This window comes from Bacillus sp. FSL K6-1218, assembly GCF_038006445.1.
GTDB classification, from domain to species: Bacteria; Bacillota; Bacilli; order Bacillales; family Bacillaceae_G; genus Bacillus_A; species Bacillus_A thuringiensis_S.
Genome location: NZ_JBBOVE010000001.1, coordinates 2,805,963 through 2,863,633, shown reverse-complemented (window position 1 = coordinate 2,863,633; position 57,671 = coordinate 2,805,963). Strand labels below are relative to the sequence as shown.

Sequence of the window (57,671 nt, the reverse complement as noted above, 5' to 3'; positions counted from 1 at the left end):
AAATAAATACGCCCTAGTACGTAAGTCTAGGGCGTATTTATTAGTTGGTAAATATCTTCATAACAATCTTATCACATTTTATCTTTTGAATGTTTGGAATTAAAGATATTTATGTGGCTTTTTGAAAAAATAAAAGAGCAGCTAGCAAAAGCTAACTGCTCCTCTCCAAGGGGGAATGGAGAAATACAATCATGTTACCTATAGTATTGACGGAACATTGAGTTTTAATCAGCCATTTATAAAAGGAGAGATAAAATATCTTTGATTAATCCTTAGGCTCCAATTAGGAGTACTGATAGAAAAACGATTGAGAATATACTTTTTATTACATTTACAATTTAAATAGTAGAACGTGTTTATCGTAGTTCTCCAAACACCAATTATATTTTTTTAGAATAATTGGATGGACTGCTTCTTTTGTAGTATCGACTTCAGTATAGCCATATTTCTTATAAAAGTTTTCTAATTCCTCAAAAGGAAGACAATATACATCTTGTATTTGTGATTTTTTTATAGTTTCTACTAAAAATGAAACAAGCTCACCAGCTAATTGTAGCCCTCTAAATTTAGGGAGAATAAAAATCCCACCCATTTCTATAGTATCTGCATCTATTTGGACTAATCGTCCAACACCTGCATACTCGTTGTTATATGTAATAATTGCAACTTTATCTCTCTTTAAATCACTTCGTACAAATCCTATCGATTCATATTGATTATTAATCCATTCTAGATCATTAGATGTAGCCAATTGAATACTCATATACATCCTCCTTCGAAATACTAGCGCTATCTTCATTATATAGAACATTTGTTTAATTTATTAGTTAAAGGTGTGGGTTTGCTGGCATTGAAATAATGGCTTCACCAAACATAGGATAATAATCTTGTGAATTTAGTGTTACATAGTCAAAATAAAAATTAGTTCATACGTTCGGTAACGCGATATTGTTTAAGTGTATAGAGATCATAGCGTTATTTTAATTAGTAGTTACTGTATTAATTGAATCTCTTAAGGAAATGTGATAATCGCCAGCCTAGTTGATGCAAATTGTATTAGAGTTTAGTAAAAAAATCCTCCTGAAAAAGGGGGGATTAAATATAAGAGCACTTCGAAAAGTGCCCTTCAGTAACGACTACTCATTCTAAAAAGAAAGGATGCAATATATCATATGAAGTTAAGTGTATTTAAGTATGGGTCTTTTATATAAATGTGAAATAAAAGAGGGTTGTCTTCTTGTTAGAAGGCAGTTTTTTGTTATTACAAAAAAGAATTAGAAGTAAAATATAAATTCAAGTTACTTGTCCAAACAAATTATTAAAAAATACATAAAATGCTAGTAGTTAGCCAATATTTTCATATTGCTAAATTTTTAGACTAAAAGGAGTGATTTTATGTGTGATTGTGAAGTTTGTAGAAGAAAGAAAAAACGTGATCCATTAAATCGAGATTTTGAACCAAAAAAACAGGTTTCTGAGCCAATAAATCAGGATTCCGAATCAGTAAATTCTTATTCATATAGTAAAAATGCAAATTTTTTAGAAGAAGCTATACAAACAGATGAAATCGATCAAGTTTCTGAGGAATATATTGAAATAGTAGATTCAGCAGATGTACAAGTTACTACTACAGATACAAAAGCTGCGCTATCTATCCAAGCCGCGTTACAAGCAGCTATTGTGGTTGTAGTAAGTATTTCTATAGCAGATAGTGAAAAAGCAGATAAAATAACACAAGAATTGTTTCAAAAATCATCTATTAAACAAATTAATAGACAAAAAACATTTATTAAAAATTCCAGAAACGTAACCGTAACAACTACTGATACAGATATTGCAGTGAATATTCAAATTCTTCTTCAAATTTTATTAGCTTTACTAGTTAAACTAAACATTTTATAAAGTGTCAATTCTGTTTATATTTAGCCATAAGGTTCACTTTAGGTAAATATTTTTTGCTGTAATATTTGGTACAAGCTTGGACTTCTCATTATGACTGAATTAATATTCAAGATTGATGGGAAATTAAGTGTGGAAAGCTACACAATAACAAAGGTAAACTTATTATTTAACAGTGAACAAAACTTATATATGTGAAGTAAAGGAAGGCTGTCTTCGTATTAGAAGACAGCTTTTTGATTTTATTAGTAAAAAGTAGTGAAAATAAAAGATTAAGTTACTTGTCCAAGCATTTTGTATTTAAATACATATAATGCTGGTAGTTATTTGAAATTTTTATAAAAAAACTGATTGGAGTGAACATTGTAAATGGATGATTTAAATAAATTCTCTTCCTTTAAGTTTGATAAGGATCAAAAGAATATAATTATAGACCTTTTACTCTCAGATATTTTTAATAGGCATGGGATAAATGAAGAAAAATTAAAGAATTTATCGCCAGAAAAAAAGCAGCAAATTAAAAGTATTGTTTCTGAAATACAATCACAGGTTAATAGTTATTTAGATTGAAAGGGGGTGAACTTATGGAAAAAACATGTCATTCAGATGGAAATAAAAAGTGGAGTGCATTAGATTCTTCAAATCCTCATCCGTCTTTTAAAAACGCTAATGTTTCAGAAGCTGCTGCACAAGAAAGTAAAACTTATCAAATTTCTGAAGAATCTATTACAATAGTAGATTCAGCAGATGTAGAAGTTACTACTACAGATACAAAAGCTGCGTTATCTATTCAAGCAGCTTTACAAGCAGCTATTGTGGTTATAATAAGTATTTCTATAGCAGATAGTGAAAAAGCTGACCGTGTAGCACAAGAATTGTTTCAAAAATCATCTATTAAACAAGTTAATAAACAAGAAACTGTTATTAGAAATTCTAGAAATGTTACAGTTACGACTACAGATACAGACATAGCAGTAAATGTTCAAATTCTTCTCCAAATTTTATTAGCTTTACTAGTAAAATTAAATATTTTATAAAATGTTTAACCTTTTTTAGATATAGTGCATCTTACAGGTAAATATTCACTATTTTAATTATAGTACAGGCTATAAATATTTATCATAACTGGACTAATATTCAACATCACCAAAGTATGAATGTAAACAAACAATGTGATGGAAAATAAAGTTTGGTTATTTTATGAAAATTGAAAAGCCATTTCATTTATTGGATTTGGCTTTTCAATTTTAAACAGTATAAATTTGAAAAGATAATATTAAGTTAAAGAAGTAAAATATACTGATACAAAATACTTATAAATTTACTCGTGTTATAGAAAATAATAAGAAAAAGGTGTTTAAAATAGAATCATTTTCATTAACAGTTCAAGTTTTGAAGAATAGTGCATACAATATAAAGTGTTTTCCTTTCTTCATTTAAGTTTTACGTATATAATTTAAAAGTACTATTTTTATTTTATTATTTTATATTTATAACAGAATAGAGGTTTAAAAATGGGTGTTAAAATCATTACGGATAGTGCGGCGGATTTACCAGTAGAATTGCTGCAAGCATATGATATTGATTTAATTCCACTCCGTGTATATGATGAAGCAGAAACAGAGTATTTAGATGGAGTAACATTAGAGTCAGTTACATTATTGCAAAAAATGAGAGAAGGCGCTGTTTATAGAACGTCATTGCCTTCACTTGAAACTTTCCAAGAAAAATTTGTTTCTTATGCAAAAGAAGGTAACCCTTGTATATATTTAGCTTTTTCATCTGAACTGTCTGGTACATATCAATCATCAGTTGTCATTAAAGAGGAAGTAAAAGAAACATATGTAGATTTAGATTTAGAAATTATTGATACGAAATGTGCTTCGCTTGGTCAAGGTCTTGTCGTTTTAGAAGCTGCTAAAATGGCAAAAGACGGCGCATCAAAAGAAGATATTTTAAACCGTGTCGCTTTTCTAATGAACCATATGGAGCACATCTTCACTGTAGCTGACTTACAGTACCTTGTTAGAGGTGGACGTTTAAGTAAAGTAGCTGGTTTTATCGGTGGTTTACTAAACATTAAGCCTATCTTAAACGTGGAAGAAGGAAAACTTGTACCACTTGAAAAGGTACGAGGGAAAAAGAAAGTATTAAGCCGTATTGTTGATATTATGGAAGAGCGTGGTAAAGACCTTAAAGGTCAAATAATCGGTATGACTCACGGTGACGATTTAGAAACAGCTGAAGCATTAAAATCATTAATTACGGAAAGATTCGGTTGTGAAGTATTTATCGTAAATACAATTGGTGCAGCAATCGGAGCACATACAGGTCCTGGCGTTATAACGTTATTTTTCTTAAATGAAGTAGAGTAAAGGATTGATCTTTTGATCAATCCTTTTTTATTTTTTAATCTGTGATAATCGGTCGATATGGTATTGATGAAGATGAAACCTTTGAAGTTAGCCTATATCAAATGCAATCTTGTAGAGGGAGTATTTTTTTTATGTGGAATGATACTTTATGGTAGAAGAAAAGAGTATAAATAAGAATGTATTTATAGGAATCTGAATATTTAAGGATATCGAAATTTTTTTATTTCATATATAATTGTGTAGGAAGAAATATCTGTAACTATTTGTAAAAATAGGAGGCGGCTATAAAAATGCAAGAAATTGCTAGATGGGATTTAAATCGATTGTATTTGAATGAGGATATTCTATTTCCGATTTTAGAGTTGAAAAAGCAATATTTTGTAACAAAAGATGTAGAGGTTCTTTCAAAGCTTATACAAGCTATTGAAAAAGCAGAATACTATTTGTACTGTCAATCGGTTGAAGAAAGTGTTTCATCTGACCTTACTAAATTGAATGTGAAAGTGAAGGAACTAAAAAGTGAAGTACAGCAAATAATAAAACATAGTGAAGTAGAAACTTCCGATAATATTAATACTAAGTTTATAAAAAATGAACTTAGTGCGTGGGAAAATATGTACATACAATTACGGGATAGGATAGAAATAGAGCACAATAATAAACAATTATCCTTTGGACAAGCAAATAATATTGCAATGAATAGTGAAAATGAAAAGGAAAGATTAGAAGTATTCGAGTTACTTACAAATACTTTACATAAGGAAAAAGAAATCTTTGCTACTGTATTAAATCAAATAGGGAGATTGCGTAATGCAAAGAGTAGTGAAATAGAAGATAGAGAGATTTTAACACAATCTTTTCATGCGAATGGCATTTCAGAAACTGTATTATTCCAAATGTGGAATGCGACAGAAGAAAACCTTGATAAATTAGTAAGTGCTTTAAACGTGTATAAGAAAGGGAAAGTTTCAATTACATGGCATGAACTTATGACGGTAAAGGAAAGTAATGAGGTCATGATTCCTTTTTCAGTAGCAATACAAAACGTTTATGATGCATGTAAGAATATTGATGAAGAATTAGCAGAATTTGCACGTAATGCGATAGAAAGTGGTTGGGTAGATGCTGAACCGAGAGAGAATAAACCACCAGGTGGGTTTTGTGCTCCATTTTTCAGTGAGAAAGAATCGCGAATTTCCATTCGTTATGATGGGAGTATAGATAGTGTAAGAGTGCTCGCTCATGAATTAGGACATGCTTGGCATTTTTATAATATGAGTTTTGAACAATCTACATCTTTTTTAGATGATTATTTGCCAATGAGTACGGCTGAATCAGCATCTATTTTCTTTGAAACGGTACTCTTAAATTATCTAATTGAAACAACGGATAGTAAAGATACGAAAAAGTCATTACTTAGCTGGAAAATAAGAAATAGTTTTAATTATGTAATGGCAATACGAGCATCGTATCAGTTTGAAAAAACATTTTATGAAAAATGTAAAGAGGGTCCTTTAAGTGCTGATGAAATTGAGAAATTATCTATAATTGCACAAAAAGAAGCTTATGGAAATGCTTTAAGTGAATACCAGCCGTTTGTATGGATGAAATATATTCAATTTTATATAGCAGATGTTCCTTTTTACAATTATCCATACACATTTGGATATTTAGTAAGTTTTAGTTTATTAGAAATAGCTCAAGAAGGTAAAAGTACTTTTCATTCGAAATATAAAGAGTTTTTACGAGAAACAGGAAAGGCTCCAGTGGAAGAGCTTATGAAAAAACATTTTGAAATAGATATAAGAAATTATGAATTTTGGAATAAAGCTTTTATTCAAATTTCTAAAGACATTGATGAATATTTGCAGCTTATGTAAGGGGAGAGTATAGTGGATCAGCAGTTTATAAAAGGTATACCTTTTTCAACTTTAGAATATGCAAAAGCTATAAGTTTATTAAAAGGTTGGCTACATGAACAACAAGAGAAACCAAGGTTTGTAGTAACTGCAAATCCTGAAATTGTTATGTCTGCAAAGGGAAATACGGGAAAATCAAAGCAGTTTAAAAAGATGTTACTATCTGCGGATTTAATAACAGCGGACGGGATTGGTGTCATAATTGGCTCGAAAATATTAAAAGGAACTTTGAAAGAACGTGTTACTGGGGCGGATTTAACTCACGATTTAATAAAATATTGTAACGACAATGAATATCGTGTCTTTCTTTTTGGAGCCGCTCCAGAAAGTAATAAAAAGGCATTAGAAAAATTAAATGAGCAGTTCCCAGGAGCACAGTTTAAAGGACAGCATGGATTTGTAAATGGTGAAGAAATAGAAGAAATAAAAATGAAAATTAAGCAATTCAAGCCGCATTTACTACTCGTAGGACTAGGTTCACCAAAACAAGAAGAGTTCATCTATGAAAACATACAAACATTAAACGTTCCGCTATCTATTGGTATCGGAGGCATGATTGATATAATATCTGGCACTGTAAAAAGAGCACCAAAAATAATGAGGGATACTGGAACTGAATGGCTGTATAGGTTACTCTCACAGCCGAAAAGGTTAAAGAGACAACTTGTACTTCCGAAATTTTTATTGTCGGTTATGTTAGAGAGAGTGAAAGGAATGCCAAGTTAAGAAAGGACAAGTAAGATGATAGAGCCGTTATCTAATGAAAAAGCTACAATGATTTTTCAAGAGCTGAAAGTAGAATGTGAAACTTTATTTGAATTTAAAATTCGAAATGCAATACCTATTCATCGTGGTTGGCTAAATTTGAAGTGGAAACTCGAAACGGATGCAGGGGATTTTGTATTAAAGCAATATAATCAAGAACGGTACAAAATGTATAACTCAGACCTTTTAATACAAGCATTACAACAACAGCAAAGATTACATAATAATGGTGTAAGTTGTCCAAGGGTATTAATTTATAAAAATAATGTAATGCATATATCAAAAAGTGATGAAAGATTTATAGTATTAGAACATAAGGAAGGTAGCTTAGTTTCACCAGGAAAAGTGAATCAAAAGGAAATTCACTCTCTTGGTCAGACGATAGGTTATATGCATAACTTGTTAAATGATGGCTCTTTAATAAAAGGAGAAAATCCTAAATTTGTTCCACCTACTAAAGAGGCAAGATTGAAACATTGGGAAGATAAAAGGAGAGAAGTAGAGAAGCTAGGAAAAGAGCACATTCTCCCTTATATAAAATTACAGCAAGAAGCAACACAATTGGTAAATACAGAACAATTTCATAATAGCCAACGGGCATGGGTGCACCGTGATTTATGGGTAGATAATTTCTTGTTTCTTAATGATAAAGTATCAGCGATTCTTGATTTTGATCGCATGGATTACGATTATGTAGAGTTAGATATTGGCCGTGTAGTTATATCGTGCGCATTAAGTGACGGAGTATTAAATAAGAGTCTTGTTGCATCATTTTTAGAAGGGTACCGCAATGAAGTAGACTTTCCAGTAGGGAATATTGTTCGGGCAATTCAAATGCTTTGGTACTTGGTGGATCCATGCCAATATGGATCAGCATAGTGTACCACCTTCACGCTTTGCAGATGAAATGAATTGGATAGCTGAAAATTATGGTGTATTACATAATATATTGGCCGACTTATAAATAAAGAGGAGACTACATACATGAACAGAACCGGCATTATTGGAGCAATGCAAATTGAAATAGATTTACTTTTAGAAAAACTAGTTATACAAGAGGAACAGACAATAGCGGGAATGCCTTTTTATATTGGAGAATTCATGGGAATAGAAGTAATTATTACACGTTCTGGTGTAGGGAAAGTAAATGCAGCTGCATGCGCGCAAACATTAATTCATAAATTTGATGTAGACTCTATCATTAATACGGGCGTTGCTGGCGGATTACATTCAGATGTAAAAGTCGGCGATATAGTTATTTCAACTAACGTTACTCATCATGATGTAAGTAAAACTCAAATGAAAAATTTATTTCCGTTCAAGGAAGAATTTATCGCAAGTAAGGAATTAATAGAGTTAGCACGTAAAGCTTGTATTAGTAGTAGTTTACAGATTGCAGTTCATGAAGGAAGAATTGTCAGCGGTGAATGTTTTGTTGAAGATTCAAAGTTAAAGGCGAAATTAATAGACGAATACGCACCTCATTGTACAGAAATGGAAGGGGCAGCAATTGGACATGTTGCCTACATAAATGATATACCGTTTCTCATTATAAGATGTATTTCTGACAGCGCAGATGATGAAGCTCAAATTTCTTATGATGACTTCGCGAAAACTGCTGCGAATTATTGCTCAGAAATTATTATTGAGATGCTTAAAAATATAACGAGTAAAACTGTACTATAGTTCAAAAGGAGAGAATGAGATGTTACAAGCATTAATTTTTGATATGGACGGAACGTTATTTCAAACAGATAAAATTTTAGAATTATCATTAGATGATACTTTCAATCACTTAAGATCACTACAATTATGGGATACAGTAACACCAATTGATAAATATAGAGAAATTATGGGTGTGCCGTTACCGAAAGTTTGGGAAGCTTTATTACCGGACCATTCTATTGAAGTAAGAGAACAAACAGATGCATATTTTTTAGATAGACTTATTGAAAACATAAAAAGCGGAAAAGGCGCTTTATATCCAAATGTAAAAGAAATATTTACATATATAAAAGAAAATAATTGTTCAATTTACATTGCTAGTAATGGTTTGAAAGAATATTTACGAGCAATCGTAACTTATTATGCTTTAGACAAGTGGGTGACTGAAACGTTTAGTATTGAACAAATACAATCGTTAAATAAAAGTGACTTAGTTAAAAGTATTATGAACAAATATGATATAAAAGAGGCAGCGGTAGTTGGTGACCGGCTATCTGATATAAATGCAGCGAAAGACAACAGTTTACTTGCAATTGGATGCAATTTTGATTTTGCGCAAGAAGAGGAACTTGCTCAGGCTGATATAGTAATAGATGATTTAATAGAGTTAAAGCGGATACTGCCTGCTGTACAGAGATAAATAAAGTGTGTGCATTTTTTTCGAGTCCTATATGTCTTATTTTATGGAGGGGAATATGCTTAAAAATAATTTTAAAATTAGTAATATTCCTGCGGTTTTGTGGGGAGAGAAGAGTGAAAAAGTTTTTATTGCAGTACATGGAAATATATCAAATAAGGAAGATGCAGTTATTCAAATATTAGCTGAAGAAGCCAATCGAAAAGGTTATCAAGTATTAAGCTTTGATTTACCTGAGCATGGAGAAAGAAAAAATGATAACACTCCTTGCAAAGTACAGTTTTGTGTTAGTGAATTATCTATAATTATGAACTACGCAAAAGTACATTGGAAAGAAATAAACGTATTTGCATGTAGTATGGGGGCGTATTTTAGTCTTTTAGCTTATCAAAATGATGTGCTAGAAAAGGCATTATTTTTATCACCAGTAGTTAATATGGAACGGATTATTGAAAATATGATGAAATGGTTTAATGTAACACCGGAGCTTTTGCAAAAAGAAATGACTATAGAGACACCTATTGGTCAAAAGTTATATTGGGATTATTTATGCTATGTAAAAGAGCATCCTATTAGTACATGGAATACAGATACATATATTATGTACGGAGCTAAGGATGAACTGTGTGAACTTGAAACTATTAACTATTTTACAAAAAAACATTGTTGTGAATTAGAAATTATGGAGACGGGTGAACATTACTTTCATACTGAAGAACAGTTAAAGATATTTGAACAGTGGTTACACAAACATATCGATTAACAAATTATAATTTATCTTGAACCTGTTAGAGAAGAATGAGGAATATATAAACTGATAGTATATTTGAGAGAAATTATAAATGGTGAATGTATACACTTAAACAAACAGATGCTTTAGTTCAATAAGAATTAAACAACTTTAAAGAGCCTTACGACACACTAGATTGTAACAAGGCTCTTATATTTTCATAATAAAATTAATCAACTGTATTATCGATTTACATATGAAGTGAAGTATATGCATACTATGAATTAAATAAAGTAACAAGCATAAAAATGCTCAGAATAAATGATTCTCGAGCATTTTTAGGTATTTTCGTACTTAGGGGGAATGGACTTGAAAGATATACATATTCAACAAATAGAAAATTTAATGGAATATGAATTCAGTCATCTCGTTCAAGACAGTGAAGAAGAGGGCTTTAATTTCCTTATAAGGCTAATAAATGAATATAAAAACAAAATAAATGTATTCAATAAAACTGGAGAATGTTTATATGGTGTTTTCCAAGGTGATATGTTAATTGGAGTTGGAGGTTTAAATGAGGATCCGTACACAAAAGACAATAAGATTGGACGGTTAAGGAGATTTTATATTTCAAGGGATTATCGGCGTATAGGGTTAGGGAACTTATTATTAAACCAACTATTATGTCATGCGGAAAAGTATTTTGAAGTGATTGTTTTACATGCTGACACGAAGCAAGGGGATGTGTTTTATACTGCAAATGGATTTGTAAAAGGGGGATTATATAAGGGATCGAGTCACTACAAACTATTATAGAGATTGCTATCCAAAGAATAGCTACGGACAGGGTTTTTGTTGGTAAATCGATATATCTTAAAAATCGCTGATATATATGAAGTTGCGACCCTTATATTAAAAACCAACTTTTATAATTTCATTTACTAAATTGTTATTATAAAAAAGAGCACCTTAGCTTTTAAAATTTAGCTTATAAGGTGACTCCTTTTCAGTCAATTACGTTTTAACGTTCATTTGTTTCAATAATAATCCTGGTTTACCTTTTACATAATAAAAATGTGGATTATTTTCATCATCATAAAGCATAATATAAGGCTTTTCATTTAGTGGGAGCAGTATAAGTACCTCGTCTATTGTAGTGTGTAACCATTGATTAGTAATAGAAACCGGCTTAGATAATGGGATTTTTATCATATAGCCATCTTTTGGAACGACATTTAAGTTTTTAAATGGACCGGTTATTGCTTTAGCGTATTGAACTGCTTCTTTTTGGATTACTGGATCTAAAGATTGTTTTTGAATGACCATTTCTTTTTGACAATCAAATACTTCAATTTGTTGATTGGTTTTTGCGAACGCATTTGTTGATAATAGAAATAAAAGAAGAGAAATGACCCCGATTTTTTTTATCATAATACAACACCTCACCATTACTATCCCCTCAAAAGCTTTAAATATTTTTCTGTCACATTCATGTAACAAAGATGTTGTATGATACAATTGGTTTTTGTTTAAAAGCAATGGAGGAAAAAATATGAAAGTTTTAATTGCAGATGACGAACAAGATATGTTAAGAATTTTAAAAGCTTATTTTGAAAAAGAAGGTTTCGAAGTTTTATTAGCGAAAGACGGAGAGGAAGCACTTCAAATGTTTTATGATGAAAAAATTGATTTAGCAATTTTGGATTGGATGATGCCGAAACATAGTGGTATTACTGTCTGTCAGGAAATAAAAAAGAATTCAAGCGTAAAAGTATTAATGCTTACGGCGAAAAGTGAAAGCGAAGATGAATTAGCGGCGCTTCAAAGTGGGGCAGATGAGTACGTAAAAAAACCATTTCATCCAGGAGTACTAATTACACGAGCGAAAAAACTTATTCAGCATGATGATATTATTCAAGTACAAGATGTAAAGATAAATTTCGCCAAAAATAAAGTATATAAAAATGATATAGAGTTAGAAATTACAAAAACAGAGCTCGAATTAATAAAATGCTTTTTAAATCATAAAGGAACGATTTTAACTCGTAAAAAATTGCTAGATATGGTATGGGGATTTGACTATTTTGGAGAAGAGAGAACGGTTGATACACATGTAAGAAGGCTGCGTAAAAAAATTGGAGAAAATATTATTAAGACGCATCGCGGGCTGGGCTATAGTTTGGAGGAACAAAGTGAATAAACTTGGGAAAAAGTTATTTTTCAGCATTTCTGCAACTGTTATTCTCATCTTTATGATTTCATTATTATTCATTAACAATCTCTTACCGAACTATAATATTTATAAAACACGTGAAAACTTAAATAAATTTACAACACAAATACAAAATACAACAGTGGGAAATATAGAGGATGTTATTCATAAAATTGAAAGTGAAAACAACGTTACAATTGCGTATACACCGATTAATCAGTCAGAAGATGCTATGAACGAAGCGTTACGCATGCAACTTACGAAAAAGAAAGTAACTTTAAATAAACTTTGGATTACGAAAGACGAAGTCATGAAAGTGAAGACGGAAGGGCAATCGAATAAACTGTACGATCAAGGAAAGGTAAAATCGAGTTTTTTTGCTAAATATATTGCGAAGGATGATACGATAATTTTAATTGGGACTTCCATTGCGAATTCAAATGAAATTATAAATACGTTAAATACATTTTACTTATACATCGTATGTTTCTCGCTCCTTCTTATTATTTTACTTGTGTGGATACTTTCAAAAATAATAACGACGCCACTGAAAGAGCTAAGTGATGTAGCTCAGGATATTTCACATTTGCAGTTTAAAAGAACGAAAGTGAAAACGAATGATGAAATAGGAGAGTTGGCCAATAGTATTAATATCATGAGTGAAAAACTACATGAAGCACATCAAGATTTAACTGATCGTAATGAACATTTAAAACGATTTATGGGTGATGTAACGCATGAATTAAAGACACCGATCGCATTAGTAAAAGCATACTCTATGGGGATTAAAGATGGATTAGATGATGGGACTTACGTAGATACAATTATTAAACAAACAGATCAAATATCAAACTTAATTGAAGAACTATTACGATTTTCTAAACTAGAAAGAGATATTTTACAAAAAGAAGAATTCCCCATTGAACCACTTGTCCAGAGTATATTAGATAAGCATCAGATTGAACTGGATTCGAAAGAAATTAACTTGCAAGTAAATTGTAATACGGGCGATACAATCGTTTATGCAGATTTAAATAAAATGAGAATGGTATTTCAAAATTTAATTTCTAATGCGATAAAATATACAGCAAATCAAAACATAATAATTACATTAGAAGATAGAAATAAAAGTATATATTTCCAAATAAAAAATGGCATTCATACGGATAAAATTAAAGATATCGAGAAAATTTGGGAGCCTTTTTACGTATTAGAATCTTCTCGTAGTAAAGAAAAATCAGGTACAGGATTAGGTCTAGCGATAGTGAAAAGTATTTTAGAAAGGCATGGTTTTGAATATGGAGTTTCCTCTATAGATGGAGAAATTCAATTTTATATAAATGTGAAAAAGGACTGATGAAAATATTAGTCCTTTTTACAGCTTTAGAGATTAGCGATACAGGATGAATCACCATAATTTTCAAAATTGATGTATTAAATGGAGAATTAGCAAATGTTCTACTTTCATTAAATTCACGTGAAGTTCACAGGGAAACGTTATATTTACATAGTTATATTTGAATTTAATGAAGTGAGGTATTCAGATTTGAAAAGAAAGAAATTAGTAATTGGTAGCATTTTAATGGGTATGACGTTATCTTTATCTGCATGTGGTTCATCAGATAATATTGTAACTACAAAATCAGGAAGTATTTCAGAAAGTGATTTTAACAAAAAATTAAAAGAAAACTACGGTAAACAGAATTTATCTGAAATGGTAGTAGAGAAAGTATTAAATGATAAATATAAAGTTACGGATGAAGAGATAACGAAACAACTGAAAGAATTAAAAGACAAGATGGGCGATAATTTTAATACATATATGGAATCTAATGGTGTGAAAAATGAAGATCAGTTGAAAGAGAAATTAAAGCTTACTTTCGCTTTTGAAAAAGCTATTAAAGCAACCGTAACGGAAAAAGATATTAAAAATCACTATAAGCCAAAGCTTCAAGTTAGCCATATTTTAGTGAAAGATGAAAAGACAGCAAAAGAAATTAAAGAAAAATTAAATAGTGGCGAAGATTTCGCGGCATTGGCTAAACAATATTCAGAGGATCCAGGTTCTAAAGAAAAAGGTGGAGAACTATCTGAATTTGGACCTGGTATGATGGTGAAAGAATTTGAGGATGCTGCGTATAAGTTAGAAGTTGGTCAATTGAGTGAACCTATTAAATCTTCTTTCGGATATCATATTATTAAGCTAACGGATAAAAAAGAGCTTAAACCGTATGAGGAAGAGAAAGAAAATATTCGTAAAGAATTAGAACAGCAACGTATACAAGATCCTCAATTCCATCAACAAGTTACTAGAGATCTGCTTAAAAATGCAGATATAAAGGTATCTGATAAAGACTTGAAAGATACCTTTAAAGAGTTAGAAAAATAATAAATGGAATGTAAGACAATCGATAGAAATATCGGTTGTCTTTTTCTCTATTTATCCCGCTATTTGCCGGGCAGTAAGACCCCCACTTCAAAATTCAGGGGAAGCAAAGAAGTTAGGAGGGGGCCCTGCTGCTCGTAAACGCCCGATTGGTGAGTGCTGATTAAAGTTTCACTTTATAAAGAAGGGGGGAGTGGGAAAATACTTTCACACCTGCATTAAATTTTACTTAATAAGAAATCTTTGAGTTTCTCAACTTTTATATAAAAATAAAACTGAATTTTCAGTTATTTTGTTATATAGTAAAAGAGAACGAATAAGGGGAAGGAACATTTTGAGTAAAAAGAAAATGGCAATTACACTGTCAGCAATGCTATCTGCAACAATTATACCTAGCTTTACTATGAATGTGCATGCAGAGAAGAAGGAAGAGACTAAAAATACGAAAATTGAATTAGAAAATGGGATGACAAAGCCGATTTATTCTCTCGATGAAGCTATTATCGAAAATTTATATGTAGAGACAGAAGTTGATAGTGATCGCGACGGTAAGAAAGACAGAGTATCGATAAAAGTTATGCGTCCAAAGACAAATCCGAATGTGAAGGTTCCTGTTATTTATGAAATGAGTCCATATCGATCTGGATTAAAAGATGTTCCTGTATATAATGTAGATGAAGAATTGTATGCGTATGAAGGAAAACCGTATGGAGCGGTTAATCTTGGTTCGTATGGGAACTATTACGTGCCAAGAGGTTATGCAGTTATTTTAGGCGAAAGTATCGGTACTGGAAAATCAGATGGATGTCCTACAACTGGAGATGAGCAAGAGATACTCGGGACAAAATCTGTTATTGATTGGGTAAACGGTCGTGCGAAAGCATTTACAGAACAGGGTGAGGAAGTTCAGGCAAATTGGTCTACAGGAAATGTAGGTATGACTGGAGTTTCTTATAATGGTACATTACCAAATGCTGTTGCGACTACTGGAGTTGAAGGTTTAAAAACAATTATTCCAATCGCAGCAATTAGTAGTTGGTATGATTATTATCGTGCAAATGGTGCAGTCATTGCTCCAGGCGGATATCAAGGAGAAGATACAGATAATATGGCAGAAGCAGTACTGACAAGGGAAAATCCTGAAGTTTGCGGACAAGTTATAAAAGAGTTAACGGCTGGACAAGACCGAAAAACAGGTAATTATAATGATTTTTGGGATAAACGTAACTATGTAAAAGATGCTAAAAATGTAAATGCGAGTGTATTTGTTGTTCATGGTTTAAACGATTGGAATGTTAAGACGAAACAGTTCGCGCAATGGTGGGAAGCACTTGCGGAAAATAATGTTCCTCGTAAAATGTGGCTACACCAAGGTGGTCATGGTGGGACATCAAGTAATAACTGGCAGCAAACACAAAATAAATGGTTAGATTATTGGTTGTACGGAATTGAAAATGGAATTATGGATGAACCAATGGTTGATGTGCAACGAGAAAATAAATCGTGGCAAAAGATAAAAAATTGGCCAGATCCAGAGGCTGTACCTTCAAAAATCCGTATGTATTTAAGTAATAAATCAGTCAATTTGCCACTAAGTATGGGATCGGCTAATAAAGTATTCTCATTCTTAGATGATGCACAAATGAAATCAAACCAATTAGTAGCAAACCCAGAAGTAGAAGTAGCAAATCGATTAGTATATACAATGCCTGTACTGCAAAAAGATACGCGTATAAGTGGTACACCAAAGATTTCAATTACAGGAAATATTGATCGATCTGTATCAAATTTAACAGCATTACTTGTTGACTATGGAGGAGCGAAGCCGGAAATCGTAACGAGAGGCTGGATGGATCCACAAAACTTAAAGAGTATAGAAAATTCAACAGCGATTCAACCGGGCAAAGATTATACATTTACATGGGACATGCAGCCAGATGATTATGTATTTAAAGTGGGGCATCAAATCGGAGTTGTTTTAATTGCAAGTGATTATGATTATACAATTAGACCGAAAGGTGGCACGAAACTTACAGTGAAATTAAGTGAAGTGACATTGCCGATGGTGAAATAAATATTTTTTCTAAAGAGCTTACTAAAGTAAGCTCTTTAATTTATAGTCTGAATTTTTAATTTTTATATTTCGAATTGGAAGGTTATGTAATACAATATCATTATATTCTATGGAAAGTGAGTGGTATATTATGACAGTCAGCTCTTTCAAAATCTCATTAAAATTCGAGGTACAGGAAGATTAGTTGAATTGAAATCTTCCGTACGTAAAAACGGAGGAGAAAATAAATGTTTAGCTTTTATAGTACACTTTGTACGGAACTGTATGATTACACAAAGCCTGTCGGTTATTCTTTAAATGGTGATATTGAGTATTACAAAGAACGTTTAAAAGATTGTAGAGGAAGAATCCTCGAAGCTGCAGTAGGTTCAGGGCGTGTCATCATTCCGCTTCTAGAGGCTGGTTTTAAAGTGGATGGGATAGATTATTCACCTGAAATGCTAGATTCTTGCCGTAAGCGCTGTAAAGAGAGAGGCTTACATCCTAATTTATATGAAGGAAGCTTGCAACAATTTTCACTTCCGCATAAATATGATGCAATTATCATTCCTACTGGATCTTTTTGTTTAATTGAAAATCGTGTGGATTCTATAAATGCATTGAAATGTTTTTATGAACATCTTAATCCAGATGGACGATTAATCGTAGATATTATGCTTCCGCATGACTGGAAGATTGGGGGAATTCATACATCGACTTTCTCTTTGCCGAGCGGAGACGGAATCACATTAGAAAATAAATCAATTGAAATAGATTGGCTGAACCAAGTTACTGTATCATATTTGAAATATGAAAAGTGGAGTAAAGGACAGTTAGTACAAACAGAACTACAACGCTTTGCGGTACGTTGGTATGGAATAGAAGAGTTTAAACTTCTGTTAGAAAGTATAGGTTTCTCTAATATTACTTGCTCTGCTGAATATGCTTATAAAAACGAACCGTCAAATGCAAATCAAATGTTTACTTTTGAAGCTGTGCGAAAAGAATAGAACTAATACTATGAATAAAAAAATAAGGCAATCGATTCAAAATCGGCTGCCTTATTTTTAATTTTATGTAATTGTTTATAGAGAAAGATCGGAGGGAAATAAATGAAACTTATATTAATATTTGGCCCACAAGCAGTTGGGAAAATGACAGTGGGTCAAGAATTAGCAACATTAACCGGTTTAAAACTTTTTCATAACCACATGACAATTGATTTAGTAAGTCCAATTTTTGATTACAGTACGACAGAAGCAAAAAGACTAGTAAGTTTATTTCGTAATGAAATATTTGAAGAAGTATCTAAAAGTGATTTATCTGGAATGATTTTTACGTATATATGGGCATTTGACCTCCAATCGGATTGGGATTATATACATCATGTAGAAAGTATTTTTGAATCAAAAGGTGGGACAGTGTATTTTGTAGAGCTGGAAGCGGAATTAGATGAAAGATTAGAACGGAATAAAAGTCCGAATAGATTAGAACATAAACCGAAAAAAAGAGATATTGCGTGGTCTGAAAATAATTTGAAAGAAACGATGAAAAAGCATAGATTAAACTCTCTTCATGGTGAAATTGAAAAAGAAGAGTATATAAAAATTAATAACACGTATTTGAGTGCAAAAGAAGTAGCGGAAATGATTAAAGAGAAGTTTCAATTGTAAAATTTTCGAAGTCTATTTCGTTTCCATTGTCTAAGCATTCTCCTACTAATTACATATACTATTTATGTTAAAATCGGTCGCTATTTTAAACAGGACTGCTATTTTAATATATATAACTATACAGGGAAGAGGGGAGAATAAATTTGGAAAACGTAGAACAAGATAGAATTGAAAATCAAGTGTATTCAAATCGTGTAGTAAGATCAGAATTTGATTCGAATTGGGAAACTTGTATATCAAAGAGTGGCTATGTAATTTATGTAGCAACAAGTAATAATGCTGAAGTAATAGTGCTTCTTGCAGATGGTTCAAGTAAATTATTAATTTTTGAAAAAGGCGGTAAAGTAGTAGTAGGTGGCGGTGGAACAAGTCATTACAGTAAGCCGCATATTGCAAGAAATATTTAAGGTAAAACATGTTAATTGAGAAGAAGCTGGAAGACGGTTCGTCATTCATATTTAGAGAATGACGAACCGTTTTTAAATGTAGTTTTTGAAGAATTATATAAGCAATATAAAAAGCATTTCCTATTTCGGCAAATGCTTTTTATATGTTATAGTATAATAGTGTCTTAAAGCAATGTTATTTTAATATATTTCAAATTTTGTTGTGTATTATTTTTATATTAAATTAGCACCTAAAGTATTTTTTTATATAAGGAGTAATAATTAGAGAAATGAAAAATATAGACTTTATACTAGAAAGTGATGAGGCATTAAAACCGTCTGAACGATTAGTACTATTATTATTAGAGAAGCATAGAATGTTATATACGAACGATCTATTGGCATTATCAAATTTATCATATAAAACACTAACAGATTCATTAACGGCGCTTGTTTTAAAATCGTATGTGTTAAAGGAAACAGGTAAGGGAAGAAGACAGAATTGCTATAGATTAGTATGATAAGGCAGCTGTTTTAGAAAGTTTTACATACGTTTTTTTCAATCGTAAGGCGAAAATAAGTTTTTGTTTTCAAATGAAAAACTTAGTATAAGAGGGACTAAAATAGTAGTGTTTCATTTTTGTAAACGTAATTATTTCGTCATTGAAAATACAAAAATAACATAAACCGCATAAAACAGAAATAAAAAAACAATCCATTTTAAAAATGGATTGTTTTTTTATTGGAATAATATTATTTGATATGTTGAAAGCATGAATAGCACAGAATAAACATTACCTGTTTTAGTTCATGCAACTGAACGAATATGATGAAAACTATGTGTATAGTTTTTTTAATTGCTTTTTTCAGTAACTCTAATGAAATCATAGTCTTCATAGTTTAAAGGTATTATTTTTAACATTATTGCTATTCAACATTAAGCACAAAAAGTAATGTATAATATTATTATGTAAACTTAAGGTTTTAAAAGGAAAATGTAGTAATTAATAGAACATGTAGAAGGGGGATGCTTAAATACTATGAAGGATGGGAGATTATTATGGAGCATTTACAATCAATAGCACAAGCTGTTATAAGTGGTAATAAGGAAAAAGTAGTGGAGTTTATAAAGCCGAGTCCAAGTATTGTTAACGAATGTAGTGAAGATGGCTGGACACCACTTCATTTAGCAGCTTATTTTGGACAGAAAGAAATAGCGAGTTTTCTTTTAGAAAGCGGTGCAGATATACATAGTAGAGCAAAAAACGAAAATGAAAATACACCTTTGCAAGCGGCAATTGCGAACAAGCAAAGTGAACTTGTCGCTTTCTTAATTGAAAAAGGATCAGATGTAAATATTATGCAAAGTGGTGGCTGGATAGGACTCCACGAAGCAGCATTATTAGGAAATGAAGAAATAATTATGTTACTCCTTAAAAATGGAGCTAATAAGATGATTAAGAAAAATGATGGGAAAACAGCGTATGATATTGCATTAGAAAAAGGATATGACCATCTTTTACATCATTTGAAACAGGAAGTGAACTTATGATGAATAAATGGAGTGTTGGTATATTTTTATTTAATGAAGTAGAAGTGTTAGACTTTGCAGGGCCATTTGAAGTTTTTTCTGTAACTGAGGTGAATGAAGAAAAACCATTTACTGTTTATACAGTTAGTGAGAATGGGGAAATGATTACAGCAAGGAACGGATTGAAGGTACAGCCGGATTATAGTATTGAAAATTTACCGCTAGTGGATATTTTAATAATTCCGGGTGGGCTAGGTGCTAGAGAATATGAAATAAAAAATGAAATAGTAATAAAATGGATTCGCCAGCAAATGAAAGAAGTAAAGCTGATGACTTCAGTTTGTACAGGAGCGTTATTACTGGCGAAAGCAGGTTTACTAGAAGGTTTAAAAGCAACAACACATTGGGCTAGTATTGAAAAGTTTAAAAATGAGTTTCAAAATGTTGAAGTTATAGAAAATGTAAAGTTTGTAGATGAAGGACATATTATAACATCTGCCGGAATTTCAGCTGGAATTAATATGGCATTTCATATTGTGAAAAACTTGTTAGGTGTGCATGTTGCGGAGGACACAGCGAAACGAATGGAGTATGATATTAGTTTGCCAAATTAAAAAGCCCGGATTGGGCTTTTTATATTGAATGAATATAGTTAAGCTCTTCATCACTCAAAATAGGGCGAACAGATGCATTTGCATTTTCTTGTGCTTGCGTTCCTGACTTCGCACCAGGAATTACAACACTTACTGCCGGATGAGAGAGTACATAGCGAAGTGCAAGTTGCCCTAGGGTCTGATTTTTATTTGAGAGCAACCGAAGTTTCTTTACGGTTTGTAAGTCTTCTTGAAACCAAGTTTCATTTGGCCAATCTTTGCGTAAATCTCCATCTGGAAAAATTGTTTTATTTGTGAATTTTCCAGTTAAAATGCCCATTTTTAATGGACCACGAATAACAGCTCCTAGATTTTTCTCTTGTAAGAATGGTAATATATCTTTTTCTGGTTTTCGATTTAATATATTGTAATCAAGTTGTACGATATCAATTTCGTTGTTGTTATTGAAATGATGAATGTATTGTAAATCATGAGTCGAAACACCGACTGCTCTTACTTTGCCATCACGTTTTAATATGTCAAATGCACGTAGAAATGCTTCGGTTTCTCTACGATTATGCCACCAAATATGACAAAAATAAAGATCAATATAATCTGTTTGAAGACGTTGTAAACTTGTTTCGAATACGGCGATGATTTTTTCGGGAGTATCATATACAGGAACTCCATTAGGGTCGTAGTGGTGTCCGATTAAACCACCTTTCGTTGATAGGATAATATTATTACGATGTCCTTTAATCGCGGTAGCTACCAACTTTTCACTATGTCCTAAACCATACACATCCGCAGTATCAATAAAATTCACACCACACTCAATTGCTTTTTTTATAGCAGTTATAGATTGTTTATCGTTAACAGGTCCCCATTCATCACCACCGATTGCCCATGCCCCAAAACCTATTTCAGAAACAGTTATTCCAGTTTTGCCTAATGTGCGGTAATGCATATTTCCCCTCCTTGTAAGCATGTTATAACATGGATATGTAGGGAAGGAATTTTGTGTGTAAAAAAACTCTTCTACAATAGTAGAAAAAGAATTACAGAAACTACTATTTTATAGCAGCATGTATAAAAAAAATCGGTGTAAATATGGAAATGTCGTCGAATGCTATCTTTAATTGGTTAATTTATGGGATATTTTTGGGAAGGAGTTTATTTTATAAGAATAGAATCTAGTCTAGTAAGAAAACGTGCCGATGGTAGTGAAAAATATGGGTTAGGGGGATTTGAATGAGGAAACTCAAACGAGTAAATGTTCCTAATATACCAGAGCAATTATCACAACCTAGTGACAAGCTTAGGATAAATAAAAAGAAGTTAAGGCGACTTATTTTAATGGTCCTTTTTATTGCAGCAACTACTTTGTACGTTCAATATATTTTAACGAAACAACAAGAAGTAATTGATAAGAAGAAAGATACGATTACGGATCAAAAGGAACAATTAGTATCTTTAAAGAAAGATAAAGATTCTTTAAAGACTAACATAGAAAATTTAACAGACGATGAGGAAGAAATTTTGAAGTTTGCGAGAAAAGAGTATCAATTTTCTAAGTCAAATGAAACTATATTTGTGATGCCCAAGTAATGAAAAAAATAGTTAGCCATCGCTAACTGTTTTTTTTATGTATGAATGTCATGGTACAAGGAACAATCACATATTGTAAAAATGAAGAGTTTAAGCTATTTTCATAAATATGGAATATGCACTAAAATAAATGTTGTTAAAATTCTGTCAATTGTATTATAATACAAGGTAAGCGGATACATTTTTTAATCAACGTTGAGTTCCTCGCTCATACGACTATTAAGAAACCCGTTATCCTCGTATACGAAAGGAAGATAGCTGTGTACGCTTCAAATACAATTTATATCGTAGGGGATGCGAAAGCACCTCAAAATAATCCCATTACTGAAAAGTTTAAAAGCTATTTCGTAGCATTTGTACTTGTTAAGGATACAGGGGAAATTGTAGATGCAGACTGCTCAGCGACAATTGCATTAACATCTCAATTTGTTAAATATTTATTTCTACATAAAAATATAAATGACCCGGCGTTAGTAATGGAAGTAAAGAACCGATATTTCGGCTCTTCTCAAAAAGCGTTACTTGTAGCGCTAAAAGATGCACAGAAAAAATATAATCAGATTGCTGCTTTGTCTACTCAATCATAGACAAAATCCAGCCGTAAGAATCATTCTTATGGCTGGATTTTTTTATTTCACATTATCGTCCTACATCAAAAGTAAACGAAAACAAAGTAGGGAGATAGGAGGGTAAAAGCCCAATAGGTTTACCTAATAATCTGTGGGTATAAATCTCCGGTGGATTAAAATTTCACTTCATTGGAGAACGAAAGGATGAACGAAATGAAAATTACAGATGTAAAAGTAAATCGTAGACGTGTAAAACTTCATACACCGTTTAAAACCGCACTTCGTACTGTAACAGAAATTGAAAGTATAGATGTTTATATTCATACAGACGAAGGAGTGATTGGTAAGGGGGCTGCAGCCGCAACACCAGTTATTACGGGTGATTTCACCAGTGGAATGGAAGAAGCGATTTTAGGACCGATGCGTTCATGTTTAATTGGTCAAGATATCATTCAGTTTCAGCAGTTACTACAGCGCATTCAAATGAGTTGTATTGGAAATTCAAGTGCGAAAGCAGCGGTAGATATCGCTTTATATGATGTATATTGCCAATATCAAAATGTACCGTTATATGCATTGTTAGGCGGGAAGAAAGAAATTTATACCGATATTACAGTGAGTGTGGATGAGCCTGTATTAATGGCAAAAGAAGCGAAGAAACATATAGAAAAAGGATTTCAAACATTAAAGATTAAAGTGGGTAAAGAGGCGTATTTAGATTTGGAACGTATTGAGGCAATTCGAAATGTGGTACCAAGAAATACGACATTACGTTTAGATGCGAATCAAGGTTGGAGTCCAAAAGAAGCGGTCTCTATCATTCAAGAGATGGAAAATCGTAATTTAAATATAGAATTTATTGAACAACCAGTACACGCGAAAGATTGGGATGGGTTAAAGTACGTCAAAGATCGTGTGCAAACGCCAATTATGGCCGATGAAAGTATATTTTCAGCAAGTGATGCATTAAAGCTCGTTCAAGGAAGATATGCAGACTTCATTAATATTAAATTAATGAAATGTGGTGGCATACGTGAAGCATGGCGTATTGCAGATATCGCAGAAACAGCTGGTGTGAAGTGTATGGTGGGAAGCATGATGGAATCTTCACTTTCCGTTAGCGCTGTTGCACATTTAGCGGCAGCGCATCCTAATATACATTATTTTGATCTTGATGCACCGCTTTGGTTAATGGAAGAGCCGGAAGGAATGACTTATTCTGGATCAAAGGTAAACCTTCAATCGACAGTGAATAGTAAGTCTTAGGAGAAGAGACTAGGAAACTATCTTTTAAGGGGGATATATATGAAAAAAGTAGGAACTGCATTTTTAACAACTTTATTTATATTTTCATCGTTTACATCGGCAAATGCTGAAGAAAAGAAGGATAATAAAGCATTTATAGATGTATCTGCTGCAACGTTATGGACAGCACCTGATTCATTAAGGCCAATCGATACACCGAGTGCAACAAATCCAGTGGATCTATGGAAATGGACGAAATCAATGACACTTGACGAGAAACTATGGTTAACAAATGCAAATAAATTAGAAACACAAGCGTTACTCGGTCAAGAAGTAACTGTTATTGATAAGAAAGGCGAGTGGGTGAAGGTATTAGTGCACGGACAGCCAACACCACGAAATGAAGAAGGTTATCCGGGCTGGATGCCTGAAAAGCAATTAACATATAATCAAGAATTTGCAGATAAAACAAATGAACCTTTTGTGTTAATAACAAATCCAACAGCGATTTTATATATAAATCCTTCTGAAAAACATAAATCACTTGAAGTTAGTTATAATACAAGACTGCCGTTATTAAGTGAAGACACAATTTCATATCGTGTATTGTTGCCAAATGGTCAGAAAGCATGGCTACGAAAAAATGATGGAACAGTTTACCGTTCTCAAACTGATATTCCAAAACCGACCGCTGATGATTTAATTAACACAGGGAAAATGTTTTTAGGTTTACCGTATATATGGGCTGGTACAAGTGGTTTTGGATTTGATTGCTCTGGCTTCACGCATACGATCTATAAATCGCACGGCATTACAATTCCGCGAGATTCTGGACCGCAATCAAGAGCAGGGGTTGCAGTTGATAAAGAAAACCTACAAAAAGGAGATTTAATTTTCTTTGCACATGATCAAGGGAAAGGTAGTGTCCATCACGTTGCAATGTATATTGGTGATGGCAATATGATTCACTCACCAAGAGCTGAAAGGTCGGTAGAGATTATACCGCTAAATACACCAGGATATATAGAAGAATACGCTGGTGCTCGTCGTTACTTACCTTAAAAATAGAGGGGGGTTTTTAAATGAAAAAAGTTGTTCGTTACTCATTAGTTAGTACTCTATTAGTTTCTTCATTTTTAGTTGGTTGCGCAAAAGAAAAAACTGCAACAGAGCCGAAAGGTGAGAAGAAAGTATTACAGTTACTAGAAACGGGTGAAATTCCGTCGTTAAATTCAGGGAAAGTAACAGATGCGGTCTCGTTTAACGTTTTAAATAACGTAATGGAAGGGCTATTCCGTCTATCGAAAAATGATGAAGTAATTGAAGCCGGCGCACAAAAATATGAAGTGAGTAAAGATGGAAAGACATATACATTCCAATTGCGTGATGCGAAATGGTCTAACGGAGATCCAGTAACCGCTCATGATTACGTATATGCTTGGAAGCAATTGATTAATCCAGATACCGCTTCTCAATATGCATACATTGCGTACGATGTGAAAAATGCTGAGAAGATAAATAAAAAACAACTAGGTCTAGATGAATTAGGAGTAAAAGCGAAGGATGATAAAACATTCGTCGTAGAGCTAGAACATCCTGTACCGTATTTTACGAAATTATTAATTTTACCATCCTTCTATCCAATTAACGAAAAATATGCGAAAGAGCAAGGTGATAAATACGGATTAGAGGCAAATAAAGCGGTATATAATGGACCGTTTACCTTATCAGAGTGGAAGCATGAAGCGAGCTTTACAATGAAGAAAAATGATAAGTATTGGGATAAAAAAGAAGTGAAGTTAGATGAAGTAAACTATCAAATTGTTAAAGAAATTTCAACTGCGGTAAATTTATACGAAACAGATAAAGTTGATAGAGCTGTCATTTCAACTGAATTCGTAGATAAATATAAAAATAATAAAGAGCTAAAACAATACACAGATCCAGTTATGTACTTCTTCCGATTTAATGAAAATGTACCGATTCTTAAAAATAAAAATGCACGTCTTGCGCTAAGTATAGTTTTTGATAAAAAGGGACTCGCAGATTCATTTTTAAATGATGGATCGGTTGCAGCAAACTATTACGTACCAAAAGGATTTTTAAAGGGCCCAGACAAAAAAGATTTTAGAAGTACGGCAGGTGAGTTTAATAAAACTGATGTAAAAAAAGCGAAAGAATATTGGGAGAAAGCAAAACAAGAGACAGGTACAAATGAAGTGACGTTAGAACTATTAAACTATGACTTAGAAAACTTTAAAAAAGTTGGAGAGTACATTAAAGAGCAGCTTGAGAAAAACTTACCAGGCTTAAAAGTGAATGTGAAATTACAACCACATACGCAAAAATTAGCATTTGAGAAGAAGAAAGAATATGAAATGTCGTTATCACGCTGGTTACCGGATTATCCAGATCCAATGACTTATTTAGAAGTATTCCTTTCTGGAAGTAGCGTCAATAATACAGAATATGCAAACCCAGAATATGATGCGTTAATTAAGAAGATTAAAACAGAATTAGGTAATGATGAAAAGGCTCGCTGGAAAGCAATGCAAGATGCTGAAAAAATGCTACTTGATGATGCAGTAATTGCACCGGTATTCCAGCGCGGATTATCTTACTTACAAAAATCATATGTGAAAGATTTATATGTACATCAATTTGGTCCAGCTACAAGTTTAAAATGGGCAGATGTACAAAAATAAAAGAATGGGGAAACAGACTTCACGTATGTGATAGTCTGTTTTTTCTTATTTAAAGTTAGAAAAATAGTTCATGGTATAATTTATTAGTCTGTAAACAGTATTTGGAGGGAAAATGATGTCTATGTTTGAAGAAGAGAAAGTAATTTATACAAAAAGATTATTTATGAGGAAACCAATTGTAGAAGATATTGATCAGTTTTATAACATATTAAAAAAAGATACTGTTGGCAAATGGCTGGCTAAATCAAGAGGAATGTCGAAGGAAGAAACAAATGATTATATTGGGCAACTTATCTTACATTGGGAACAGTATGACTTCGGGGTATGGTTGTTATTTAATAGTGAAACAGGAAAGCTTTTAGGACATTGTGGTTTAAGAAAGGTAGATGAAACAGGTGAAATAGAAATTATGTATCTCCTTGACCCAGAACATTGGAGGAATGGGTATGCATTAGAAGCAGCAGAGGCTTCTATTAAATATGCAATAGAGACTTTGAATGTAACAAGAATAATTGCTAGAGTTAAAGTAGCAAATGAGAGCTCGAAAAAACTTTTACGAAAGCTCGGGTTTATATATACTCATGAAGTTAATCATAACGGGCGCTTATTATCATATTTTGAACTCCATACATCATCCAAAGAATTCTAGACATTTCATATGTTTTTTCATTGTTAAAAAATAAAATTATTAGTAAAATTCCAGTGTGAAATTTATGTATAATCTTGTATAATTAACGTGTTTCTATGGAAACATTTTCTTGCGCTATTTATATAGGACTTAATAGAACAAGGAAGGAAATACATACATGTATATAATAGATAAATAGAATGGAACATGTATAGATAAAAAGGAGAGAAAAGATGACGTGTCAAAAACAAGGGTTACAATTTAATAACGATAGAAAGAGGGACAAAAGATGAAAATGAAGCATGCTTTTGGTCCTATAATTTTAGCGTGTGTGCTTTTTTTCATTATCATTCTAATCCCCTCGAAAAGTTTAGTACCGCTTATTAGTGATAAGAAGGTAGAAGATGCGGCAACTTCTTTACAAAAAGGGAAATTACAAAGTGTTTTCTTACAGCAAAAAATGTTAGAGAATTCACAGTATTTACCGATGTACGGTTCATCAGAATTTTTACGAATGGATGCATATCATCCGTCTAATTATTTCAAAGTAAATCCAGCTGGTTTTACACCGTTTTTAATTGGAACTGGCGGTACACAAAGTTTAGCTCATATTTTAAATATGACATCTACTATGGATGAATTAGAAGGTAAAAAAGTAGTCTTTGTTCTTTCACCACAATGGTTTACAAAGACTGGTGTATCACAAGGGGATTTCACTAATAATTTCTCCAAACAACAAGCATATCATTTTATTTTTAATGATGAGATAAATCCAGAAATGAAGAAGCAAATCGCGAAACGGCTATTAGATTATAAAGTTGTTCAAGAAGATGATATATTAAAAAATTCATTAGAAGGTATTGTATATAATGATACGAAACATAACATAAAAGCAGGTTTAGTTAAACCACTTGCTTATATGCATCGAAATATTTTAGATCATAGAGATTTATTTAACTCTTTATTTAAAATCGAACCGATGAAAGAGAAAACAAATATCGGACTTCGTTCAATTTCTTGGGAAGACGCACGTAAACACGCAGAACAAGAAGGGAAAGCTGAGTCTACTACAAATACATTCGGAATTGAAAATCCGTATTATCATAAGAATAATCTGAAGAAAAAACTAAAAGGTTTAAAAAACTTTAGAGCAAATGAAACATATGATGAATCACCAGAATATGATGATTTGCAAATTATTTTAGATTTATTTAAAGAGAAAAATGTCAAACCACTCTTTATTTCTGTACCTGTAAATGGGCCTTGGTATGATTATACTGGCTTTCCGAAAGAACGCCGTGAAGTGTATTATAAAAAAGTTCGAGAACAGGTTGAGAAAGCAGGATATCCAGTAGTTGATTTCTCTGGTCATGAATATGATAAGTATTTCTTAAAAGATACGATTCATTTGGGCTGGAAAGGTTGGATTTATTTTGATGAAGCAGTGCAGAAATTTAATTCTGAGAAATAAAGTATAGAAATCGGAATGGCTATGGCCGTTCCGATTTTTTTAGTATAGAGGATTTTGGTGAGGGCAATTTGGGAATGCATGTATATCTTGAATCTGTCTATAATCATAATGTTTCATTGCGAACTGGGCTTGATAAAGGTATTCATATACATATAATTGACCATCATGCGCTGAACATAATACGCCAGAAGTTCCTTGCCCATTTATGAAGGAAATACCGATAGGGCGTCCGATTAAGTATGGTATTTTTTGCTGCCAATGCATAGGGGAATCACTCCTTTTTGAGATAATATACGAAATGGACGAGTGAATTGTTGCTTATCCATGTAAATGTTAAACTGAGGGGTTTTCTTGTAATTTCTACAGATTAGTCAATTTAAACATAAAAAACCGCTATAGTTCGTAATGAATGTATAGCGGTTTTTATTTATTATCTTAAGCAAGATTTTTACGTTTTTTTGTCCATTTTTTAATGATGAAGTATAAAAGAACGAGTATGACACCGCCAATTGCGAATGATTTCACATATGGCCCAGCAATATCGTTAATATTCTCCCAATTTTCACCTAGTTTTTCACCTAAATAAATGAAAATAATAGACCAAGGGATAATCGCAAGGGCTGTTAATGTAGTGAAACGTAGTAATGGCATTTTTGTAATACCAGCAGGAATTGAAATCGCATGCCGCACTACTGGAATGAAGCGTGCTGTAAAAATGACACCAGTTCCGTAACGATTAAACCAATCTTCTGCAGCATCTATTTGTTTTTTATGTATGAAAATATATTTTCCATAACGTTCTAATATAGGGCGGCCGCCGTATCGTCCAAGCCAATAAATAAAGATTTGGGCAATAACACCGCCAATTGTACCGAATACAACTGCGCCTATAAATGAGATACTACCATTGAATACTAAGTATCCTGCATAAGCAAGGACAATTTCACTTGGAATAATCTCAATCATCAGTCCAAGCATAATGCCCCAATAACCTAGTCCTTCAAAAAACGTTAATACTGAATGAATAAAACTACTTAACATTGTTGCACCTTCTAGTTTATGAATTTTTTAGTATAAGAACCTTTTATTTAACGACGTAAAAGGTTCACTATATGTAGATTATACCTTATTTACATAGGGGATTGCTATTTCAATTCTTTTATGTCTCTCATAAGTATTATAGTAAAGGATATAAGCCACGTTTTCATGAAGGGTTAATGAAAAGATTATTAAAAATTTCTCATATATCAATGATAATAGACTGAAAATTAAGTATAATGATATAGGTCTTTAATTTACAAAAATAGGAGGGGGACGTATGTATATTACAGATCCGATTTATGGACCAATCTCTATTCGTGATAGAGATATCCTTCGATTGATAGATACAAAAGCATTTCAGAGGTTGGCGTATATTAAACAACAAGGACATACTTATTTTTTACATGAGAACGCAATACATACAAGAGAAGAACATTCGATAGGTGTATATATGCTAGTAAATAAAGTGATAGAACATCTTACTGAGATTGGTGACATACATTTATCGAAATATGAACGCAAGCTAGTATCTACTGTAGCCCTTCTACACGATGTTGGACATGGTCCGTATTCACATTGTTTTCAGCAAATATCGGGTGAAGATCATGGTGAGTGGACGGTACGAATCATTCAGGAGGACGAAGAAATACGTACGATTTTAAATCAGACACCTGGATTGTTAGATGATGTAACGAAAGTTTTAACAGAAGATGGAGTTTTTCCAATTATAGATGAGCTCTTATTTAATTCATTAGGAATGGATCAATTAGATTTTTGGAATAGAGATTTATATTATTCTACGCTTGAATTAGAGGGCTTACAAATTGAAGAACTGATTGCTAGTATACGTTTTATTAATGGTAAACTTGTAATTGAAGAATCTGGAATCCCTTTGATCGAACAACTAATGAAAATGAAAGAAGAACTTTATAATAATGGTTTTGGTCATCCGTTTGTAATAGGAAAAGATTTATTGTTGCAATCCTTTTTTCAAAAGATAATGGAGAAAAACCTTTCGTTCCATACTCTGGAAATACAAAATTTCTTTCATAAAGAAGAGAAGTTAGTAGTAGAGGACTTTCTTCCGTTACAAGATGAAATAATTTTAAATGAAATACAGTGCTTTGCAAAATCAGATGATGTTGAAATAGTATCTTTAATTCAACTGTATGTTTCACCAACCAAAAGTTTATCATTTCAAAAAGGAGTGGAGGGTGATTTTAAAAAGGAAAATAACAATTTAGCGATAATAACTGAGAAAAAGGCGTACAGTTCATATGTAGGGGGTATTTACGTTTATAGTGAGGGGCAGTTAGAGGATATTATAGAAAAATCCCCTTTTATTCAACAGATAGTGAGATTACCTAAAAAAGAATATGCATATTCTTTTTAAATTGGTTTGAAAACATAAAATAGATGGGGTGGAAATGTGAACTGGAAAGAACGTCTTCTAGAATTGGATGATTTACCAATTATATTAGAATGGTATAACGACGAAGAATTACATAACATAGCAGATATGAAACCATTTAAGCGATATACAATAGAAGAACTTCGGGAGTATTGGACTAAAAAATTAGCGCGGTCTTATGCAAGTTATCATGTAATAATAGTGCAGGATAAAGTAATAGGTAGAGTTGGATTAAAAAAGACAAAATATAAGGATACATATGTGATGGAATACTCTATTCTCATTGGCGTTTCAAATTTATATTCAAAAGGGATTGGAACAGAGGTTACAAAGTATTTTATTAATAAATCATTTTTAGATCCCGATATACAAGCGGTTCTATTGCAAGTTAGGGAAGATAATAAGAGGGCAATTCGGTGTTATGAAAAAGCTGGATTTAAAAAAATAAAATCGTATATAGAGAATGAAGTAAAGGTATTTAATATGCATAGAATTAAGGGAGAGGTAACAGTATAAAAAGAAAATGTAAATGATTAATTCCAAATATAATGTAAACTAAGGGTTTGAAACCTAAAATGACATTACTTGCAGGTGTACGTAATACCACCATTTTATATGAAATGAAATATAGACGAAAAACGAATTAGATTGAAGTAAAACACGCATCTACATATATGACAGGTAGCTGCTTGTTTTCATTAAAAAAATAGAAGCAATTCTGCTTCTATTTTTTTACGGTTTCACATCTAAATTTTGTAAAAATAACGTTGCTGTTACGTAACGCTTTGCTAACATTTGTACATAAGCGGTATGTACAGAAAGGGTCGCAATAATAATGGCGTTACGAATCGCTTCACGTTGTTCATTATTAATTTGATCAAACTTGCTTGCGATTTTATCAGCTTTTTCTTTTACGATGTTTTCAATTGTATGAACGGTATCTGTTGCATTTAATTGTAAGCAATTCCCTTGATTGAGTTCTTCAAATAGAGAAGAGTATGCTACATATAAATGAACAGGATTGATTAAATCATCACTTCGATCGGCTGGGTCATTTACGATAAGGCGTAATAGCTTACGAATGGATTCGAAATCAAGTGCTGTTTTTAAATCTTCGACAATGAATAGTAAGGCTGCTTGTTCAATTGAATATTTTTTCCCTTTTTGAGGAGAGCCAATCATTTCTTTTATATCTCGTTTCACCCAGTTTTGCATAGCAGTTACAGAGAAACTTGTGTTTTCAATCTGATTGCCAAGTGCGACTATTTCATTTAAAGAAAAACCGACGTCAGTATCGTCAATTTTAATCAGCTTTTCAAAAATAGGTGAAAGTGCGGTAGTAATAAAAGCTGTAACGCTTTGTCCGCTTTCAATATCTTTTTTATGTGACTTCGCCCAAGCTTCTTGTAAAATACCGAGAGGCTTTTTCGTATTCCATCCTCTTAGTGATAGAAGAAGGGTAGCCATTTCGTTTCGTGTGAGATGAAATGTTTCCATCTTTTCACCTCCAAAATAATAAAAAGTTCTTATGAACTTATAATATGTTTTGTTTCATTTAAAGTCAATTCTGTTTTGCTTAATTTTTCCTTTGTCACCAAACTGTTGAAAGTAAATAATACTTGCATATTTCGACAAAAGTTCATATAATAAGTTCATAAGAACCTTTAAAATGTTTTTAAAAACAAATCTATCACTCTGAATTTACTAGAAAGATAGATTTCACATATATCTATATAAAAGGAGAATGGATATAATATGTTGAAAAAACTTGTAGCAGTAATGACAGCATTCATGGTTATCTTTGGAGCTAGCAGCTTTATGTTCGTAGATCATGCGGCAGCGAAAAGTTACAAATCTGGTAAAAAATCATTTACACCAAGTTCAGGTCAAAAGTCAAAAGTTGATTTAAACAAAAAAGACTCAAATGTAAATTCTCAAAAAACGACTCCAGATTCAAAAACGAAAGCAACAAACACAGCACCAAAAAGTAATAAAGGAAGCTTTATGAAAGGTTTATTACTAGGTGGTCTTGGTGGTTTACTAATGGGTAGCTTATTTGCAAATATGGGAGCTCTTGGTTCTGTATTAGCATTTATGGTAAATATGTTAGTAATGGCTGGTATCGTAATGTTAGCAGTTCGTGCATTTAAATACTTCAAGAACCAACGTAAGAAGAAGGCAGATGAAGTAGCATGGAAACAATAAAAATTTCTGAACAAGAATTAATAAATGCGCTTTGCGTATATATCGCTGAAAAAAGACAAGTGGGTCCAGAAGAAGTGTTAGTTGAACTCATGTATGACGATGACTACGGTTTCTCTGCGGAAGTAGAGGTAAATGGTCGCCAGCAAATTTTAATTCAAGCAAACTTAATCGAAGCATTACGTTTATTGCTTGACAGAGAATATAATGTCAATGCATTCGCAGCGAGATTACAACTTGAATTAGATGATGAAGAAGGTATTTACGCATTAGCGAAATTTAATAACTCAGATGAGTAGAGAAAAGAGCTGTTGAGAGTAATCTCAGCAGCTCTTTTTAGTATGTGCATATGTAGAAGAATGATCACGCCAAATTTCATTCATCTTTCGTCTACCGATATCTACCATCGGATTAAACTGAATTGCAGCTTTCTGACGAACAGAGTGAACGTTTTGAATGGCGTGATATAATTGTTGGTCGACTATATCATGTTTTTCACCTGCATATTTAGCAATTGATAGACCTGCAACTGTTCCTTGCGCCATCGCAATTTTTCCGCTTTCAATGCCTGTAATATTGCCAGCTACAAATAAACCAGGAAGAGGGGTTTCCATTGTTTCGGAATGGAGAGGAACGTGTCCGCCTAATTCTAAAATGTAATGGAAGGGACAACCAGCTACAGCTGCAAGTTCGGCAAGTGGGTATAATCCCCCAGCAATACAAACAAAATCTGCTTCATATATTTTCTCTGATCCATTCATAACATTTCCTTTAGAGTCAATATTAGCAACACGTACACCTTCAACTTGATCTGTTCCGATAATTTCAAGAGCTGCTTTCCGAAGGTGAAGTGGCGTTCCGTTTATTTTCATTCCGCTGTTTGGATAGAATGTTAATCCAGCTTTTCGAATCCAATCATATTTCATAAAGTGGCTACCTATTCGTAAAATAGCAGAAGGAGCGAGATGTGCTGCATTTAAAAGAGAGTTTAAAACTTCTTCAGGTTCACCAGCTTTTTGACTTAACTCGCTTTTTACAGGGAGTACAATATGATCTACTTTAATTCCCGCTAATTGCAATTCACTTAAAATGGCGAAAGACAAAATGTTAGCACCAATAATGATTCCTTTTTTTCCAACTTGCACGCGATGAACATTTGTCATAACTTGAGCTGCTCCAATTGACATCACTCCTGGAAGTGTCCAGCCTGGAAGGGGAATAGAATATTCCGCAGCACCAGTAGCAAGTAGTACGAACGGTGCTTCTAACGTACCGATATTAGTATGTACAAACCAATTGTTTTCATCTTTATCTAAATTATAGACCGAAACACCGCACCTGATATGTACTGAAAGTGATTCTGCTTCTTCATGAAGTCGCTTCGATTCTTCTATTCCGTTCCACCATTCTCCAGTAGGCTCTTGATGCAACTGTCCTAACAATCTCCCGCCCGGCTTCATAAATTCATCAATAACGAGCACTTTTAGTCCGAAACGAGCACAAGAGATAGAAGCAGATAATCCCGCTGGTCCTGCACCAATGATAATTACATCACTCATCGTTTTTTCACCATCTCTCTCACGATATTCGGATGCTGTTTCCCGCTTTCAACAACCATGTTTTCTTCTACAACAGTTAAGCATGCGCGTACATTTGTTTGATTATTTACTGTCACGCGGCATTCGGAACAGTGCCCGATATTACAATAAATACCTCGCGGTGTCCCGCTATCTTCATGAACTCTTAATGTCCGTATTTCATTTGCTAACAGGGCAGCAGCTATCGTTTCATGTTCATATGCTTCGTATTGATGACCATTAAATTGAAAAGTAATACGCCCACTACTTTGTAAAGTACCTAAAATAGGGTGATGTGTAATTCTACTCATTTACTTTCACCTACCGATCCAAAAGTAACTGCACGTATTGGTGGTTGATATTTTAACGGTAGTTCATTAAGAGTTACGTCAGGATTCGCATTTTCAATCATTCGATCTATCATTATTCTGCATGTGCGACCACCGCAAAATCCCATGCCAGCACGTGTTCTTAGTTTTAATTCTCTTGCCGAGCAGTTATATTCAGCAATTGTCGATTGAAGTTGTCCGTATGTAACCTCTTCACAACGACAAACGATTAAGTTGTTTTTATTGGTCATGTGTATTCCTCCTCTAGTTCGGTTTGCACAAATTATATATGCAAAAATCATGCCAATATAGAGGGGAGAGGGCTACCTGTAAACGCCTGATTGGTGCATACTGATTCTTTATTGAAGTCCGAGTTTCTTTAAACGGTTATATAAAGTAGCCCTTGTTACGCCAAGTTGTTTTGCGCATTCTAATTTATTCCCATTTAAAATTCGTAAAGCCCTTTCAATAACTTTTTTCTCATGCTCATCCATCTCTTCTTGTAAAGAAAGGATTGTATTATTGTTGCTGAGTAATAGGGAATGAGCTGTATGGTTGTCTAAAGTTTCAGTCGTATGAAATGGTAAATATTCTTGTTTTATAATTCCGTCTGTTGCGAATACCACAAGCCGTTCAACAACGTTTCGAAGTTCGCGAATATTACCTGGCCAATTGTAATGAAGCAGTTCATGCATAATGCTTGAAGGTAAGTCACGAATTGGTCTGTTATAGTTGATTGAAAAATCGTTTAAGAATGAGTATGTGAGTTCGATAATATCCTCTCGTCTTTCACGCAGCGGTGGAATATGCAGGCTAACTACATTTAAACGATAATATAAATCTTCTCGGAAAGTTCCTTTTCTCATTTCTTCTTGTAAATCCCGATTTGTAGCAGCGATAATGCGGAAATCAATATTAATTTCTTTTTCTCCGCCAACTCGGTAATACTTTCGTTCTTGTAGTACACGTAACAGTTTTACTTGCATATCGAGCGGCATTTCGCCAATCTCATCGAGGAATAAAGTACCGCCTTGTGCGAGTTCGATTTTACCTTTTTTCCCTTTACTATTCGCTCCAGAAAAGGCCCCACGCTCGTAACCGAATAATTCACTTTCAAATAAAGCTTCTGGAATTGCCCCGCAGTTAATCGAAATGAAAGGCGCCTTCGCTGCTTCACTTGCTTCATGAATTGCTTTCGCAAATACTTCTTTTCCAACTCCGCTTTCCCCAAGTATTAAAACAGTTGATTTCACCGAACAAACTTTTCTAGCTAATTGTATCGTTCTTTGTATAACAGGACTTTTCCCATTCATCGCAAGGAATGGATCGGATTCATCTTTATACTTTGCCACTTCTTGTTCTAAACGGTGCATTTCATGTGACATATTAAATAGTTTTTCATTTAAAGCGACTTGATTTGTAACATCTGTTTCTGAAACGACTGCTCCTATAATTTCATCATTACAATAAACTGGATTTGAATTAATTAATACGAATAAATCGGGACGAGGCTGATGGAACTGAGCGACTATATTTTTTCCATCATGTAAAGATTGTAAAATTTCCAAGTCTTTATAATCAAAAAAACGAGTAATCGGTTGCCCAATAATCTCATTATGGTTGACTGAAAATATTTTTTCAGCACCATCTGTCCAAGTTCGAACGCATTCTTTACTATCAATGACTGTAACAGAAGAGTCAGTTGTTTGTATTACGGTGTTATAAAATGACTGTAGTTCATTGTAGGACTTATAAAGAAATGGAATCATTTGCTGAGAGGTTATACAGAATATCGGCTCATCGTTTTCGTTAAGGATGATAACAGCTAATTCATAAGAAAAAGCGTCAATTAATGCAGTGAATGAGTCATCTACATAAATAATGGCGCAATTATATTCTTCTGTAGTAGAAGGGAGATAATAAAACCTTCCGTTTACTTGCTTAATGTGATTAAGGCTACATGTATGATCGATTAAAATACTTTCCAAAAACTCTTGTATAGTCGGAAATGAAAATGCCATAATATCCTCCCGTTATGTATAAAAAATTTGACAGTGATAAAAAAATAATACACCTATTTACTATAAATTTGAATTATTTTTACAAATAAAAATATTGTTTATGGAAATTGTATATGTGCAGAATTGGCACGTCAATTGCATAAAAGAAAGTGAGAGGTTTAGGGAAAGGAGGAGTATATTGTGAGGCACTGCGACGTTTTAATTATAGGTGGTGGAATAATAGGGTGTTCTATCGCTTATTACACTTCAAAATACGGAAGAGACGTAACAATCATTGAAAAAGGAGAATTTGTCAGCGGGACGTCTTCACGGTGTGATGGGAATATTTTGGCCATTGATAAAGACCCAGGGTTTGATAGTCAAATGTCTTTAGTAAGTCAAAAATTAGTAACTGATTTAAGTGAAAAATTAGAGCATTCATTTGAATATAGGGCACCAGGAAGTATTCTCGTATGTGAGTCAGACGAAGAGATGGAAGCTGCGCAGCAATGGGTAGATCGGCAAAAAGAAGCTGGATTACCGTTTCGAATGCTTGATAGGCAAGATATAAGAGAAGAGTCGCCTTTTTTTGCTGATGATTTATTAGGCGGTTTAGAATGTGCGACGGATTCAACTGTGAATCCATATCTCCTTGCTTTCTCGCTTCTGTCAGAGGCACAAAAGTTTGGCGCAAAAGCCTTTAAGCAGACCGAAGTAAAGAGTATGAAAATAGAGACGAATGGTTCATTTGTTGTAGAAACTACGAATGGTACTTTTACAGCAAAACAAGTTGTAAATGCAGCCGGTGTGTGGGCTCCTAAGATTGGTCAGATGTTAAATGTAAATATACCAATTGAACCGAGAAAAGGGCATATTATAGTAGCATCAAGGCAACAACATGTAGGATGCCGTAAAGTAATGGAATTCGGTTATTTAATTTCTAAATTTGGCGGAAAAAGAAAAGTAGATGCTTTAACTGAAAAATACGGGGTTGCGCTCGTATTTGAGCCTACTGAAAGTCAAAATTTCTTAATTGGAAGTAGTCGTGAATTTGTAGGGTTTCATACGAGAATAAACAATGAAGTCATTAAATGTATCGCAAATAGAGCGATTCGCTTTTATCCGAAAATGGCAGATATGATGGTAATTCGTTCTTACGCTGGTTTACGTCCGTGGACAGAAGATCATTTGCCGATTATTTCACGAGTGGAACATATTCCGAATTATTTCATTGCCGCTGGACATGAAGGGGATGGGATTAGTCTTGCAGCAGTTACTGGGAAAGTAATTGAAGAGTTATTAAATGAAAAAGAGACAATTATTCCTATTGAACCACTTCGTTTGAGTCGTTTTACAGAAAGGGTGTTAAACGGATGAGGTCACAAAGAGTCTTTACGACTATTGATACACATACGGGCGGGAATCCAACGAGGACATTAATTAGCGGACTTCCAAAGTTGATTGGAGAGACGATGGCAGAGAAGATGTTACATATGAAAAAGGAATATGATTGGATTCGAAAATTGTTAATGAATGAACCGCGTGGTCATGATGTAATGTCAGGGGCATTATTAACAGACCCGTGTCATCCTGAGGCTGATATAGGTGTTATATACATAGAGACAGGTGGATACTTACCGATGTGCGGTCACGATACAATCGGTGTATGTACAGCGTTAGTTGAATCAGGTTTAATTCCAGTAGTTGAACCGATTACTTCTTTAAAACTAGATACCCCGGCTGGCTTAGTGGAAGTAGATATTGCTGTTCAAGATGGAAAAGCAAAAGAGGTATCTTTCTGTAACATACCAGCTTTTTTATTGAAAAATATTACTGTACACGTCAAAGACATTGGAACTGTAGAGGCTGATATTGCGTATGGAGGGAATTTTTATGCCATTATTGATGCGAATTCAGTAGGCCTAGAATTAGTACCAGAAAATGCATCTACAATCATCGATAAGGCGATTCATATAAGAAACACAATTAATGAGAAGTTTGAAATCATTCATCCAGAGTATTCGTTTATTAGAGGATTAACACATGTTGAATTTTATACAGATGCTACTCATGAATGTGCGCATGTGAAAAATACAGTTGTTGTACCACCAGGCGGAATAGATCGATCCCCATGCGGTACAGGAACATCTGCGAAGCTAGCTGTATTATACGCTCAAAAAGAAATCAAAATTGGTGAAGAGTTCATTCATGAGAGTATCGTTGGTTCTTTATTTAAAGGATATGTCGTGAATACGACACATGTTGAAAATATTGAAGCTGTCATAACGAAAATTACGGGGTCAGCTTGGCTTATGGGTATGCATAAATTTTTTTACAATGAAATGGATCCACTCAAAGAAGGATTTTTGCTAATTCCGCCGATGGAACATGAAACGGAGGATATAAAATGAACATTCAAAAAATGTATACAGCAGTAGACGTACATGTAAATGGCGAGGCATTTCGTGTAATGAAAGACGTACCATGCAAATACTACTACAGTTTGGAGCAATTAAATGAACAATTTTCAGGTGAATTAGCAGAAGAGATGAAGCTTTTATTAAATGAACCACGTGGTTTTATTGGTTTGAATGGGTGTATTGTCGTTCCATCTATCCATAATGAAGTAGATGCAGCTGTATTATTTTTTAATCATGAAGGTTCGATTCCGCTTCATTATGGGGGCATTGTTGCGGTAATAACGATGTTACTCGAAAGTGGGTATTTAAAAAAGAGAGAGTCCAATCAATATAAAATTGAAACGTTATCTGGAATATTTTTAGTTCATGCGTATGTAGAGAATGATGAAGTTATATCTGTTTCGTTTGAAAGCAAACTTTGCTATTTGATTGAGGAAAATTTACAGGTTGGTAATGTAAGTTATTCTCTCATACAAGCAGATAAAGTATATGCAGTTGTAGAAAAAGGTGCGTATTCGCCAGAAATTCGTGTTGAAAACATTCCAGAATTGAAAAGATGGGGAGAAGCTACACTGCAGGCTATACAAAAACAGTCGCTAATAAAAAGGCTTATTTTAGTAGATCCTTCGCAAAAAGAAAAGAACCATATAAAGTCGATTACATTTCATGAAGATAACTTTATCGTACGTTCGCCAGGTTTTGTTTCTACTATCGTTTCCTATGTTCATGCGTTATTTAAAAATGATTATATGGCGGATAAACCTTTTAAAAATGAAAGTATATTTAATAGTTTTATAACTGTGGAAAAAGTGAAGAAGGAGGAGCTAGGATACATTTTCCGTTTTGAAAGTAGAGGATTTATTACAGGAATGCAGACGTTTCTATTAGACCCTACGGATCCATTTCCGGCAGGGTTCTTATTAAAATAAAATGTGATAAGGAGAGATAAATATGCGAAAAATTAAAGGGGCATTTCCAGTATTAATAACACCGATGGATGAATTTCAGGAAATTAATTGGGATGGGGTAAAACAAAATGTAAATTACTTTATCGAACAAAAGGTTGCAGGTGTCATCATTAATGGAAGTACAGGAGAGTTTGTAAGTTTATCAAAAGAAGAACGATTTAAAATGGTAGAAACCGTGTTGAAAGAAATTGATGGCCGTATTCCAGTCATTGTTGGAACTGCAGCAGAGACGACGAAAGAAACAATTGAATATACGAAACATGCAGAAGCACACGGAGCGGATTGTGCATTAATTATAAACTCTTACTATTGTAAACCGAAGGAAGAGGAGATTTATTTTCATTTTAAAGAAATCTCAAACTCTGTAAATATACCAATTATGTTATACAATAATCCATTTACTTCTGGTGTTGATATGAGTACAGAGCTAATGCTCCGTATTGGAAAAGAGTGTGAAAATGTTACACATATTAAAGAATCTAGCGGAGATATTCGAAAAGCAAGAGATTTAGTAAGACAAAGTGAAGGGGCTTTCCAAGTCTTCTGTGGTTCTGAAGATTTAGTTATGGAATCATATTTAGTTGGTGCCTCGGGATGGGTTTCAGTAGCAGGAAATATCGTTCCTGGTCTCGTTACAAAAATGTATGAGCATTTTCAAAATGGTGAATTAGAAAAAGCATGGGAAATAAACGATGCTATTTTACCACTTTGCGAGTTTCTTGAAGGGTCAGGGAAATATGTTCAAATCGTTAAACGTTCCATGGAATTACATGGGCAAGCGGGAGGACCTTCTCGCTATCCAAGACTAGGATTAACTGTTAACGAAGATCAAAAGCTTCAAACGATTTTATCAAATATTGCAGCTCATGCAGCTGTTTAAATAAGGAGGAGAACATAATGTTAAAGACAAATATTGAGCTGAAACCAAAAGTGGAAGCGTTTTTAAATGAAGAAATTAAAATGTTTATTAATGGCGAATTTGTTTCTGCTATTGGCGGAAAGACGTTTGAAACGTACAATCCAGCAACAGAAGAGGTTCTAGCAGTCGTATGTGAAGCGCAAGAAGAGGATATTGATGCTGCAGTAAAAGCGGCAAGATCTGCATTTGAATCTGGTCCGTGGGCAGAAATGACTACTGCTGAAAGAGCGCATCTTATTTATAAATTAGCAGATTTAATTGAAGAACATAGAGAAGAATTAGCGCAACTAGAAGCTTTAGATAATGGAAAGCCATATCAAGTAGCACTTGATGATGATATTTCAGCGACTGTAGAAAATTATCGTTATTACGCAGGATGGGCTACAAAAATTATTGGGCAAACAATCCCGATTTCAAAAGATTACTTAAATTATACGAGACATGAACCTGTTGGTGTTGTAGGACAAATTATTCCGTGGAATTTTCCGCTTGTTATGTCTTCTTGGAAAATGGGAGCTGCACTGGCGACGGGGTGTACGATTGTATTAAAGCCAGCAGAGCAAACGCCTTTATCTTTACTGTATACAGCGAAACTCTTTAAAGAGGCTGGATTCCCAAACGGTGTTGTAAACTTTGTACCAGGATTTGGTCCTGAAGCAGGAGCGGCAATTGTAAATCATCATGACATTGATAAAGTTGCTTTTACAGGATCTACTGTTACAGGAAAGTATATTATGCGTCAGTCTGCAGAAATGATTAAGCATGTAACGTTAGAGCTTGGCGGCAAATCACCAAATATCATTTTAGAAGATGCGGACTTGGAAGAAGCAATTAGTGGTGCATTCCAAGGTATTATGTATAATCACGGTCAAAATTGTAGCGCAGGATCACGTGTATTTGTTCATCGTAAACATTATGAAACTGTAGTAGATGCACTTGTGAAAATGGCGAACAACGTAAAACTTGGAGCAGGTATGGAGAAAGGAACGGAGATGGGTCCACTCGTATCTAAGAAACAACAAGAGCGTGTGTTAAATTACATTGAGCAAGGGAAGAAAGAAGGTGCTACAGTTGCGGCTGGTGGTGAACGTGCGCTTGAAAAAGGTTATTTCGTTAAGCCAACTGTATTCACAGACGTTACAGACGATATGACAATCGTTAAGGAAGAAATATTTGGACCAGTTGTTGTTGTACTTCCATTTGATTCGACAGAAGAAGTAATTGAACGAGCGAACAACTCATCTTATGGCCTTGCTGCGGGTGTATGGACGCAAAATATCAAAACGGGTCATCAAGTGGCAAATAAATTAAAAGCAGGAACAGTGTGGATTAATGATTATAACTTAGAAAATGCAGCTGCACCATTTGGTGGATACAAACAATCTGGTATTGGCCGCGAATTAGGTTCATATGCGCTTGATAATTATACAGAAGTGAAAAGTGTTTGGGTAAATATAAAGTAATAGGGCGTTTTACTGACAAAAATTGAGGGATGAAATAATGAAAGATGCGGACAACTAGAAAGTTTGATAATAGTTGTCCGTTTTCTTATATACAAAATTGTTTTTCAAAAGAATGATAAGGGGGATTTGGATGGAAAATTTAGTAGAATGGTTAGTAGGGCAAGTGTGGAGTATCGGTTTAGTTGTTTTTGCATTAGGGGCAGGCGTATATTTCACGATTGCAACACGCTTTTTGCAAATTCGTTATTTTAAAGAGATGATTAAACTATTATTTGAAGGAAAGAGTTCAGAGACGGGAATATCATCTTTTCAGGCATTTTGTTTAGCCTTATCAGGAAGAGTTGGAATTGGTAATATCGCAGGGGTAGCGACAGCAATCGCTTTCGGCGGGCCTGGAGCTGTATTTTGGATGTGGGTAATGGCTTTGTTAGGGGCAGCGAGCGCGTTTGTTGAATCAACATTATCTCAAGTATACAAAAGTAAAGTAGGGAATGAATATCGCGGCGGTACTCCATATTTCATTGAGAAAGGTTTAAAAATGAAATGGTTTGCAGTCATTGTAGCGGTAGTTGTAACACTTTCATATGGCGTGTTATTACCAGGTATTCAATCTAGTAGTATCGCAGTTGGATTTGAAAACTCTAATGGTATTAACAAATATATAACTGGTATATTTTTAGTCGTGTTACTAGCAGCAATTATTTTTGGTGGTGTAAAGAGAATTGCTGGCGTTTCTCAAATGCTTGTTCCATTTATGGCAATTGGTTATGTAATTGTTACATGTATCATATTAATTGCGAATGTAACGGAGATTCCAAGTATGTTTGCTTTAATTTTCTCTAGCGCATTTGGTGTAAATGAAATGTTTGGTGGAATTGTTGGTGCAGCTATTGCATGGGGCGTAAAACGCGCTGTATTTTCAAACGTTGCTGGTGTCGGAGAAGCGACGTATAGTTCGGCTGCTGCTGAAGTATCGCATCCTGCAAAACAAGGATTAGTTCAAGCGTTTTCCGTATATATCGATACAATTGTCGTATGTACAGCGACAGCTCTTATGATATTAATTACAGGTATGTATAATGTTATACCTGAAGGGAAACGCGCTATTGTAAAAAACATAGGAAATGTGGAAGCAGGTCCAATTTATACGCAACAAGCAGTTGAAACTGTGATGACAGGGTTTGGTCCAATATTTATTTCAATTGCAATTTTCTTTTTTGCATTTACAACGTTACTCGCTTATTACTATATCGCTGAAACGACACTTACTTATTTAGATCGTCAATTGAAGTATGGCTGGTTAAAACCAGTTTTAAAATTTGGATTTTTAATTATGGTTTACATCGGTAGTGTTGAATCAGCGTCGCTTTTATGGAATCTCGGAGATTTAGGAATCGGTAGTATGGCATGGTTAAACTTAATCGCGATTCTATTATTAAGTAAAATCGCATTAAAAGTGTTAAAAGACTATGAAACGCAGAAAAAAGAAGGGAAAGATCCAGTATTTAATCCTAAAAATGTGGGGATTGAAGGATTAACATTTTGGGAAGAAAGAAGTAAAGAGGTTGAAAGAAAAAGTTATTGTAGATGATAATTTAAAATTATAACGTAAATTAACTGAAAATTCTTAATTTAAAAGAAGGTATATTGCCTCCATTTCATCGCATACTACAATAGGTATGGATAATATGACTGGAGGGAATAAGATGGAACATGAGCAACATAGTTCGATAAATGATATTCTACATCATTATAAAGAAGGTATAGGTAGTTTTACAAATCAAATTCCTGAAATCGCTGAGACATATAATGCGTTTACGCAAGCTTGTTTTCAAGAGGGTGCTTTAACAAAAAGAGAAAAACAACTTATTGCATTAGGAATTAGTTTAGCAACGCAAGATGAGTATTGTACAATTTATCATACAAAAGGTTGTCTTGATCAAGGATGTTCGGATAAAGAGATTCTGGAAGCATGTGGTGTTTCAGCAGCATTTGCTGGCGGAGCTGCGATGAGTCAAGCGGTAACTTTAGTGCAAGAGTGTTTAACAGAACTGAAAAATCAAAAGCATTGAATAAAAAAACGTTTTAAACTTTATGTTTAAAACGTTTTTTTATGTGAAATTAAATTTGTATTCACTTTAGTATTCTATATCTTCATAAATCGAATTCTCTACATCAGGAAGAACTGTGTATATACTCTTACCGATTAAAGCTTCTAATTCTTTCTTAATTGCATAAAACCCTTTCCAATGTAAAGATGTATGAGATGTTGTACCATGACGCAAACCAACGGAAATTAATCTTCTTTCCAGCGTAGTAAAGCCATCCGCGTCAGCAAGAGCGTCACAAAGAGTAATTACTTTATTGTATAAGTCGTAGTTACTATGTTCATTCAATATTGCAACCAACCGGCTTTTCATATGGTCAGGAACGAGATGCCATTCCGCTGCGATATCTATATGTTCATTTTTACAGGGAAATGAGTGTGTCACACAAATAATGGCGTTTCCTGCATATCCTAAATCATTCATATACATATAACCATCATAGGAATGAATGACCGATTTGGTAAAACCTTTGTATCTTCCGATATCATGCAAAAGGGCAGCGTTATATGCTATGTCAGCATCTAGGTCATACCCTTTTTTTATAAGTTCTATAATTATGTTTTCAGTTGCATGAGCAACATGTAGTGAATGTTCAAACCAAGGGCCCGGGTTTTGTTCATATGCCCATTCGAGTAGTTCTTTTGCGTACGTTCTATCTAATATATATTTCATATCGTTATCCTTTCACAAAAAATCATATCTTAATATAAATTCATCTTATTATTTCATTATTCCTTCTTTAAAAATTGTTACAATGAAACAAAAGGGGGAAAAGTAATGCGAAATTTAGTAATTGAAGAAATTAAGCAACTAGAAAATGATATGGAAGAACTTTCGAAACTTTTGAAAACGGTTGTAAATGATGGGGCATCAATTGGTTTTTTGCCTCCACTGGAACAAAAAGACGCAACAAAGTATTGGCAAACAGTCATAGCGCCAGAAGTGATATTGTATGTAGCTAAAATAAACAACGAAGTAGCAGGGAGTATTCAATTACAATTAGTTACAAAGCCTAACGGAATTCATAGAGCCGAGATTTGCAAATTAATGACTCATCCAAACTTTAGACGTAACGGTATTGGACGATTGCTTATGCAAAAAGCAGAGGAACGAGCGAAGCAAGAAAACAGGTCTCTTTTAGTATTAGATACTAGAGAAGGAGATCCATCCAATAAATTGTACAAATCATTAGACTACCAAGAAGTTGGAACAATACCAGGATATGCAATTTCTCCGAATGGAAAGTTAGATGCTACGGTTCTTTATTATAAATGCATATAAATTGTGATTAAAAGGTTATCATACTGAATAATAAGAAACTATTTTAACACCGTCTATATTTTTCTGGCGGTGTTAAATAAATTTATTGATATAATCAATTTAACGCACTAAATGAATTTGAGAAAGTTTTTAGAGGGTTCTTTTAGTAATGATTCTCGTCTTATAATAAATGTAGAGAAGATGACTAGCCAACTATAGTTATTTTCGCTTTATTATCGGAAGGGGATGAAAGAATGAAAAAGAATAGTTTACAAAAGATGAAGAAAGTTATTTTAAGTGGTGGCGTATTACTTACGGGATTATTAACATTTGGATTTTCAGAAAAGGCTTCAGCTCATGGTTATGTAGAATCACCAGCGAGCCGATCTTATTTATGTAAGCAAGGGGTAAATGTAAATTGTGGACCGATTCAATATGAACCACAAAGTGTAGAAGGGATAGGGGGATTTCCGCAACTAGGACCTTCTGATGGACAAATTGCAGGGGCTGGTCATTTTCCTGCTTTAGATGTTCAAACTGTGGATAGGTGGAAGAAAGTTACGTTAAATGGCGGGACGAATACATTCAAGTGGAAACTAACTGCTCCTCATAGTACGAAAGAGTGGAAATATTATATTACGAAAAAAGGCTGGAATCCAAATAAACCTTTAACGCGATCAGATTTAGATTTAGTGCCATTCTATGTGAAAAATGACGGTGGGGCTAGACCAGGGACAACAGTAACGCATGAAGCAAATGTACCAACTGATCGTAGTGGATACCATCTTATTTTAGCTGTTTGGGAAATTGCAGACACTGGAAATGCGTTTTATCAAGTTATAGATGTAAACCTTGTGAATAATGGCTTAGCTTCAAATTTCGCTTTTAACAACGTAGTGCAAGCTCCTACACTATTTTAATTGAAACATATATTTCGATCATCTAATTCATTTTAGATGATTTTTTTTATGAAAATGATGAAAAATATAGAAGAAAGTGCAATTATTTATAAAAAAATATGCTTTAAATATTGTCATATTTGCTTCTTTAAGATATCCTTTTCATGAAGAGGTGGAAAACATGGAAAAAGTACTAGTTTTCGGGCATAAAAACCCAGATACAGATGCAATTTGTTCTGCAATTGCTTATGCAGAATTGAAAAAAGAATTAGGAATGAATGCTGAGCCTGTACGTTTAGGCGAAATCAGCGGTGAAACTCAATTTGCGTTAGACTATTTTAAAGTAGAAGGACCGCGTTTTGTTGAGACAGTAGCAAGCGAAGTGGACAACGTTATTTTAGTTGACCATAACGAGCGTCAACAAAGTGCTAACGATATCGAATCAGTTCGTGTGTTAGAAGTTATTGACCATCACCGTATTGCTAACTTTGAAACAAGCGATCCTATATACTATCGTTGTGAGCCAGTTGGATGTACAGCTACAATCTTAAACAAAATGTACAAAGAAAATGGCGTTACAATTCGTAAAGAAGTTGCAGGTTTAATGTTATCTGCAATTATTTCAGATTCTTTACTATTCAAATCTCCAACTTGCACAGAACAAGACGTAGCAGCTGCTCGTGAATTAGCGGAAATCGCTGGTGTAGATGCTGATAGCTACGGCTTAGAAATGTTAAAAGCTGGTGCTGACTTAAGCGGAAAAACAATGGAGCAATTAATCTCTCTTGACGCTAAAGAATTCCAAATGGGTAATGCGAAAGTTGAAATCGCACAAGTAAACGCTGTTGATACAAACGACGTTCTTGTACACCAAGCGGAACTTGAAAAAGTAATTTCTGCAGTAGTAGAAGAAAAAGGTTTAGACCTATTCTTATTCGTTGTAACTGATATCTTAACTAACGATTCTGTCGGTCTTGCGATCGGTAAAGCAGCAAACGTTGTTGAGAAAGCATACAACGTATCACTAGAAAACAACACAGCTACATTAAAAGGTGTTGTATCTCGTAAAAAACAAATCGTACCAGTATTAACAGAAGCATTCCAAGCTTAATTTTATTGAGTACACATAAACAGCAAGGACAAGTAGTCAGATTGGCTACTTGTCCTTTTTTATCTCTAAAAAACAGAAAATTAAAAACGGGAGGGTTGTGTATGTTTAATGATTTGGAGAGTAAATTACAGTCACTTTTAGAGCGAAATATTACGTCGGTTTCAGAATTAGAGAGCTGGCTTTCGGAAGAGCTGCGTTTAAACGCAGAAATAGAAGAGGAGTTAACGATCAATTTAATCGCTATGTATAGAGATACAAAAGATAGTAATATACGTGATATACATATGTATAACCAAAATACAATTCAGCCACTTTTAAAAAGATACAATGCAAAATTTGACCAGAAATTTAGAGATTGTCTGTTTTCTGATTTATTAGATGAGCAGAAATATGGATTTATGAAAAAAGTAAGATTTTTGAAGAGTAAGATGTTTAATGAAAAAAACATTGCGCTTTCCGTTAAAGAGCAAGAACTTATTACGAAATATAGAGAAATAATGTCTAACATATCTATTAATTGGGAAGGCGAGCAAAAGACGTATGCATACGTAAAAGCAAAGATAGATAACCCGAATAGAGCTATACGAGAAAAAGCTTGGTATGCTTTGTGCGAAGCAAGAAGTATAGTGAAAATAGAAATAGATTGTATTATGAAGGAACTCGTACAATTACGGAATCAGATGGCTTTAAATGCAGGGTTTAATAATTATAGTGAGTATGCCTTTAAACAAAAAAATAGAGATTACAGTATTGAAGATTGTTTTAAGTTTCATGAGTCGATAGAAAAGTGTGTTGTACCAATTTGGAAACAGTTAGGAAGTCTTTTTAAAAAGAATCTTGATGTAAAAACGTATCGTCCCTGGGATCTTGCTCCTTGTAATTTGCAAAAATCTCCATTTGAAAATTACATTGATTTATTGGATGGAATTGAAGAAATGTTGCGGAAGACAGATTCATGTTTTCATGAGAAATTTACTCATATAAGGAAAGCGGGATTAATTGACGTACAAGAACGGAAAAATAAAGCACCAGGAGCTGCTTGCTTTACCTTATCTCATAGTAAAGACGTTTTTGTTTATTCTAATTTTAGTTCTTCATTTTATGCAATTAATGCATTAATACATGAATTGGGGCATGCATTTCACTTTTATAAACAATTTAACAATGAAAGTAGTATGCAGGAAAGATACCTTCGTGAAGAGGTGGCGGAACTTTATTCCCTTAGTCTTGAATTACTATTAATGGATAAGCTTAATATTTTTTATACGCAAGAGGATGATTATAAAGAAGTACAGCGAGCTCAATTATATCGTACTTTATCGTTATTAATATCGTCAGTTTCAGGAGATGTATTCCAGCACTGGCTTTATACAAATCCAAACCATTCACCAGAAGAGCGAGATGAAAAATATATTGAACTATGTAAAAGGTATCAATATTCATCAGTTGATATTGCAGGAGTAGAGAATGAAATTGGTTCGAGTTGGTTCGAGTCATTTCACTTTGTTCAGTTTCCTTTTTATAAAATTGAATATGCAATTGCACAAATAGGAGCGATGCAATTGTTTCAAATTTATCGAGAGAATCCGGAACAAGCGATTGCTTTCTTTGAAGAGGGAGCGAGTTCAGATTGGAATTTACCTATACAGGAAATATATATAAATACAGGTGTTGCGTTTGACTTTTCGGAAGAAAGGATACAAAGTACTGCAAGGGCTATTTTAGATTTGATTAACGAATTAAAATAAGGATAGCTTTAGCTATCCTTCAGGCTGTGGAGAAAGTCTTCTCCACAGCCTGTTTTTGTGTCTGAACCTCTTTTTATGTGTCAACACTGATAAAAAGAGGTAAAGGAGAGATTTTTTATGATGGGTGCTTTAAAAAATCATCGTGATGAACGTGTATCTGTTTCTGTAGAAGAGTTGGTTCCACAAGATCATTTCCTTCGTGCGATCGAAGCGACAATTAGTTTTGATTTTATTGAAGAGAAGTTACGCCCTTATTACTGTGAAAACAATGGACGTCCGTCAATCCATCCTATCGTTTTATTTAAAATGATGTTTATTGGATATTTTTACGGTATTCGTTCGGAGCGTCAATTGGAAAAAGAGATTAAAACGAATATCGCCTACCGTTGGTTTTTAGGGTTTTCTCTATCAGATACTATTCCGGATCATTCTACAATCAGTTGGAATCGTCGTACTCGCTTTATTCATACAAATATTTTCGAAGAAATTTTTGATGAGATCGTGAGGCAAGCGACAGAGCACCGGATGGTGGGAGGACGTGCGCTGATGACAGATTCTACGCACATTAAGGCCAATGCTAATAAAAATAAGTTTGTACATAAATATAAAAAAGAAAAGGCAAAGTTTTATATAGATGAACTAGAAGCTGCGGTAATTGAAGATCGTGAGGTACACGAAAAAAAGAATTAAAACCCAGAAAGGAAAGTGATACTCCCACTAAAAAAACTCGTATAAGTACTACGGATCCAGATAGTGGATTTTTAATGAGAGATGGAAAACCGAACGGTTTTCATTTCTTAGACCATCGTACGACTGATGCGAAGTACAATATTATTACAGATACTTATGTAACGGCTGGAAATATGGCAGATTCCGAGCCATATTTAGCGCGTCTACAAGCTCAAATTGATAAATTCGGATTTAAAGTGGAAGCTGTAGCTCTTGATGCAGGCTATTTTACAGGGTATATCTGTAAGAAATTATCGGAGAGAAATATATTTATGGTGATGGGGTATCGCCGATTTGGAAAACGAAATAAAGAAGTACCAAAAAGCCAATTTAAATATGTAGAAGAAATGAATGCATTTGCTTGTCCGATGGGGTGTATTTTAGAGTATGCGACAACGGATCGTGAAGGATATCGTCACTATAAATCCAACCCAGAAGACTGCGCTGTTTGTCCGCTACGTGAGGTATGTTTTTCAAAGAAACAAAAACAAAAAGTTATCACTCATCATATATGGGAGAAATATAAGGATATCGCTAGAAAAAACAAACTAACAGTTACAGGGAAAAAGTTGTACAAAGTACGCTGTTCAACTATAGAGCGAAGCTTTGCGGACGCCAAAGAACTACATGGCTATCGATATGCTCGATTTCGGGGGCTGAAGTCTGTCCAAATGCAGGCTTATCTCACCGCAACTTGTCAAAACATGAAAAAAATAGCCCTCCATCTGACCAAAAAAGGTCTGGTGGAGGGCTATTTTTTTGAAACTCTATTATTTTATGTTGTTTTTATTCGCTAAAATCAAAATGATTCCAGAGTGTGGGGAACCCTAAAGGGTTTCCCAACACTCTGAAGGATAGCTTTAGCTATCCTTATAATCGTTTATTCGTAAGATTTTTTCTTGTTTATATAAAATGTGATTATCGCAGTAATGAAGAAAATAGGTATCGCATACACTTGCCCAACAAATAACTTCCAGCTGACATAATTATAGCCTTCAGATGCTGGGATGATAACGGAAATAACGCAAACGATAAAATAGACTAATAGTGCAGGGATAATATTTTTCATTTTTAGGAACCTCCTTCTTAATTTTATTTATACATTGTAATATAACAATTTATTTTTATTGTTTTGAAGAAAAAATGCAAAAATTTTTATGGTATTATAATATTTGCAATGAGAGTGATTCATAGTACGTATATGGTAAAATATGTAATTTTAACTTTCGGAATTATTATATAGTATTTCGAGAGAAAATGTACAAAATAGCGAATTTTATTTACAGAAGTAAAGGGAGGAGAAATATATATGAAAAGGCTATGTATAATTCCATGTGGAAAAAAGAAAATTTGGGATAAGCATTCAAACTACGGACCGATGGAAGCAAAAGATGTATATATTAGTCCGTTCGGAAAAGCATGTCAGGCGTACGCATCCATGTTTTTTGAAAAATGGGTTATATTATCAGCGAAACATGGGTTTTTAAGACCAAATGATATTGTATTAGAAAACTATGATCTTGCATTTGATTCAAAAAGCGATGAGGTAATAAGTATAGAGCAATTACAAAAACAGATGGTAGATAAAAGTTTACTACAGTTTGACGAAATCGTCTTACTAGCAGGGAAGAAGCATAAAAAAGTAGTGACAAAGTTATATCCAGAAGAAATGATTACATATCCGCTAGAGGGGTGTAAGGGAATTGGGTATATGTTGCAGAGGTTGAAAGAAGCTGTGAAGGAAAGGGAGGAAATATAGGTGTAGTTTCAGTGATTTTAAACTCTATTTATTTAGGGAGCTGAAAAGTAAAATAGAGTTTTTAGGCATTGCCGAAAGGGTGATGCTTTTTTGTTCGTGTCGTCATTCATGTAAAAGTAATTTAGAGAATAAATCATTCGATTTATGAAGCGATAGCTTTTTTATATCGAAAACAAATTGCATCACTTTTAGAAAATATAGGACGTATGGGCACAGTTAAGATTGTAAGTGGGAATAGCAATAAGACAAGTTTTGAATAAGATATTAAGAAAGGAGATGTTGATGAATAATGGCTAGATATAGTTTGCACGGAGGACACAATAGTATTGTTCAAGGTGCTAATTTCGGGAATCGGAAAGAACACGTTCTAGATAGGCAAGTTAAAGATGCCGTGGCGGCTAAGTTAAGAGCCCTAGGACACACGGTTTATGACGATACGGACGAGGTAGGGGCAACTCAATCACAAAATTTAAATAATATCATTCGGAATAGCAATTCCCATGCTGTGGATTTAGTTATTTCTTTTCATCTTAATGCAAGTGATGGAAATGGACAGGGTGTTGAGGTTTTATATTATGATCAGAAAGATTTGGCGGCTAAAATCTCAGCTCAACTAGCAAAAGATATTGGATGGCGTGATCGAGGTGCGAAACAACGTACAGATTTAGCGGTATTAAATGGAACGAAGGCACCGGCTATTCTTATTGAATTAGGGTTTATTGATAATGAATCCGACATGGCAAAATGGAATGTTGATAAAATCGCTAATTCTATTGTACTTGCTCTTACAGGACAAACTGGAGGAGGTGCAGCGGATTTGCTCAAAGTAAAAACTGGTGGTGTAGCATTTAGTAATTTACAAGATTTGGCTCAAGCTATGGTTGATGCGGGTATTGATGGACAAATTGTCGTTCAAAAAGATGGCATTGGTTATGCTATAACGAATGGCTATCCGTCCGGGAATATCGATAAATTTACAGCTTGGTTAGATGCACGTAAATGGTACTATGAGTACGTCAGATAAAACGAAAATTGGTTTGATTAAAAACTAAAAATTGTCTTATTTTTAGTTAACAAGTATATTAAGTAACTATAAAAATATGGACAATTTATATGTAAATTAGTACACAAAACCACCTGTCAGAAAGGTGGTTTTATTTATCAAGCTATTTGCGGGAAGTAAAATTCTTACCTCAAAATTCGGATGAAGCTAAGAAATTAGGTGGGAATTACACTGCTCGTAGCCTCCTACTAATTATCGTTTCACTTTATATAGTTTAGAGTTTTGTAAATCTTTACTTATTAAACCCGTAATAATATTTTGTTTTCTCAATACATAAGCCGAATTTTAAATTATTACCCAATAATATAATACCTCTCATACTATTTATTAGTTGATAATAACAAAAAAACAAGCTTTGAATATAATAATGAAAAAGGAGATGTTAAATAATGGGTTATATTGTAGATATTTCGAAATGGAATGGCGACATTAACTGGGATATCGCAGCACCACAATTAGATTTCGTAATTGCACGTGTGCAAGATGGTTCAAACTATGTAGATCCTTTATATAAAAATTATGTACAAGCAATGAAAGCAAGGCATATTCCGTTTGGTAATTATGCGTTCTGTCGTTTCGTTTCAGTAGAGGATGCACGGATAGAAGCAAGAGACTTTTGGAACCGTGGTGATAAAAATGCAACAGTTTGGGTAGCTGACGTAGAAGTAAGAACAATGAACGATATGAGAGCGGGTGCACAAGCTTTTATTGATGAATTACGCAGATTAGGAGCTAAGAAAGTCGGTTTATATATTGCTCATCATATGTATGCTCCATTTGGAATGGAAAATGTCAATTGTGATTTTGTATGGATTCCTCGTTATGGTGGTAACAAACCGGCGTATCCATGTGATATTTGGCAATACACAGAGACAGGCAATGTGGCTGGTATCGGCAAGTGTGATTTAAATAAGCTGATTGGAAATAAGCCGTTAGCTTGGTTTACAAATCAAATTGTTGAGCCGATAAAAAAACAAGAAGGGGTTGGAATTATAGTGAATAAATATAGCAAAGTAGTTACTTATGAATTTGGTGTAAATTTAATTTCTGACATGATTCAAATGATGGATAAGCTTGGATATACTTCTAAAATAATATCTCGTGGAGATAACCAAGGGCTTGTGTATTTCGAAACAGATTATCGTCAAGGGAACGAACTGGACAAAGCAACTGCTTGGTTAGATATGAAAGGAATTAAATATTTTTATACAAAAGAGTAGTTTGCAAAAATAAGAGCCGTCATGTGACGGTTTTTATTTTTATTTAATCTTTTAACTCTACTTATAATATGGAGAAAATAGACTAATAAACAAGCCTTTGTATACTTTCAAACATAGAATATGATGAATTCTATCAAGGAGGAAGCATATTTATGAGAAATACTTGTCATTGTGGACATTTTCAAGATTGTAATAAATTTTGGGATGATTTAATGTTTGGGAGATGTAGATGTAAGCGCAATGATTTTCACGAGTGTTGTTGCAAAGAGAAACCGAAGTGTGAGTGTGAAAAATGTCATTGTAAAACAAAAGCGAAATGCCATTGTAGGCATGAAGAGGAAGGGTATTAATAATAAAAAAGAGTACGATGCGTACTCTTTTTTTGGGTGATTATATTCCATCTTGAACAGATTTCTTTACAATTACCCATTTGTCTTTCTTTTTAACCGTTATAGCTACATTAGTTCCATTAGATTCCTTATAAAAGATATATCCATTGTTTGAGTTTACATATGTTACTGGTTCACCTATGCAATCTCGCGAGCAGGATTTGTTGACTAGTTCAATTAAGGATAGTTCACTTGGATCGGTTTTACTGGCTTCTATAACAGCATCAAGGCTTGTTTTTCGATAACCTTGCAAGTTTATATGAAAAAGCTGCTCTATTTCTCCTGTAATGCTAGTATTCATTACTTCTACTGAATTCTTTTTTTCTTGAAGAAATCCGTTTTCATAAAGTAATTTTGTATATCCAATCCATGCTATTAATACTAGCATGAAAAACATACCCGTCATTTTAAGCATTCGAAGTCGTTTACTTATAATTGTTTCTGAGTATTTCATTCAGTCTAATCCTCCAATGTTTTTAATTTAAAATATGCTTGGATACATACTTTTAGAAGAGGATGAGAATTAATGAGTTTTCAATAAAAAAGAAAACATCCAGAGCTAGATGCTTTCCTTTTTTGTATTTTTCGCTATCTGTTAGTTACTTGTTTCATCAGCGGTCTTATTTCTTTAACTGGTGGCTTCTTATCATAGGCATCAACGTAAGAAAAGTAGTAGTTTAAGTTTCTTAGAAGACCTTTTCCTATTTTTGCACTTAAGAAAGGAAAGACTTGTCCAGTATAATCATCGAGAGATTTACAGTAATATTTTTCATCTAAATATATACTGTATTTACATGTTAGTTCTACTAAAGGATTCCCTTCATCATCAAATACTTCTTTAGAATCAATAATATCTATTAGTGCAAATTTTTCATTTAGGTAAACTTTCTTTTTTTTCTCGTGTTTATTTGTAAGTATAAAAACGAGCCCAATCGCGTTAATCAAACTATTTCCTCCTATAAAAAACGGATATTAATAAAATATATCGATATAAGCTAAATGTAAAGAGGAGAGGTGAAATATCATGGAGAGAAAGTTAAATAAGCCGATTTATGTTGGGAAATCGACTTATTTTATCAAGTATTACTTAGTAGTAATACCTACTCTGATTAACATTTCACTTTATTGAAATACTTGTGGGAATTGTTTTACGATTGCGTTTGTTATCATGTCGGCCATTTCTAATGCTTCTTTTTCAATTTTATCGTAAAGTTGTACTCCTGCTTCATAATCTTTATTTAGGAAGGTAAGTGCTTCTGCTTTCGTTAGTGCTAAATGTTCATAAAACATTTTTCGGAATTCTTCTTTTCCTATATATGGGTTGATGTTATTAAGAAACTCAACGATTTCATCACCATTAGCGTACCATTTTTTCTCTATAGCGGCAGCTGCATTTTGATCACCAGCTTTTGCGGCTTTAACAAGATCTGCTGCAATGACTAAGTGATCTTTAATTAATGCACTATATTTTTTTACTGCATCTTCACCGTAAAATGGTTCAAGTGATAGTCCCATATGTGTTGCGTTTTGTAGAAGTCGTCCAACAGTAACGTTAACATCGGGTAAATTAAATACAATACTTATAATAGCCAATCTCGTCCAAGCGACGTGTTGTTCCCATAAAGAACGCATATACCCTTTTAAAAAATTCTCGTTTTTACTAATTCGGTAGTTACGTACGGATAAATCATAGTTTACATAAGGGTTATGGTAGGGGGAGTAATACGATTGCCAATAAGAATACATAAATAGTAACACTCCTTTGAACATGTATAACTCAAAGTATGATATAGATTTATGTTTAGTTACGTGTCCTAGATTATTTTTAGGGAATTTGAATTGGAGAAATTAGGTGAATGATCTTGTGGTATATATGAATAAATTGAATATAAAGTAAAAGAGGGTCTGCAAGGGAAGTTACAGACCCTCAAAAGGGTATTGCCGA

62 protein-coding genes and 1 pseudogene are annotated in these 57,671 nt (G+C 33.6%); 48 read left to right on the top strand and 15 right to left on the bottom strand.

Features of this window, described 5'->3' with window-relative positions; translation table 11 throughout:
• Nucleotides 1-331: 331 nt before the first annotated feature.
• Nucleotides 332-763, bottom strand: coding sequence for a GNAT family N-acetyltransferase (locus MHI26_RS14545; RefSeq protein ID WP_061666575.1), 432 nt, complete (start codon nucleotides 761-763; stop codon nucleotides 332-334).
• 632 nt (nucleotides 764-1,395) lie between these two features.
• Between MHI26_RS14545 and MHI26_RS14540 the strand changes: the two genes are divergently transcribed.
• The 11 genes and pseudogenes from MHI26_RS14540 to MHI26_RS14490 all read left to right on the top strand — a co-directional run bounded on the left by MHI26_RS14540 (nucleotide 1,396) and on the right by MHI26_RS14490 (nucleotide 10,866).
• Nucleotides 1,396-1,902 (top strand): spore coat protein, encoded by a 507-nt coding sequence (locus tag MHI26_RS14540; protein WP_061666576.1) that lies wholly within the window; start codon nucleotides 1,396-1,398, stop codon nucleotides 1,900-1,902.
• 366 nt (nucleotides 1,903-2,268) lie between these two features.
• Nucleotides 2,269-2,469, top strand: coding sequence for a hypothetical protein (locus MHI26_RS14535; protein WP_000342254.1), 201 nt, complete (start codon nucleotides 2,269-2,271; stop codon nucleotides 2,467-2,469).
• A gap of 14 nt (nucleotides 2,470-2,483) precedes the next feature.
• Nucleotides 2,484-2,936 (top strand): spore coat protein, encoded by a 453-nt coding sequence (locus MHI26_RS14530; RefSeq protein ID WP_061666577.1) that lies wholly within the window; start codon nucleotides 2,484-2,486, stop codon nucleotides 2,934-2,936.
• A 477-nt stretch (nucleotides 2,937-3,413) separates the two neighbouring features.
• Nucleotides 3,414-4,274 (top strand): DegV family protein, encoded by an 861-nt coding sequence (locus MHI26_RS14525; protein ID WP_000538279.1) that lies wholly within the window; start codon nucleotides 3,414-3,416, stop codon nucleotides 4,272-4,274.
• Between the two features lie 290 nt (nucleotides 4,275-4,564).
• Nucleotides 4,565-6,154: a M3 family metallopeptidase gene (locus MHI26_RS14520; protein ID WP_001155366.1), complete on the top strand. Its 1,590-nt coding sequence runs from the start codon at nucleotides 4,565-4,567 to the stop codon at nucleotides 6,152-6,154.
• 12 nt (nucleotides 6,155-6,166) lie between these two features.
• Nucleotides 6,167-6,919, top strand: coding sequence for a WecB/TagA/CpsF family glycosyltransferase (locus MHI26_RS14515; protein WP_000372661.1), 753 nt, complete (start codon nucleotides 6,167-6,169; stop codon nucleotides 6,917-6,919).
• Between the two features lie 15 nt (nucleotides 6,920-6,934).
• Nucleotides 6,935-7,922: pseudogene (locus tag MHI26_RS14510) on the top strand (phosphotransferase).
• Nucleotides 7,923-7,942: 20 nt separating this feature from the next.
• Nucleotides 7,943-8,644: a 5'-methylthioadenosine/adenosylhomocysteine nucleosidase gene (locus MHI26_RS14505; protein ID WP_001082283.1), complete on the top strand. Its 702-nt coding sequence runs from the start codon at nucleotides 7,943-7,945 to the stop codon at nucleotides 8,642-8,644.
• 19 nt (nucleotides 8,645-8,663) lie between these two features.
• On the top strand, nucleotides 8,664-9,323 hold the full coding sequence (locus tag MHI26_RS14500; RefSeq protein ID WP_000938427.1) for an HAD hydrolase-like protein: 660 nt from the start codon (nucleotides 8,664-8,666) through the stop codon (nucleotides 9,321-9,323).
• Between the two features lie 55 nt (nucleotides 9,324-9,378).
• Nucleotides 9,379-10,083, top strand: coding sequence for an alpha/beta hydrolase (locus MHI26_RS14495; RefSeq protein ID WP_086407451.1), 705 nt, complete (start codon nucleotides 9,379-9,381; stop codon nucleotides 10,081-10,083).
• 336 nt (nucleotides 10,084-10,419) lie between these two features.
• Nucleotides 10,420-10,866 (top strand): GNAT family N-acetyltransferase, encoded by a 447-nt coding sequence (locus MHI26_RS14490; protein WP_000651678.1) that lies wholly within the window; start codon nucleotides 10,420-10,422, stop codon nucleotides 10,864-10,866.
• Nucleotides 10,867-11,064: 198 nt separating this feature from the next.
• On the opposite strand, the gene MHI26_RS14485 is transcribed toward MHI26_RS14490, so the two are convergent.
• A complete protein-coding gene (locus tag MHI26_RS14485) occupies nucleotides 11,065-11,481 on the bottom strand; it encodes a hypothetical protein (RefSeq protein ID WP_000591758.1) in 417 nt (138 codons plus the stop codon).
• A 121-nt stretch (nucleotides 11,482-11,602) separates the two neighbouring features.
• Between MHI26_RS14485 and MHI26_RS14480 the strand changes: the two genes are divergently transcribed.
• The 10 genes from MHI26_RS14480 to MHI26_RS14435 all read left to right on the top strand — a co-directional run bounded on the left by MHI26_RS14480 (nucleotide 11,603) and on the right by MHI26_RS14435 (nucleotide 20,905).
• A complete protein-coding gene (locus MHI26_RS14480) occupies nucleotides 11,603-12,250 on the top strand; it encodes a response regulator transcription factor (protein ID WP_000865985.1) in 648 nt (215 codons plus the stop codon).
• Entirely contained in the window at nucleotides 12,243-13,619 is a 1,377-nt protein-coding gene (locus tag MHI26_RS14475) for a sensor histidine kinase (protein ID WP_001037227.1), read from the top strand. The genes MHI26_RS14480 and MHI26_RS14475 overlap by 8 nt, the downstream gene beginning before the upstream one ends.
• 189 nt (nucleotides 13,620-13,808) lie before the next feature.
• Nucleotides 13,809-14,651, top strand: a complete 843-nt coding sequence (locus MHI26_RS14470) for a peptidylprolyl isomerase PrsA (protein ID WP_061667199.1) — start codon at nucleotides 13,809-13,811, stop codon at nucleotides 14,649-14,651.
• A gap of 331 nt (nucleotides 14,652-14,982) precedes the next feature.
• Nucleotides 14,983-16,722 (top strand): Xaa-Pro dipeptidyl-peptidase, encoded by a 1,740-nt coding sequence (locus tag MHI26_RS14465; protein WP_061667184.1) that lies wholly within the window; start codon nucleotides 14,983-14,985, stop codon nucleotides 16,720-16,722.
• A 227-nt stretch (nucleotides 16,723-16,949) separates the two neighbouring features.
• Nucleotides 16,950-17,711 carry a class I SAM-dependent methyltransferase gene (locus MHI26_RS14460; protein ID WP_061667185.1) on the top strand — a complete coding sequence of 254 codons (762 nt, stop codon included), beginning with the start codon at nucleotides 16,950-16,952 and terminating at the stop codon, nucleotides 17,709-17,711.
• 102 nt (nucleotides 17,712-17,813) lie between these two features.
• Nucleotides 17,814-18,374, top strand: a complete 561-nt coding sequence (locus MHI26_RS14455; protein WP_061667186.1) for an AAA family ATPase — start codon at nucleotides 17,814-17,816, stop codon at nucleotides 18,372-18,374.
• A gap of 143 nt (nucleotides 18,375-18,517) precedes the next feature.
• A complete protein-coding gene (locus MHI26_RS14450) occupies nucleotides 18,518-18,781 on the top strand; it encodes a hypothetical protein (RefSeq protein WP_000432429.1) in 264 nt (87 codons plus the stop codon).
• Between the two features lie 269 nt (nucleotides 18,782-19,050).
• A complete protein-coding gene (locus MHI26_RS14445; protein WP_000789031.1) occupies nucleotides 19,051-19,281 on the top strand; it encodes a hypothetical protein in 231 nt (76 codons plus the stop codon).
• Nucleotides 19,282-19,820: 539 nt separating this feature from the next.
• Nucleotides 19,821-20,312, top strand: coding sequence for an ankyrin repeat domain-containing protein (locus tag MHI26_RS14440; RefSeq protein ID WP_061667200.1), 492 nt, complete (start codon nucleotides 19,821-19,823; stop codon nucleotides 20,310-20,312).
• A complete protein-coding gene (locus tag MHI26_RS14435) occupies nucleotides 20,309-20,905 on the top strand; it encodes a DJ-1/PfpI family protein (RefSeq protein WP_061667187.1) in 597 nt (198 codons plus the stop codon). Before MHI26_RS14440 ends, MHI26_RS14435 begins: the two co-directional genes overlap by 4 nt.
• Before the next feature lie 19 nt (nucleotides 20,906-20,924).
• Here the strand turns inward: MHI26_RS14435 and MHI26_RS14430 are convergent, their stop codons facing one another.
• Complete coding sequence (locus tag MHI26_RS14430) at nucleotides 20,925-21,851, bottom strand: aldo/keto reductase (protein ID WP_061667188.1); 927 nt, start codon at nucleotides 21,849-21,851, stop codon at nucleotides 20,925-20,927.
• A 284-nt stretch (nucleotides 21,852-22,135) separates the two neighbouring features.
• On the opposite strand from MHI26_RS14430, the gene MHI26_RS14425 reads away from it, so the two are divergent.
• The 7 genes from MHI26_RS14425 to dltD all read left to right on the top strand — a co-directional run bounded on the left by MHI26_RS14425 (nucleotide 22,136) and on the right by dltD (nucleotide 29,110).
• Nucleotides 22,136-22,492, top strand: a complete 357-nt coding sequence (locus MHI26_RS14425) for an FtsB family cell division protein (protein ID WP_001228726.1) — start codon at nucleotides 22,136-22,138, stop codon at nucleotides 22,490-22,492.
• A gap of 260 nt (nucleotides 22,493-22,752) precedes the next feature.
• Entirely contained in the window at nucleotides 22,753-23,079 is a 327-nt protein-coding gene (locus tag MHI26_RS14420; RefSeq protein ID WP_000271314.1) for a DUF3870 domain-containing protein, read from the top strand.
• 186 nt (nucleotides 23,080-23,265) lie between these two features.
• Complete coding sequence (locus tag MHI26_RS14415) at nucleotides 23,266-24,327, top strand: dipeptide epimerase (protein ID WP_001004553.1); 1,062 nt, start codon at nucleotides 23,266-23,268, stop codon at nucleotides 24,325-24,327.
• 39 nt (nucleotides 24,328-24,366) lie between these two features.
• Complete coding sequence (locus MHI26_RS14410) at nucleotides 24,367-25,368, top strand: C40 family peptidase (RefSeq protein WP_061667189.1); 1,002 nt, start codon at nucleotides 24,367-24,369, stop codon at nucleotides 25,366-25,368.
• A 20-nt stretch (nucleotides 25,369-25,388) separates the two neighbouring features.
• On the top strand, nucleotides 25,389-27,011 hold the full coding sequence (locus MHI26_RS14405) for a peptide ABC transporter substrate-binding protein (protein ID WP_061667190.1): 1,623 nt from the start codon (nucleotides 25,389-25,391) through the stop codon (nucleotides 27,009-27,011).
• A 115-nt stretch (nucleotides 27,012-27,126) separates the two neighbouring features.
• Complete coding sequence (locus MHI26_RS14400; RefSeq protein WP_061667191.1) at nucleotides 27,127-27,660, top strand: GNAT family N-acetyltransferase; 534 nt, start codon at nucleotides 27,127-27,129, stop codon at nucleotides 27,658-27,660.
• Between the two features lie 268 nt (nucleotides 27,661-27,928).
• Complete coding sequence (gene dltD / locus MHI26_RS14395; RefSeq protein WP_000782288.1) at nucleotides 27,929-29,110, top strand: D-alanyl-lipoteichoic acid biosynthesis protein DltD; 1,182 nt, start codon at nucleotides 27,929-27,931, stop codon at nucleotides 29,108-29,110.
• A gap of 39 nt (nucleotides 29,111-29,149) precedes the next feature.
• Here the strand turns inward: dltD and MHI26_RS14390 are convergent, their stop codons facing one another.
• Together MHI26_RS14390 and MHI26_RS14385 are read right to left on the bottom strand one after the other, a co-directional pair.
• Complete coding sequence (locus MHI26_RS14390) at nucleotides 29,150-29,374, bottom strand: hypothetical protein (protein WP_000558689.1); 225 nt, start codon at nucleotides 29,372-29,374, stop codon at nucleotides 29,150-29,152.
• 171 nt (nucleotides 29,375-29,545) lie between these two features.
• On the bottom strand, nucleotides 29,546-30,151 hold the full coding sequence (locus MHI26_RS14385) for a DedA family protein (RefSeq protein WP_000952912.1): 606 nt from the start codon (nucleotides 30,149-30,151) through the stop codon (nucleotides 29,546-29,548).
• 277 nt (nucleotides 30,152-30,428) lie between these two features.
• Between MHI26_RS14385 and MHI26_RS14380 the strand changes: the two genes are divergently transcribed.
• The gene (locus tag MHI26_RS14380; protein ID WP_000275996.1) at nucleotides 30,429-31,544 is read left to right on the top strand and encodes an HD domain-containing protein; all 1,116 of its coding nucleotides are present in this window, start codon (nucleotides 30,429-30,431) and stop codon (nucleotides 31,542-31,544) included.
• A gap of 36 nt (nucleotides 31,545-31,580) precedes the next feature.
• Nucleotides 31,581-32,078, top strand: coding sequence for a GNAT family N-acetyltransferase (locus MHI26_RS14375; RefSeq protein ID WP_001104064.1), 498 nt, complete (start codon nucleotides 31,581-31,583; stop codon nucleotides 32,076-32,078).
• Between the two features lie 216 nt (nucleotides 32,079-32,294).
• Here the strand turns inward: MHI26_RS14375 and MHI26_RS14370 are convergent, their stop codons facing one another.
• Nucleotides 32,295-33,059: a DUF1836 domain-containing protein gene (locus tag MHI26_RS14370; RefSeq protein WP_000447231.1), complete on the bottom strand. Its 765-nt coding sequence runs from the start codon at nucleotides 33,057-33,059 to the stop codon at nucleotides 32,295-32,297.
• A 258-nt stretch (nucleotides 33,060-33,317) separates the two neighbouring features.
• On the opposite strand from MHI26_RS14370, the gene MHI26_RS14365 reads away from it, so the two are divergent.
• Together MHI26_RS14365 and MHI26_RS14360 are read left to right on the top strand one after the other, a co-directional pair.
• Nucleotides 33,318-33,767: a hypothetical protein gene (locus tag MHI26_RS14365; protein WP_000914480.1), complete on the top strand. Its 450-nt coding sequence runs from the start codon at nucleotides 33,318-33,320 to the stop codon at nucleotides 33,765-33,767.
• On the top strand, nucleotides 33,755-34,063 hold the full coding sequence (locus tag MHI26_RS14360; protein ID WP_000447757.1) for a YxcD family protein: 309 nt from the start codon (nucleotides 33,755-33,757) through the stop codon (nucleotides 34,061-34,063). The genes MHI26_RS14365 and MHI26_RS14360 overlap by 13 nt, the downstream gene beginning before the upstream one ends.
• Nucleotides 34,064-34,087: 24 nt before the next feature.
• On the opposite strand, the gene MHI26_RS14355 is transcribed toward MHI26_RS14360, so the two are convergent.
• The 4 genes from MHI26_RS14355 to MHI26_RS14340 all read right to left on the bottom strand — a co-directional run bounded on the left by MHI26_RS14355 (nucleotide 34,088) and on the right by MHI26_RS14340 (nucleotide 37,691).
• Nucleotides 34,088-35,323 carry an NAD(P)/FAD-dependent oxidoreductase gene (locus tag MHI26_RS14355; protein ID WP_001286088.1) on the bottom strand — a complete coding sequence of 412 codons (1,236 nt, stop codon included), beginning with the start codon at nucleotides 35,321-35,323 and terminating at the stop codon, nucleotides 34,088-34,090.
• Nucleotides 35,320-35,652: a (2Fe-2S)-binding protein gene (locus MHI26_RS14350; protein WP_061667192.1), complete on the bottom strand. Its 333-nt coding sequence runs from the start codon at nucleotides 35,650-35,652 to the stop codon at nucleotides 35,320-35,322. Before MHI26_RS14350 ends, MHI26_RS14355 begins: the two co-directional genes overlap by 4 nt.
• A complete protein-coding gene (locus tag MHI26_RS14345) occupies nucleotides 35,649-35,921 on the bottom strand; it encodes a (2Fe-2S)-binding protein (RefSeq protein ID WP_000182619.1) in 273 nt (90 codons plus the stop codon). Before MHI26_RS14345 ends, MHI26_RS14350 begins: the two co-directional genes overlap by 4 nt.
• A gap of 108 nt (nucleotides 35,922-36,029) precedes the next feature.
• The gene (locus tag MHI26_RS14340) at nucleotides 36,030-37,691 is read right to left on the bottom strand and encodes a sigma-54 interaction domain-containing protein (protein WP_000885737.1); all 1,662 of its coding nucleotides are present in this window, start codon (nucleotides 37,689-37,691) and stop codon (nucleotides 36,030-36,032) included.
• Nucleotides 37,692-37,871: 180 nt separating this feature from the next.
• Between MHI26_RS14340 and MHI26_RS14335 the strand changes: the two genes are divergently transcribed.
• The 7 genes from MHI26_RS14335 (at nucleotide 37,872) to MHI26_RS14305 (ending at nucleotide 45,512) form a co-directional block, all read left to right on the top strand.
• The gene (locus tag MHI26_RS14335) at nucleotides 37,872-39,047 is read left to right on the top strand and encodes an NAD(P)/FAD-dependent oxidoreductase (protein ID WP_001215272.1); all 1,176 of its coding nucleotides are present in this window, start codon (nucleotides 37,872-37,874) and stop codon (nucleotides 39,045-39,047) included.
• Nucleotides 39,044-40,081: a proline racemase family protein gene (locus MHI26_RS14330; RefSeq protein ID WP_061667193.1), complete on the top strand. Its 1,038-nt coding sequence runs from the start codon at nucleotides 39,044-39,046 to the stop codon at nucleotides 40,079-40,081. Before MHI26_RS14335 ends, MHI26_RS14330 begins: the two co-directional genes overlap by 4 nt.
• Complete coding sequence (locus tag MHI26_RS14325) at nucleotides 40,078-41,019, top strand: proline racemase family protein (protein ID WP_061667194.1); 942 nt, start codon at nucleotides 40,078-40,080, stop codon at nucleotides 41,017-41,019. The genes MHI26_RS14330 and MHI26_RS14325 overlap by 4 nt, the downstream gene beginning before the upstream one ends.
• A 22-nt stretch (nucleotides 41,020-41,041) precedes the next feature.
• Nucleotides 41,042-41,938, top strand: a complete 897-nt coding sequence (gene dapA, locus MHI26_RS14320; protein WP_061667195.1) for a 4-hydroxy-tetrahydrodipicolinate synthase — start codon at nucleotides 41,042-41,044, stop codon at nucleotides 41,936-41,938.
• 17 nt (nucleotides 41,939-41,955) lie between these two features.
• On the top strand, nucleotides 41,956-43,440 hold the full coding sequence (locus MHI26_RS14315) for an aldehyde dehydrogenase family protein (RefSeq protein WP_061667196.1): 1,485 nt from the start codon (nucleotides 41,956-41,958) through the stop codon (nucleotides 43,438-43,440).
• A gap of 130 nt (nucleotides 43,441-43,570) precedes the next feature.
• Nucleotides 43,571-45,031 carry an alanine/glycine:cation symporter family protein gene (locus MHI26_RS14310; RefSeq protein ID WP_061667197.1) on the top strand — a complete coding sequence of 487 codons (1,461 nt, stop codon included), beginning with the start codon at nucleotides 43,571-43,573 and terminating at the stop codon, nucleotides 45,029-45,031.
• Between the two features lie 88 nt (nucleotides 45,032-45,119).
• Nucleotides 45,120-45,512, top strand: coding sequence for a carboxymuconolactone decarboxylase family protein (locus MHI26_RS14305; RefSeq protein WP_001999958.1), 393 nt, complete (start codon nucleotides 45,120-45,122; stop codon nucleotides 45,510-45,512).
• A 66-nt stretch (nucleotides 45,513-45,578) separates the two neighbouring features.
• Here the strand turns inward: MHI26_RS14305 and MHI26_RS14300 are convergent, their stop codons facing one another.
• Complete coding sequence (locus MHI26_RS14300; protein WP_000874108.1) at nucleotides 45,579-46,220, bottom strand: HD domain-containing protein; 642 nt, start codon at nucleotides 46,218-46,220, stop codon at nucleotides 45,579-45,581.
• Nucleotides 46,221-46,325: 105 nt separating this feature from the next.
• Between MHI26_RS14300 and MHI26_RS14295 the strand changes: the two genes are divergently transcribed.
• The 5 genes from MHI26_RS14295 to MHI26_RS14275 all read left to right on the top strand — a co-directional run bounded on the left by MHI26_RS14295 (nucleotide 46,326) and on the right by MHI26_RS14275 (nucleotide 52,092).
• Entirely contained in the window at nucleotides 46,326-46,829 is a 504-nt protein-coding gene (locus MHI26_RS14295) for a GNAT family N-acetyltransferase (RefSeq protein ID WP_001245261.1), read from the top strand.
• Between the two features lie 233 nt (nucleotides 46,830-47,062).
• A complete protein-coding gene (locus tag MHI26_RS14290) occupies nucleotides 47,063-47,728 on the top strand; it encodes a lytic polysaccharide monooxygenase (protein ID WP_000742282.1) in 666 nt (221 codons plus the stop codon).
• Between the two features lie 160 nt (nucleotides 47,729-47,888).
• Nucleotides 47,889-48,818: a manganese-dependent inorganic pyrophosphatase gene (gene ppaC, locus MHI26_RS14285; protein WP_000416871.1), complete on the top strand. Its 930-nt coding sequence runs from the start codon at nucleotides 47,889-47,891 to the stop codon at nucleotides 48,816-48,818.
• Nucleotides 48,819-48,919: 101 nt separating this feature from the next.
• Nucleotides 48,920-50,566, top strand: coding sequence for a M3 family oligoendopeptidase (locus MHI26_RS14280; RefSeq protein ID WP_061667198.1), 1,647 nt, complete (start codon nucleotides 48,920-48,922; stop codon nucleotides 50,564-50,566).
• A gap of 117 nt (nucleotides 50,567-50,683) precedes the next feature.
• Nucleotides 50,684-52,092, top strand: a protein-coding gene (locus MHI26_RS14275; RefSeq protein WP_097821175.1) for an IS1182-like element ISBth7 family transposase whose coding sequence is annotated in 2 segments (ribosomal slippage) — nucleotides 50,684-51,242 and nucleotides 51,242-52,092 — 1,410 coding nt in all. Because the reading frame shifts where the segments join, the coding sequence is not laid out codon by codon here.
• A gap of 83 nt (nucleotides 52,093-52,175) precedes the next feature.
• On the opposite strand, the gene MHI26_RS14270 is transcribed toward MHI26_RS14275, so the two are convergent.
• Entirely contained in the window at nucleotides 52,176-52,364 is a 189-nt protein-coding gene (locus MHI26_RS14270; protein ID WP_000789488.1) for a DUF4017 family protein, read from the bottom strand.
• Between the two features lie 240 nt (nucleotides 52,365-52,604).
• On the opposite strand from MHI26_RS14270, the gene MHI26_RS14265 reads away from it, so the two are divergent.
• The 4 genes from MHI26_RS14265 to MHI26_RS14250 all read left to right on the top strand — a co-directional run bounded on the left by MHI26_RS14265 (nucleotide 52,605) and on the right by MHI26_RS14250 (nucleotide 55,727).
• Complete coding sequence (locus MHI26_RS14265; protein WP_061666078.1) at nucleotides 52,605-53,054, top strand: DUF6884 domain-containing protein; 450 nt, start codon at nucleotides 52,605-52,607, stop codon at nucleotides 53,052-53,054.
• A gap of 289 nt (nucleotides 53,055-53,343) precedes the next feature.
• Nucleotides 53,344-54,078, top strand: a complete 735-nt coding sequence (locus MHI26_RS14260) for an N-acetylmuramoyl-L-alanine amidase (protein WP_061666079.1) — start codon at nucleotides 53,344-53,346, stop codon at nucleotides 54,076-54,078.
• 428 nt (nucleotides 54,079-54,506) lie between these two features.
• Nucleotides 54,507-55,337, top strand: a complete 831-nt coding sequence (locus tag MHI26_RS14255) for a GH25 family lysozyme (RefSeq protein ID WP_061666080.1) — start codon at nucleotides 54,507-54,509, stop codon at nucleotides 55,335-55,337.
• A 216-nt stretch (nucleotides 55,338-55,553) separates the two neighbouring features.
• Entirely contained in the window at nucleotides 55,554-55,727 is a 174-nt protein-coding gene (locus tag MHI26_RS14250; protein WP_000503011.1) for a hypothetical protein, read from the top strand.
• Here MHI26_RS14250 and MHI26_RS14245 read toward each other — a convergent pair whose 3' ends face one another.
• From MHI26_RS14245 to MHI26_RS14235, 3 genes are all read right to left on the bottom strand, one after another.
• Complete coding sequence (locus tag MHI26_RS14245) at nucleotides 55,728-56,180, bottom strand: hypothetical protein (RefSeq protein WP_061666081.1); 453 nt, start codon at nucleotides 56,178-56,180, stop codon at nucleotides 55,728-55,730. It abuts the gene before it with no gap.
• A gap of 134 nt (nucleotides 56,181-56,314) precedes the next feature.
• Nucleotides 56,315-56,671: a hypothetical protein gene (locus tag MHI26_RS14240; RefSeq protein ID WP_000606231.1), complete on the bottom strand. Its 357-nt coding sequence runs from the start codon at nucleotides 56,669-56,671 to the stop codon at nucleotides 56,315-56,317.
• A gap of 177 nt (nucleotides 56,672-56,848) precedes the next feature.
• Entirely contained in the window at nucleotides 56,849-57,472 is a 624-nt protein-coding gene (locus MHI26_RS14235) for a hypothetical protein (protein WP_061666082.1), read from the bottom strand.
• Nucleotides 57,473-57,671 lie beyond the last annotated feature (199 nt).

What these genes read in the sequence shown, in the direction of transcription:
- MHI26_RS14545 (WP_061666575.1), bottom strand. Translation starts at nt 763, where the DNA reads ATGAGTATTCAATTGGCTACATCTAATGATCTAGAATGGATTAATAAT.
- MHI26_RS14540 (WP_061666576.1), top strand. Translation starts at nt 1,396, where the DNA reads ATGTGTGATTGTGAAGTTTGTAGAAGAAAGAAAAAACGTGATCCATTA.
- MHI26_RS14535 (WP_000342254.1), top strand. Translation starts at nt 2,269, where the DNA reads ATGGATGATTTAAATAAATTCTCTTCCTTTAAGTTTGATAAGGATCAA.
- MHI26_RS14530 (WP_061666577.1), top strand. Translation starts at nt 2,484, where the DNA reads ATGGAAAAAACATGTCATTCAGATGGAAATAAAAAGTGGAGTGCATTA.
- MHI26_RS14525 (WP_000538279.1), top strand. Translation starts at nt 3,414, where the DNA reads ATGGGTGTTAAAATCATTACGGATAGTGCGGCGGATTTACCAGTAGAA.
- MHI26_RS14520 (WP_001155366.1), top strand. Translation starts at nt 4,565, where the DNA reads ATGCAAGAAATTGCTAGATGGGATTTAAATCGATTGTATTTGAATGAG.
- MHI26_RS14505 (WP_001082283.1), top strand. Translation starts at nt 7,943, where the DNA reads ATGAACAGAACCGGCATTATTGGAGCAATGCAAATTGAAATAGATTTA.
- MHI26_RS14500 (WP_000938427.1), top strand. Translation starts at nt 8,664, where the DNA reads ATGTTACAAGCATTAATTTTTGATATGGACGGAACGTTATTTCAAACA.
- MHI26_RS14495 (WP_086407451.1), top strand. Translation starts at nt 9,379, where the DNA reads ATGCTTAAAAATAATTTTAAAATTAGTAATATTCCTGCGGTTTTGTGG.
- MHI26_RS14485 (WP_000591758.1), bottom strand. Translation starts at nt 11,481, where the DNA reads ATGATAAAAAAAATCGGGGTCATTTCTCTTCTTTTATTTCTATTATCA.
- MHI26_RS14480 (WP_000865985.1), top strand. Translation starts at nt 11,603, where the DNA reads ATGAAAGTTTTAATTGCAGATGACGAACAAGATATGTTAAGAATTTTA.
- MHI26_RS14460 (WP_061667185.1), top strand. Translation starts at nt 16,950, where the DNA reads ATGTTTAGCTTTTATAGTACACTTTGTACGGAACTGTATGATTACACA.
- MHI26_RS14455 (WP_061667186.1), top strand. Translation starts at nt 17,814, where the DNA reads ATGAAACTTATATTAATATTTGGCCCACAAGCAGTTGGGAAAATGACA.
- MHI26_RS14445 (WP_000789031.1), top strand. Translation starts at nt 19,051, where the DNA reads ATGAAAAATATAGACTTTATACTAGAAAGTGATGAGGCATTAAAACCG.
- MHI26_RS14440 (WP_061667200.1), top strand. Translation starts at nt 19,821, where the DNA reads ATGGAGCATTTACAATCAATAGCACAAGCTGTTATAAGTGGTAATAAG.
- MHI26_RS14435 (WP_061667187.1), top strand. Translation starts at nt 20,309, where the DNA reads ATGATGAATAAATGGAGTGTTGGTATATTTTTATTTAATGAAGTAGAA.
- MHI26_RS14430 (WP_061667188.1), bottom strand. Translation starts at nt 21,851, where the DNA reads ATGCATTACCGCACATTAGGCAAAACTGGAATAACTGTTTCTGAAATA.
- MHI26_RS14425 (WP_001228726.1), top strand. Translation starts at nt 22,136, where the DNA reads ATGAGGAAACTCAAACGAGTAAATGTTCCTAATATACCAGAGCAATTA.
- MHI26_RS14415 (WP_001004553.1), top strand. Translation starts at nt 23,266, where the DNA reads ATGAACGAAATGAAAATTACAGATGTAAAAGTAAATCGTAGACGTGTA.
- MHI26_RS14410 (WP_061667189.1), top strand. Translation starts at nt 24,367, where the DNA reads ATGAAAAAAGTAGGAACTGCATTTTTAACAACTTTATTTATATTTTCA.
- MHI26_RS14405 (WP_061667190.1), top strand. Translation starts at nt 25,389, where the DNA reads ATGAAAAAAGTTGTTCGTTACTCATTAGTTAGTACTCTATTAGTTTCT.
- MHI26_RS14400 (WP_061667191.1), top strand. Translation starts at nt 27,127, where the DNA reads ATGTCTATGTTTGAAGAAGAGAAAGTAATTTATACAAAAAGATTATTT.
- dltD (WP_000782288.1), top strand. Translation starts at nt 27,929, where the DNA reads ATGAAAATGAAGCATGCTTTTGGTCCTATAATTTTAGCGTGTGTGCTT.
- MHI26_RS14390 (WP_000558689.1), bottom strand. Translation starts at nt 29,374, where the DNA reads ATGCATTGGCAGCAAAAAATACCATACTTAATCGGACGCCCTATCGGT.
- MHI26_RS14385 (WP_000952912.1), bottom strand. Translation starts at nt 30,151, where the DNA reads ATGTTAAGTAGTTTTATTCATTCAGTATTAACGTTTTTTGAAGGACTA.
- MHI26_RS14380 (WP_000275996.1), top strand. Translation starts at nt 30,429, where the DNA reads ATGTATATTACAGATCCGATTTATGGACCAATCTCTATTCGTGATAGA.
- MHI26_RS14370 (WP_000447231.1), bottom strand. Translation starts at nt 33,059, where the DNA reads ATGGAAACATTTCATCTCACACGAAACGAAATGGCTACCCTTCTTCTA.
- MHI26_RS14365 (WP_000914480.1), top strand. Translation starts at nt 33,318, where the DNA reads ATGTTGAAAAAACTTGTAGCAGTAATGACAGCATTCATGGTTATCTTT.
- MHI26_RS14360 (WP_000447757.1), top strand. Translation starts at nt 33,755, where the DNA reads ATGGAAACAATAAAAATTTCTGAACAAGAATTAATAAATGCGCTTTGC.
- MHI26_RS14355 (WP_001286088.1), bottom strand. Translation starts at nt 35,323, where the DNA reads ATGAGTGATGTAATTATCATTGGTGCAGGACCAGCGGGATTATCTGCT.
- MHI26_RS14350 (WP_061667192.1), bottom strand. Translation starts at nt 35,652, where the DNA reads ATGAGTAGAATTACACATCACCCTATTTTAGGTACTTTACAAAGTAGT.
- MHI26_RS14345 (WP_000182619.1), bottom strand. Translation starts at nt 35,921, where the DNA reads ATGACCAATAAAAACAACTTAATCGTTTGTCGTTGTGAAGAGGTTACA.
- MHI26_RS14340 (WP_000885737.1), bottom strand. Translation starts at nt 37,691, where the DNA reads ATGGCATTTTCATTTCCGACTATACAAGAGTTTTTGGAAAGTATTTTA.
- MHI26_RS14330 (WP_061667193.1), top strand. Translation starts at nt 39,044, where the DNA reads ATGAGGTCACAAAGAGTCTTTACGACTATTGATACACATACGGGCGGG.
- MHI26_RS14325 (WP_061667194.1), top strand. Translation starts at nt 40,078, where the DNA reads ATGAACATTCAAAAAATGTATACAGCAGTAGACGTACATGTAAATGGC.
- dapA (WP_061667195.1), top strand. Translation starts at nt 41,042, where the DNA reads ATGCGAAAAATTAAAGGGGCATTTCCAGTATTAATAACACCGATGGAT.
- MHI26_RS14315 (WP_061667196.1), top strand. Translation starts at nt 41,956, where the DNA reads ATGTTAAAGACAAATATTGAGCTGAAACCAAAAGTGGAAGCGTTTTTA.
- MHI26_RS14310 (WP_061667197.1), top strand. Translation starts at nt 43,571, where the DNA reads ATGGAAAATTTAGTAGAATGGTTAGTAGGGCAAGTGTGGAGTATCGGT.
- MHI26_RS14305 (WP_001999958.1), top strand. Translation starts at nt 45,120, where the DNA reads ATGGATAATATGACTGGAGGGAATAAGATGGAACATGAGCAACATAGT.
- MHI26_RS14300 (WP_000874108.1), bottom strand. Translation starts at nt 46,220, where the DNA reads ATGAAATATATATTAGATAGAACGTACGCAAAAGAACTACTCGAATGG.
- MHI26_RS14295 (WP_001245261.1), top strand. Translation starts at nt 46,326, where the DNA reads ATGCGAAATTTAGTAATTGAAGAAATTAAGCAACTAGAAAATGATATG.
- MHI26_RS14290 (WP_000742282.1), top strand. Translation starts at nt 47,063, where the DNA reads ATGAAAAAGAATAGTTTACAAAAGATGAAGAAAGTTATTTTAAGTGGT.
- ppaC (WP_000416871.1), top strand. Translation starts at nt 47,889, where the DNA reads ATGGAAAAAGTACTAGTTTTCGGGCATAAAAACCCAGATACAGATGCA.
- MHI26_RS14280 (WP_061667198.1), top strand. Translation starts at nt 48,920, where the DNA reads ATGTTTAATGATTTGGAGAGTAAATTACAGTCACTTTTAGAGCGAAAT.
- MHI26_RS14270 (WP_000789488.1), bottom strand. Translation starts at nt 52,364, where the DNA reads ATGAAAAATATTATCCCTGCACTATTAGTCTATTTTATCGTTTGCGTT.
- MHI26_RS14265 (WP_061666078.1), top strand. Translation starts at nt 52,605, where the DNA reads ATGAAAAGGCTATGTATAATTCCATGTGGAAAAAAGAAAATTTGGGAT.
- MHI26_RS14260 (WP_061666079.1), top strand. Translation starts at nt 53,344, where the DNA reads ATGGCTAGATATAGTTTGCACGGAGGACACAATAGTATTGTTCAAGGT.
- MHI26_RS14255 (WP_061666080.1), top strand. Translation starts at nt 54,507, where the DNA reads ATGGGTTATATTGTAGATATTTCGAAATGGAATGGCGACATTAACTGG.
- MHI26_RS14245 (WP_061666081.1), bottom strand. Translation starts at nt 56,180, where the DNA reads ATGAAATACTCAGAAACAATTATAAGTAAACGACTTCGAATGCTTAAA.
- MHI26_RS14235 (WP_061666082.1), bottom strand. Translation starts at nt 57,472, where the DNA reads ATGTATTCTTATTGGCAATCGTATTACTCCCCCTACCATAACCCTTAT.